This is a genomic window from Streptomyces sp. NPDC089799 (assembly GCF_040684755.1).
Taxonomy (GTDB): Bacteria; Actinomycetota; Actinomycetes; order Streptomycetales; family Streptomycetaceae; genus Streptomyces.
In genome coordinates, this window is record NZ_JBFBGR010000001.1 from 1 (window position 1) to 57,671 (window position 57,671).

The window sequence follows — 57,671 nt, forward strand, 5'->3', positions numbered from 1 at the left end:
TCTCGTGACTGCGTGCCTTTTGAAGAATGAGCCTGCGAGTTAGCGGTGTGTAGCGAGGTTAACCCGTGTGGGGAAGCCGTAGCGAAAGCGAGTCCGAATAGGGCGATTGAGTTGCACGCTCTAGACCCGAAGCGGAGTGATCTAGCCATGGGCAGGTTGAAGCGGAGGTAAGACTTCGTGGAGGACCGAACCCACCAGGGTTGAAAACCTGGGGGATGACCTGTGGTTAGGGGTGAAAGGCCAATCAAACTCCGTGATAGCTGGTTCTCCCCGAAATGCATTTAGGTGCAGCGTCGCGTGTTTCTTGCCGGAGGTAGAGCACTGGATAGGCGATGGGCCCCAACGGGTTACTGACCTTAGCCAAACTCCGAATGCCGGTAAGTGAGAGCGCGGCAGTGAGACTGTGGGGGATAAGCTCCATGGTCGAGAGGGAAACAGCCCAGAGCATCGACTAAGGCCCCTAAGCGTACGCTAAGTGGGAAAGGATGTGGAGTCGCAGAGACAACCAGGAGGTTGGCTTAGAAGCAGCCACCCTTGAAAGAGTGCGTAATAGCTCACTGGTCAAGTGATTCCGCGCCGACAATGTAGCGGGGCTCAAGCGTACCGCCGAAGTCGTGTCATTGCAGCAATAGGGCCAACGCCCGCTGTGATGGGTAGGGGAGCGTCGTGTGCCGGGTGAAGCAGCACCGGAAGGTAGTTGTGGACGGTTCACGAGTGAGAATGCAGGCATGAGTAGCGATACAAACGTGAGAAACGTTTGCGCCGATTGACTAAGGGTTCCTGGGTCAAGCTGATCTGCCCAGGGTAAGTCGGGACCTAAGGCGAGGCCGACAGGCGTAGTCGATGGACAACCGGTTGATATTCCGGTACCCGCTTTGAAACGCCCAATATCGAGCCCATTAATGCTAAGGCCGTGAAGCCGTTCCGGACCCTTCGGGGAATGGAAAGTGGTGGAGCCGCTGATCCAAGGTGGTAGTAGGTAAGCGATGGGGTGACGCAGGAAGGTAGTCCAGCCCGGGCGGTGGTAGTCCCGGGGTAAGGGTGTAGGCCGTGTGGTAGGCAAATCCGTCACACGTTAAGGCTGAGACCTGATGCCGAGCCGATTGTGGTGAAGTGGATGATCCTATGCTGTCGAGAAAAGCCTCTAGCGAGTTTCATGGCGGCCCGTACCCTAAACCGACTCAGGTGGTCAGGTAGAGAATACCGAGGCGTTCGGGTGAACTATGGTTAAGGAACTCGGCAAAATGCCCCCGTAACTTCGGGAGAAGGGGGGCCACGTCTGGTGATCGGATTTACTCCGTGAGCTGGGGGTGGCCGCAGAGACCAGCGAGAAGCGACTGTTTACTAAAAACACAGGTCCGTGCGAAGCCGTAAGGCGATGTATACGGACTGACGCCTGCCCGGTGCTGGAACGTTAAGGGGACCGGTTAGTGACCTTTCGGGGTTGCGAAGCTGAGAACTTAAGCGCCAGTAAACGGCGGTGGTAACTATAACCATCCTAAGGTAGCGAAATTCCTTGTCGGGTAAGTTCCGACCTGCACGAATGGCGTAACGACTTCTCGACTGTCTCAACCATAGGCCCGGTGAAATTGCACTACGAGTAAAGATGCTCGTTTCGCGCAGCAGGACGGAAAGACCCCGGGACCTTTACTACAGTTTGATATTGGTGTTCGGTTCGGCTTGTGTAGGATAGGTGGGAGACTTTGAAGCAGCCACGCCAGTGGTTGTGGAGTCGCCGTTGAAATACCACTCTGGTCGTGCTGGATGTCTAACCTCGGTCCGTGATCCGGATCAGGGACAGTGTCTGATGGGTAGTTTAACTGGGGCGGTTGCCTCCCAAAGGGTAACGGAGGCGCCCAAAGGTTCCCTCAGCCTGGTTGGCAATCAGGTGTTGAGTGTAAGTGCACAAGGGAGCTTGACTGTGAGACCGACGGGTCGAGCAGGGACGAAAGTCGGGACTAGTGATCCGGCGGTGGCTTGTGGAAGCGCCGTCGCTCAACGGATAAAAGGTACCCCGGGGATAACAGGCTGATCTTCCCCAAGAGTCCATATCGACGGGATGGTTTGGCACCTCGATGTCGGCTCGTCGCATCCTGGGGCTGGAGTCGGTCCCAAGGGTTGGGCTGTTCGCCCATTAAAGCGGTACGCGAGCTGGGTTTAGAACGTCGTGAGACAGTTCGGTCCCTATCCGCTGTGCGCGTAGGAATATTGAGAAGGGCTGTCCCTAGTACGAGAGGACCGGGACGGACGAACCTCTGGTGTGCCAGTTGTCCTGCCAAGGGCATGGCTGGTTGGCTACGTTCGGGAGGGATAACCGCTGAAAGCATCTAAGCGGGAAGCCTGCTTCAAGATGAGTATTCCCACCTCCTTGAGAGGGTAAGGCTCCCAGTAGACGACTGGGTTGATAGGCCAGATGTGGAAGCCCGGTAACGGGTGGAGCTGACTGGTACTAATAGGCCGAGGGCTTGTCCTCAGTTGCTCGCGTCCACTGTGTTAGTTCTGAAGTAACGAACTCGCCAGGTCTCTTCGGAGATCGGTTCGGCTTGAGTTCAACTTCATAGTGTTTCGGTGGTCATAGCGTTAGGGAAACGCCCGGTTACATTTCGAACCCGGAAGCTAAGCCTTTCAGCGCCGATGGTACTGCAGGGGGGACCCTGTGGGAGAGTAGGACGCCGCCGAACAACCCGCCCTTTTAGCTCAGTCGGTAGAGCGTCTCCATGGTAAGGAGAAGGTCAACGGTTCGATTCCGTTAAAGGGCTCTTGACAAAGAAAAGGCCCCCGCCTGTAGGCGGGGGCCTTTTTTGTTTAACCTCCTCGAGTACTGATCGTCAGAACCTGAGGGGGACCGACCGAGCATGGCTCACAGCACGCCGGCCGAGGCCGAGTTCGAGAACGCCTGGCAGACGGAGCACCACACCAGGGTGGAACTGCCGCCCGTGGACGTCAACGGGATCCTTGCGCAGAAGTACACGGGGCAGGATCTGCCGGTGCTGACCCGGACGCAGCTCTGGGACATGGAAGTGCGCAAGGCCGGCAACCCCGGCGCTTTCATTCCCCACGTGGTCCGGGAAGGAAGTGCCTCGGCCTGGCTGCCGGGGAATCCGGGGCAGCCGCTCGGCGACGAGTTCGTCCGCCGGTCCGACCAGCGGCTGTGGCTGCAGCAGGAGGAATACGGGCTGGTCCTGGAAGAGGTGTCGCTGAACCACGACCGGCAGGTCGTCACGTTCATCGGGCGGGCCGCCTTCGCGGGGCCGGACGGCGAACCGCTGCACGCCGATGCCCGGCAGCCGGTCTTCCACGTCCAGCACGGCACGGACGGTGCCGAGGAACACCCCTTGAACACCTGGCGCATCGTCCTGCTGACCGAGACGCCTGACGACCGCTTCGGGAAGTTCTTCGACGGCCTGGCCGCCGACCCGTACCTGCCGGAGTTCGTCGAGCACTACGTCCGCGACGTACTCGGCGTCGCCCTGGAGCGCCGGCCCTGGCCTGAGACTCCCTAGTCTCCCGTCCGCTGCTCCGGCACGCGGAACGCCAGGATGGCCATGTCGTCCGAGGCCGGCTCCGCCGCGAAGCGCTCCACCGCGCGCAGCACCCGGGAGGCGACCGCGCCGGCCGTCAGGCCCGTGCACGTGGTCAGGACGTCCGTGAGGCCGTCGTCCCCGAGCATCCGGGAGCCCTCCCTGCGTTCCGTGACGCCGTCCGTGACGCACAGCAGGACGTCGCCGGGGTCCAGGGTGAGGCTCTGCTCGTAGAGGTCCAGGTCGTCGATCACGCCCAGCAGCGGCTGCGGGTCGGCGGCCGGGAGGACCTGGCCGTCGGGGCGCAGGCGCAGCGGCAGCGGGTGCCCGGCGCAGACGACCTTCATCAGGGCGCCCCCGTTCGGCTGCGGGTGGAGCTCGCCGTACAGGAGGGTGAGGAAGCGGCTGCGGGCGCCCTCGTCGAGGATCGCCGCGTTCAGCCGCTCCAGCACCGCCGGGCCGCCCAGGCCCTCGCGGGCCAGGAGCCGCAGGGCGTGCCGGGCCAGGCCGGTCACCGCGGCCGCCTCGGGGCCCGTACCGCAGACGTCGCCGATGGCGAAGCCGTAGGCGCCGTCGCGGATCGGGAAGACGTCGTAGAAGTCGCCGCCGACCTCGTTGCCCTCGCCGGCCGCGCGGTAGATGACCTCCACCTCCATGCCGGGGATGGCGGGCGAGCCGGGCGGCAGCAGGCTGCGCTGAAGGGAGCGGCTGATGGCCGTGCGCTCCGAGTAGAGACGGGCGTTGTCGAGGGCGAGGGCGGCCCGGCGGGAGAGGTCCTCGGCGAGTTCGAGGATCTCCTGGCGGAAGTGCTCCTCGTGCGGGTTGCCCAGGGTGAGCATGCCGATGACGCGGTTGCGGGCCAGCAGCGGGAGGACCACGGTCTCGGCACGGACGGCGGTGGCCGCGGCCGACCAGGGGCGGGCACCGGTCTCGGTGACCGGCTCCGGCGGGTCGACCTCGGAGAGCAGGGCCTTCAGGCCGTCGATGCGGTCCTCGTCCTCGTGCAGGACGTACGAGAGGTAGGGCTCGGAGGCCGGGTCGGCGATGGTGTAGACGGCGCACCAGGTCGCCAGGGTCGGGACGGTCATCTGGGCCATCAGGGCCAGCGTCTGGTCCCGGTCCAGGGTGCCGGCCAGCAGGTCGGAAGCCTCGACGAGGAACGAGAGGGAACCGCGGCGCAGCCGTTCCAGCTCGCCGAGGCGGGCGGACTCGACCGCGAGGGCGATCCGGTCGGCGGCGAACTGGAGACGGAGGGCCTCGTCGTTGGAGTACCGTCCCGGGGCCTCCGCGGCCACGCCGAGGGTTCCGGTGAGCCGGCCCTCGACCTTGAGGGGAACGGTGACCACGGACCGCATGCCGGTGGTCTCCAGCAGCGGTACGGCGCCGGGGACGACCAGGAGGTCGTCGTGGACGGCGGGCATCCGGGCGGAGCCGAAACGGTTGGTGCCGGCCTCGACCGGGACGCGGGCGAACCGCTGGCGGGTCGAGGGCAGTCCGGTGGTCGCCCGGACCTCCAGCTCGGTCTCGTCGTCGGTGGCCAGCAGCAGGAAGGCGGCGTCGGCGTCGAGCATGTCGCGGGCGCGTTCCACGGTGCGCTGGAGCAGCCCGTCGAGGTCGTCCGGGGTGGGGGAGCCGATGAACACCTCGAAGGGGTCGGCGGCGCGCGGTTCGGCGAGCCGGCCGTCGTCGGCGGCGGGTACCCGGGTGGGGCTCTGCAGGACGGCCCGTTCGTCGTCGTGGACGAGGAGGCAGACCGTGGAGGGTTCGCCCTCGGCGTCGCGGACCCGGAGGTGGGAGGCGTAGACGGGGATCACGCGGCCGTCGGCGCCGCGGATGCCGTAGCTGCCCTCCCAGCGGGACAGGCCGAGTGCCTCGGCGATGCCGGTGCCGGTGCCGGGGGTCTGCGGCCAGGCGGCCAGCTCGGCCAGGGGGCGGCCGACGGCCTTCGAGGCGGGGTGGCCGAAGATCTGCTCGGCGTCCTCGTTCCAGGAGATGACGACGGCGTCGGTGTCGACCTGGACGACCGCCACGCGGACCCGGCTCTGGGTGAGCGGCAGGAGCCGGTCGGGGACCACGGGACCGGCCGAGCGGGTACCGACCGGCCGGTCGGGCAGGTCGAGGCGGAACCAGACCCGCTTGCAGGTGGCGGTGTACTCCACGCCCCAGCGGGAGGCCAGGGCGGCGCACAGCAGCAGGCCGCGGCCGTTCTCCCGGTCGGGGTCGGCGTAGGAGCGGTCGTGCGGCAGGACGGGCAGCTCGCGGTCCGGGTAGCGGTCGGCGACCTCCACGCGTACGTTGTCGCCGCTGCGCAGGCAGAGGACATCGGCGCGGGTGCCGGCGTGGACCACCGCGTTGGTGACGAGCTCGCTGGTGAGCACCACCGCGTCGTCGACGACGTCCGCGAAGCCCCAGCCCTGGAGGGTGTCGCGGACGAAGGCGCGGGCGGACGCGACCGAGCGCCCGACGGGATCGAAGCTGGCAGCCGCCCTGGCCGTGATCACGGGACTCCTCAGACAGTGGACAGTCGGACGCCAGCGTAATTGCCCCGCCCTCGGTACGGGTGCAGTCCCCCGCGAATCCACCCGCAGGGTGTGGGTGGTGTGCGAAGGTACCGAAGCGTTATGGCCGGGTTCCGGCGTGATGAAACACTGGGCAGGCTTGGAAGGCCTGCCGGTGCGCACCACCTGTCCGGCAGAGCGGCGGTCGACCCTTTCGGGAGGGACACGGTGGAGTCTGGCGGAGCGGCGCGACGTACGGGAACGCGCGCGAAGGGCGGACGGGCCCGGCGCGGCGGGACGACGGAGGTCGACAGCGCCGCGTTGAACAGGCTGCTGACCGCTCTGGTGTCCATGCGCGACGGGAACTTCCGGAAGCGGCTGACGGTCTCCGGCGACGGGGTGATGGCGGAGATCGCCGCCGTCTACAACGAGGTCGCCGACCGCAATCTGCACCTGAGCGGGGAGCTGTCCCGGGTGCGGCGGATGGTGGGGCGCGAGGGCAAGCTGAGCGAGCGGCTGGAGACGGGGGCCTGCGAGGGTGCCTGGGCGGCCGCGATCGACGCCTCCAACCAGCTGGTGGAGGACCTGGCCCGGCCGGTGTCGGAGGTCGGGCGGGTGCTGTCGGCGGTCGCCGAGGGCGACCTGCAGCAGCGGATGGACCTGCGGACCCAGTCGCCGGACGGAGTGGGGCACCCGCTGCGCGGGGAGTTCCTGAAGGTCGGGCGTACGGTCAACAACCTGGTCGACCAGCTGTCGGCGTTCACCGACGAGGTGACGCGGGTGGCGCTGGAGGTGGGCACCGAAGGGAAGCTCGGCGGTCAGGCCCAGGTACGCGGTATGTCCGGTTCCTGGAAGGACCTGACCGATTCCGTCAACACCATGGCGTACCGGCTCACCGCCCAGGTGCGTGACATCGCGCTGGTGACCACGGCGGTGGCCAAGGGCGATCTTTCGCGGAAGGTCACGGTTCACGTGGCCGGCGAGATGCTGCAGCTGAAGAACACCGTGAACACGATGGTGGACCAGCTGTCCTCCTTCTCGTCCGAGGTGACCCGGGTGGCCCGCGAGGTGGGTACCGAGGGCGAGCTCGGCGGTCAGGCCCAGGTGCCGGGCGTGGCCGGCGTGTGGAAGGACCTGACCGACTCCGTCAACACGATGGCGGGCAACCTGACGGCGCAGGTGCGCGGGATCGCGCAGGTCACGACGGCCGTGGCGAACGGCGACCTGACCCGGAAGGTCACGGTCAGCGCGCGCGGCGAGGTGGCCCAGCTGGCCGAAACGATCAACCAGATGACCGATACCCTGCGCACCTTCGCCGACGAGGTGACCCGGGTGGCCAGTGAGGTCGGTGCCGAGGGCCTGCTCGGCGGTCAGGCGCAGGTGCCGGGTGCGGCGGGTACCTGGAAGGACCTCACCGACTCGGTGAACACGGTCTTCCGGAACCTGACCACGCAGGTGCGGGACATCGCCACCGTGACCACGGCGGTGGCCAGCGGCGACCTGTCGCAGAAGGTCACGGTGGACGTGGCCGGCGAGATGCTGGAGCTGAAGAACACCGTCAACACGATGGTGGACCAGCTGCAGGCCTTCGGAGCCGAGGTGACCCGGGTGGCCCGCGAGGTGGGCGTCGAGGGCGAGCTCGGCGGTCAGGCGCAGGTGCCGGGTGCGGCGGGTACCTGGAAGGACCTCACCGACTCGGTGAACACGGCCTTCCGCAACCTCACCGGGCAGGTCCGCAACATCGCCCAGGTGACCACGGCGGTGGCCAACGGTGACCTGTCGCAGAAGGTCACCGTCGACGTGTCCGGCGAGATGCTCCAGCTGAAGAACACCGTGAACACGATGGTGGACCAGCTGTCCTCGTTCGCCGACCAGGTGACCCGGATGGCCCGGGACGTGGGTACGGAGGGCCGGCTGGGCGGCCAGGCGCGGGTGGAGGGGGTGTCCGGCACCTGGAAGGAACTCACCGACTCGGTGAACTTCATGGCCGGCAACCTGACCTCGCAGGTGCGGCAGATCGCCCAGGTGACCACGGCGGTGGCGCGCGGTGACCTGTCGCAGAAGATCGACGTGGACGCGCGCGGGGAGATCCTGGAGCTGAAGAACACCATCAACACGATGGTGGACCAGCTGTCGGCCTTCGCCGAGCAGGTGACCCGGGTGGCCCGGGACGTGGGCACCGAGGGCCGGCTGGGCGGTCAGGCGCAGGTGCCGGGCGTGGCCGGCGTGTGGCGTGACCTCACCGACTCGGTGAACGGCATGGCGGGGAACCTGACCTCGCAGGTCCGCAACATCGCCCAGGTGGCGACGGCGGTGGCGCGCGGTGACCTGTCGCAGAAGATCGACGTCGATGCGCGCGGGGAGATCCTGGAGCTGAAGAACACCATCAACACGATGGTGGACCAGCTGTCCTCGTTCGCGGACCAGGTGACGCGGGTGGCCCGTGAGGTGGGTACGGAGGGCATCCTCGGCGGCCAGGCGGAGGTGAAGGGTGTCTCCGGCACCTGGAAGGACCTCACCCAGTCGGTGAACTTCATGGCCTCCAACCTGACGTCGCAGGTGCGGCAGATCGCCCAGGTGACCACGGCGGTGGCGATGGGCGACCTGTCGAAGAAGATCACGGTGGACGCGAAGGGCGAGATCCTGGAGCTGGTCACCACCGTGAACACGATGGTGGACCAGCTGTCCTCGTTCGCCGAGCAGGTGACGCGGGTGGCCCGCGAGGTGGGCTCGGAGGGCATCCTCGGCGGGCAGGCGCGGGTGCGCGGGGTCACCGGCATCTGGAAGGACCTCACCGACAACGTCAACACGATGGCCGGCAACCTGACCGCGCAGGTGCGCGGGATCTCGCAGGTCTCGGCGGCGGTGGCCAACGGCGATCTGACCAAGAAGGTCACCGTCGAGGCGCGTGGTGAGGTCGCGCAGCTCGCGGAGACGGTCAACACGATGGTCAACACCCTGTCCTCGTTCGCCGACGAGGTGACCCGGGTGGCCCGCGAGGTGGGCACGGAGGGCCGGCTGGGGGGTCAGGCGCACGTCCCCGGGGTCTCCGGCACCTGGAAGGACCTCACCGACTCGGTGAACTTCATGGCCTCCAACCTCACCGGGCAGGTGCGGCAGATCGCCATGGTCACGACCGCCATCGCCAAGGGCGACCTGACCAAGAAGATCGACATCGACGCGCGCGGGGAGATCCTGGAGCTCAAGACCACCATCAACACGATGGTGGACCAGCTGTCCTCGTTCGCGGACCAGGTGACACGGGTGGCCCGTGAGGTGGGCACCGAGGGCATCCTCGGCGGTCAGGCCCGGGTCCGGGACGTCGACGGCACCTGGCGGGACCTCACCGAGTCGGTGAACGAGATGGCCGGGAACCTGACCCGGCAGGTGCGGGCGATCGCCGCGGTGGCCACCGCGGTGACCCGCGGCGACCTGAACCTGAAGATCGACGTGGACGCCGCGGGCGAGATCCAGGACCTGCAGGACAACATCAACACGATGATCGCCAACCTGCGGGACACCACCCTGGCCAACAAGGAGCAGGACTGGCTCAAGGGCAACCTGGCCCGCATCTCCGGTCTGATGCAGGGCCGGCGGGAGCTGGACGACGTGGCCTCGCTGATCATGAGCGAGCTGACGCCGGTGGTGTCCGCGCAGGCCGGTGCGTTCTTCCTGGCCGTGCCGTCCGGCGGTGCCGACGGGATCGGCTCCGAGGGCACCGAGGACGGCTCGTACGAGCTGCGGATGCGCGGGAGTTACGCCTACGCCCCCGGGCTGATGCCGACCTCGTTCCGGCCGGGGGAGGGGCTGATCGGGATGGTGGCCGAGGAGAAGCGGACCATCCTGGTCGAGAACACCCCGCCCGGCTACCTGAAGATCTCCTCGGGTCTGGGCGAGGCGCCGCCGGCCCACGTGATCGTGCTGCCGGTGCTGTTCGAGGGGAAGGTGCTCGGCGTGATCGAGCTGGCGTCCTTCCAGCCCTTCACGCAGATCCAGAAGGACTTCCTCAGCCAGATCGCCGAGATGATCGGTACGAGCGTCAACACCATCAGCGTCAACTCCCGTACGGAGGTGCTGCTGAAGCAGTCGCAGGAGATGACCGAGCAGCTGCGGGAGCGCTCCGACGAGCTGGAGAACCGTCAGAAGGCGCTGCAGGCGGCCAATGCCGAACTGGAGGAGAAGGCCGAGCTGCTGGCCCAGCAGAACCGCGACATCGAGGTGAAGAACACCGAGATCGAGGAGGCCCGGCAGGTGCTGGAGGAGCGCGCCGAGCAGCTCGCGGTCTCGATGCGCTACAAGTCGGAGTTCCTCGCCAACATGTCGCACGAGCTGCGGACCCCGCTGAACTCGCTGCTGATCCTGGCCAAGCTGCTCGCCGACAACGCGGACGGCAACCTCTCCCCGAAGCAGGTGGAGTTCGCCGAGACCATCCACGGCGCCGGCTCCGACCTGCTGCAGCTGATCAACGACATCCTGGACCTGTCGAAGGTCGAGGCGGGCAAGATGGACGTCTCGCCGACCCGGATCGCCCTGGTCCAGCTGGTGGACTACGTGGAGGCCACCTTCCGGCCGCTGACCGCCGAGAAGGGCCTGGACTTCTCGGTGCGGGTGTCCCCGGAGCTGCCGGCCACCCTGCACACCGACGAGCAGCGGCTGCTCCAGGTGCTGCGCAACCTGCTGTCGAACGCGGTGAAGTTCACCGACAACGGTGCGGTGGAACTGGTCATCCGGCCCGCCGGGTCGGACGTGCCGCAGGCCATCCGGGAGCAGCTGCTGGAGGCCGGTTCGCTGCGGGAGGCGGACGCCGACCTGATCGCGTTCTCGGTGACCGACACCGGGATCGGCATCGCGGCCGGCAAGATGCTGGTGATCTTCGAGGCGTTCAAGCAGGCCGACGGGACGACGAGCCGGAAGTACGGGGGCACGGGTCTGGGCCTGTCGATCAGCCGGGAGATCGCCCGGCTGCTGGGCGGCGAGATCCACGCGGCGAGCGAGCCGGGCCGCGGCTCCACCTTCACGCTGTACCTGCCGCTGCACCCCAGCGAGCTGCCCCCGCAGGGCTACGCGCCGCCCGCGCCGGGCGGCCGGGCCGACCTGTACGGCCGGCCGCCGGTGGAGCGGGCGGCGGTCTACGGCCCGGCGGCCGGGTCCGCTCCGGCCCTGGCGCACGTACAGGTCCCGCAGGCGGTGCCGCCGGCCCTCGGGCAGGCGGACGGGGCCGGGGTGTCCGCCGCGCCCGCACACGGCAGTGCCTCGCTGTTCCGGCGGCGCCGGAAGGCGCTGGGGGAGCCGCTGCCGCGGCCGGAGCTGCCGGGCCAGCCCGGCGCCGAGGCGTGGCTGCCGGAGGAGGAGCCGGCGGCGGCGCGGACGTACGACTTCCGGGGCGAGAAGGTGCTGATCGTCGACGACGACGTCCGCAACGTGTTCGCGCTGACCAGCGTGCTGGAGCAGCACGGGCTCACCGTGCTGTACGCGGAGAACGGGCGGGAGGGCATCGAGGTGCTGGAACAGCACGACGATCTGACCGTGGTGCTGATGGACATCATGATGCCCGAGATGGACGGGTACGCCACGACCGCGGCGATCCGGCGGATGCCCCAGTTCGAGGGACTGCCGATCATCGCGCTGACGGCGAAGGCGATGAAGGGGGACCGGGAGAAGGCGATCGACTCCGGGGCCTCGGACTACGTCACCAAGCCGGTGGACCCGGACTACCTGCTGTCCGTCATGGAGCAGCACATGCGGGCGGAATAGGCGTTGCGACCAGGCACGTCGGCGGGCGGGCGGACGGGGAACCATCGGCCCGCCCGCCGCGTTTCCGCTACGTGCACAGTGACATCTTGGTGACAGGGTGTGGCGATCTCGGGACTGGGGCTACGATGACCGGCACAAGGACGGGCCGGGGAGGCCCCATGCCGGGGCGAGGAGGACAAGGCATGGTGCAGAAGGCCAAGATCCTCCTGGTCGACGACCGGCCGGAGAATCTGCTGGCGCTGGAGGCCATTCTTTCCGCGCTCGATCAGACCCTGGTCCGGGCGTCGTCGGGGGAGGAAGCGCTCAAGGCACTGTTGACGGACGACTTCGCGGTCATCCTGCTGGACGTGCAGATGCCCGGGATGGACGGGTTCGAGACCGCCGCGCACATCAAGCGCCGGGAGCGGACCAGGGACATTCCGATCATCTTCCTGACCGCGATCAACCACGGTCCGCACCACACGTTCCGCGGGTACGCGGCGGGGGCGGTGGACTACATCTCCAAGCCCTTCGACCCGTGGGTGCTGCGGGCGAAGGTCTCGGTGTTCGTCGACCTGTACACGAAGAACTGCCAGCTCCGCGAGCAGGCGGCGCTGCTGCGGCTGCAGCTGGACGGCAGCCCGAACGGCTCGGAGAGCAAGGAGGCGGCGGGCCTGCTGGCCGAACTGTCGGCGCGGCTCGCGGCCGTCGAGGAGCAGGCCGAGGCGCTCACCAAGCAGCTCGGCGAGGAGGCGGCGGACGCCTCGGTGGTGGCCACCGCCGCGCACCTGGAGCGCAAGCTGACCGGGCTGCGGCGGGCGCTGGACGCGCTGGAGCCGGGAGCCGGCGGTACGGCTCCGGTGCTGCCCGCGCAGACCTGAGGGCGTACGGCGGACCCGGCCTACGGCCTACGGCCGGGCCGGGAGCCCCTCCTGAGGGACGGTCAGTTCCGACCGGGCGTCACATCACCCGCTCCGGGGCCGACACGAACGGGTGAAGGGGTGGGCACGCGTGTCCACCGGCGTGCACACCGGTAACCTCGCCCCCATGGCCTCACGTACGTCCGGCAAGGGTCCCCAGAGCAGCGCGGGCACCGCGAAGGCCCGCACCGGCCGTACCCCCGCGCCGGCGAAGAAAGCGGCGCCCGCGCGCAGACCTCCCGCGAAGAAGGCCGCGCCCGCGAAGCGCGCCCCGGTGAAGAAGACCGCGGCGAAGCCCGCGCCGTCCGCGTCGGGGGGTGTGGTCCGGCTGGTGCGGTGGCTCTGGCTCGGCGTCGCCCACATGGTGGGAGGCCTGTTCCGGGGTGCCAAGAACCTCGACCCCGAACACCGCAAGGACGGCCTGGGGCTGTTGCTGCTCGGTCTGGGGCTGATCGTCGCCGCCGGGACCTGGTCGAACCTGGAAGGGCCCGTCGGCGACCTGGTCACCATGCTGGTCACCGGCGCCTTCGGCCGCCTCGACCTGCTCGTTCCCCTCCTGCTCGGAGTCATGGCGGTACGTTTCATCCGGCACCCGGAGGAGAGCCAGGCCAACGGCCGCATCGGAATCGGCCTGTCCGCGCTGCTGGTCGGGGTGCTCGGGCAGGTGCACGTCGCCTGCGGCGCCCCCGGCCGGGGTGAGGGCGAGACCGCGATGCAGAACGCCGGCGGCCTGATCGGCTGGGCCGCTTCCAAACCGCTGATCTTCGCCATGGGCGCACCGCTGGCGGTGTCCATGCTGGTGCTGCTCACGGTGTTCGGTCTGCTGGTGGTCACCGCCACCCCGTTCAGCGCCGTCGGACAGCGGCTGCGCCGGCTCGGGATCTGGCTGGGAGTCATCCGGCCCAACGAGTACGACGACCTGGCCGGCGAGGCCGGCGCGGAGCGGTCGTCCCGGCACGACCCCGACCGCTGGCGCGCCCGTACCGGACGCGCGGCGGAGGGACCTGCCGGGGGGCCGGACGCGGGTCCGGAGGAGGGTCCGGACGCGGCCGAGGAGGAGGCCCTCGCCAAGCGGCGGGCCGCCGGCCGCCGGCCCCGGCGCGGCTCGGTGCAGCCGCCGCTGGACCGGGAGATGGACGCGGTGGACGTTGCCGCGGCCGCGGCGGCGGCCCTCGACGGCGCCGTGCTGGGCGGGATGCCGCCGTCGCCGCTGGTCGCCGATCTCACCCAGGGCATCGCCACCGGCCGGACCGGGGCCGAGCCCACCGCCCCGGTGCCGCCGGCCCGGGAGGAGGCGGCCGGACCCGTGACGCCCGCCGCCCCGGCGGAGACCGCGCCGGACGCCCCGTCCGCGGCGGCCGGGCCGGCGGCCCCCGCCGCCGGAAGCTCCCCGGCCACCGCCGGGGACGCCCCCGCCGACGACGCCGGACTCTTCACCGTCCCGGACCTCACGAAGAGGCCGCCGGAGCCTTCCGGAGGGCTGCCGCCCCGGGCCGAGCAGCTCCAGCTCCGCGGGGACATCACCTACGCGCTGCCCTCGCTGGACCTGCTGGAGCGCGGCGGGCCGGGCAAGACCCGCAGTGCCGCCAACGACGCGATCGTCGACGCGCTGCGGAACGTGTTCACCGAGTTCAAGGTGGACGCCGACGTCACCGGCTTCACCCGGGGCCCGACCGTCACCCGCTACGAGGTCACCCTGGGCTCGGCGGTCAAGGTCGAGCGGATCACGGCCCTGACCAAGAACATCGCGTACGCCGTGGCCAGCCCCGACGTGCGGATCATCAGCCCGATCCCGGGCAAGTCCGCGGTCGGCATCGAGATCCCCAACACCGACCGCGAGATGGTCAACCTCGGCGACGTCCTGCGGCTCGCGGACGCCGCGGAGGACGACCACCCGATGCTGGTCGCGCTCGGCAAGGACGTCGAGGGCGGCTACGTGATGGCCAACCTGGCGAAGATGCCGCACGTGCTGGTGGCCGGCGCCACCGGATCCGGCAAGTCCTCCTGCATCAACTGCCTGATCACCTCGGTCATGGTGCGGGCGACCCCGGAGGACGTGCGGATGGTGCTGGTCGACCCCAAGCGGGTCGAGCTCACGGCGTACGAGGGCATCCCGCACCTGATCACGCCGATCATCACCAATCCCAAGCGGGCCGCCGAGGCGCTCCAGTGGGTGGTCAAGGAGATGGACCTCCGCTACGACGACCTGGCGGCCTTCGGCTACCGGCACATCGACGACTTCAACAAGGCCGTCCGGGATGGCAAGATCAAACTGCCGCCGGGCAGCGAGCGCGAGCTCAGCCCCTACCCGTACCTGCTGGTGATCGTCGACGAGCTGGCCGACCTGATGATGGTCGCCCCGCGCGACGTCGAGGACTCGATCGTCCGGATCACCCAGCTGGCCCGCGCGGCCGGCATCCACCTGGTGCTCGCGACCCAGCGGCCCTCGGTGGACGTGGTCACCGGTCTGATCAAGGCGAACGTGCCGTCCCGGCTGGCCTTCGCGACCTCCTCGCTGGCCGACAGCCGGGTCATCCTCGACCAGCCGGGCGCCGAGAAGCTGATCGGCAAGGGCGACGGACTGTTCCTGCCGATGGGTGCGAACAAGCCGGTCCGCCTGCAGGGGGCCTTCGTCACCGAGGACGAGGTCCAGGCGGTGGTCCAGCACTGCAAGGACCAGATGGCCCCGGTGTTCCGGGACGACGTCACGGTCGGGCAGAAGCAGAAGAAGGAGATCGACGAGGAGATCGGCGACGACCTCGACCTGCTGTGCCAGGCGGCCGAGCTGGTGGTCTCCACCCAGTTCGGGTCGACCTCCATGCTCCAGCGCAAGCTCCGGGTGGGCTTCGCCAAGGCCGGCCGGCTGATGGACCTCATGGAGTCGCGCGGCGTGGTGGGCCCGAGCGAGGGGTCCAAGGCGCGCGACGTGCTGGTGAAGCCCGACGAGCTGGACGGCGTGCTCGCCGTGATCCGCGGCGAGTCCCAGGCCTAGGCCTGTCCGGCGGATCACGGCCGGGGCCGACCCTGATCCGCCGGACAGGCCCTGGCGGGCGTCTTCCGCGCCGTGCACCGGGTCCGCGGCCGTCGGCGGCGGGCCGGGCGGAGCCGGACCTGCACCGGACGTCCTCGGGGTCGTATGGTCCTGATATGGGTGACGGATCGGGGTCTTCCGGTGGCCCGCGGCGGTGAGCCCGCAGGTGCCACGCTCGCCGTGCCGCGGCCGGACGCGGCGCTGGCCGACACCGTGCGCCGCACCGGCGCCGCCGCGGGCGGCATCTACCTCCTGGACGGGGCGGAGCGGGCCCTGGTCCTCGCGGTGATGTGCGGGCTGCCGCTGGAGGCGGTCCGCCCGTGGCAGCGGGTGTCGATGGCCTCCCCGGTGCCCCCCAGCGAGGCGGTCCGGAAGAACCGCCTGATCTGGGTGGCCTCCCAGGACGAGATGGTGCGCGCCTACCCGCGCGCCGCCGCCGGCCTGCCCTACCGCTTCGCGCTCGCCGCCCTGCCGCTGAACGGCCGCTCCCGGTGCTGGGGCAGCCTGATCCTGCTCTGGCCCGCCGAGCACTCCGGCAACGCCACGCCGCGCGAGCGCAGCCACCTCGGCGCCGCGGCCCGGCGGATCGCCCGCGCCCTGGACGAGTACGCCGTCCCGGGCGCGGTTCCCGACCAGCCGCAGCTGATCCCGGCGGCAGGGCCCGGTCCGCAGGACACCGCCCGGGCCGGGCAGGCCGCCGCGGACTACGTCGAGCGGCTCCCCGAAGGGGCGCTGGCCCTGGACCTGGAGAGCCGGATCACCTACGTGAACCCGGCCGCGGAGGCCCTGCTGGGCCGCAAGGCCGACCAGGTGCTGGGCACCAGGCCCTGGCAGTCCCTGCCCTGGCTCGACACCCCCGAGGTCGAGGACCACTACCGGACCGCGGTCCTCAGCCGCGACCCGGTCGCCTTCACCGTGGAGCGGTCCCGCGACACCTGGCTCTGCATCGAGCTCTTCCCGGACGCCAGCGGCATCAGCGCCCGCCTCACCCGCGCCCCGGCTCCCGGCGGCCGGCGGTCCCCGTCCGCCCGCACACCGCGGCCGGCCGCCGCGGGGCCGGGGAACGGGGCCCAGGCGGGACGGCTCTACCAGCTGGCGCACCTGGCGGCCGCCCTCACCGAGACGGTGGCCGTCCGGGACGTCATCGACCTGGTCGCCGACCAGATCCTCCCCGCCTTCGGCGCCGACGGGCTGATCCTCTCCACCGCCGACGCGGGCCGACTGCAGATCACCGGACACCACGGCTACGACCCGGGGACCGTCGAGCGCCTCGACGGCCTGCCCCTGGACACCGATCTGACCCCGGCCGGCGAGGTCCTCGCCACCGGCGTCCCGGCCTTCTACTCCCGCCCCGAGGAGATGGCCCGCGCCTACCCCCAGGGCCTGCGGATCAGCGGCAAGCAGGCATGGGCGTTCCTTCCGCTGATCATCTCCAACCGGCCCGTCGGCTGCTGCATCCTGTCCTACGACCACCCCCGGGTCTTCAGCGCCGACGAGCGCGCCGTCCTCACCTCCCTGGCCGGCCTGATCGCCCAGGCCCTGGACCGCGCCCGGCTCTACGACGCCACCCACGACATCGCCCACGGGCTCCAGCAGGCCCTCCTCCCGCGCGGCCTGCCGACCCTGCCCGGTCTGCGGGCCGCCGCCCGCTACCTGCCGGCCGGGCACGGCATGGACATCGGCGGCGACTTCTACGACCTCATCCGCCTCGACGCCACCACGGCCGCGGCCGTCATCGGCGACGTACAGGGCCACAACGTCGCCGCCGCCGCGCTCATGGGCCAGGTCCGCACCGCGATCCACGCCACCGCCGGAGCCCCGCCCGACCAGGTCCTCGCCCGGACCAACCGGGTGCTCGGCGACCTGGGCACCGACCTGCTGGTCTCCTGCCTGTACGTCCACATCGACCTCGCGCGGCAGCGGGCCCGGCTGGCCACCGCCGGCCACCCGCCCCCGCTGCTGCACCGGCCCGGCCGGGCGGCCGGGGTCGTGGAACTCGACCCGGCCCCCATGCTCGGCGCCGGCGCCGGCCGCTCCTTCCCCGTCACCGGGCTGGACCTGGGCGCGGGCACGACCCTCGCCCTCTACACCGACGGGCTGGTGGAAGCCCCCGGCCGGGACATCGACCCGGTCACCGCCGACCTGGCGGACTGCCTCGCCGGGTACCGCGGCCGGAACCTCGACGGCCTCATCGACACGCTGCTGCGGTGCAGTTGGCCCACCGGCCGGTACACCGACGACATCGCCATGCTCCTGCTGCGCACCGACCCCGTGCCGCCCGGCTGACCCGACCGGGACGGGGGCGACCCACCGCCCGCGGGCCCCGTACACCAGGCCCGTCACCCGCTTGCCCGGACCGGCTTGCTTGTACCGGAAGGAGCGGTCGCCTACCTTCCGGATTGACGTCCCGTAGGGTCGGCGCCGGCCGGCGGCAGGGGGCTCACCCGTAAGGGATGCGCGGGCAACCGTATCCCTTCGCGCGGCGTCCGAGTTGAGGGAAGGGGGAGCGGGCACCGGCCGCCATGCGGATGGCGTACGAAGTCCCCCCTCCGGTTGCTCCACCCTTTCGTCACCCCCCTAGACTGGACAAGCAGCAGGTGGCTACACGCTCGAAAGGCGCCCCCGTGTCCATCGGCAAATCCAACTCCCCAGAAGACGAACGCCCTTCGGCCGCCGACGCCGAAGTCGGCGGCGAGCGGCCCCCGGAGTCCGCCGACGAGTCCGGTACGTCTGGTACGTCCGGTCCGTCCATCGGCCGGATCCTCCAGCAGGCCCGCGTCGCTGCCGGGCTCACCGTCGACGAGGTCAGCTCGGTCACCCGGGTGCGCGCCCCGATCGTCCAGGCGATCGAGCAGGACGACTTCACCCGCTGCGGCGGCGACGTGTACGCCCGCGGCCACATCCGTACGATCGCCCGCGCGGTCGGCACCGATCCGGACCCGCTGGTGGAGAGCTACGACGCCGCCCACGGCGGCCGTCCGGCACCCACCCCCGCAGCGCCCCTGTTCGAGGCCGAGCGGATCCGTCCCGAGCGGCAGCGCCCGAACTGGACCGCCGCCATGGTCGCGGCGATCGTCGCGGTCATCGGCTTCGTCGGTTTCACCGCCTTCAGCGGTGGTGAGGAGGGCCGGCGTCCGGCGGCGGAAGGTTCCGCCTCGCCCAAGCCGGCTCCGGCGCAGACCGGCAAGGTGATCACCCAGAGCCCGCAGACGCCGAAGGCCCCCAAGCCCCCCGCCACACCCAAGCCGGACCCCTCGGACAGTGCCATCGCGGCCGCGCCCAAGGACCTGGTCACGGTGGTGCTCACCGCCAACGACGGCGAGAGCTGGATCTCCGCGAAGGACTCCACGGGCCGGCTGCTGTTCGACGGCATGGTCCAGATGGGCGACTCCAAGACCTTCACCGACAAGGAGTCCATCGACCTGGTGCTCGGCGACGCCGGTGCCGTCCAGCTGTTCGTGAACGGCAAGGAGATCAAGGACGACTTCCAGCCCGGCCAGGTCGAGCGGCTGAAGTACACCAAGGACGATCAGCGCCAGGGCCAGGCCCAGGCGGGCTGAGCAGGCAATTCCGTTTCCCCGGGAAGCGGTGCGGCAAACGCCGCCCGCCCCGGGGATCTTCGTTTACCCGGCCTTGGGGCGGGGGTCGCCGCCGCGACGAAGTAGTCTTGAGTCCATGCCCGAACGCCGTACCGTCGCCCTTGTCACTCTTGGCTGCGCCCGTAACGAGGTGGACTCGGAGGAGCTCGCAGGCCGCTTGGCAGCGGATGGCTGGGAGCTCGTCGAGGACGCCGCCGAAGCGGACGTCGCCGTCGTCAACACCTGTGGCTTCGTCGAAGCCGCGAAGAAGGACTCCGTAGACGCCCTGCTGGAGGCCAACGATCTCAAGGATCAGGGCCGCACCCAGGCCGTCGTCGCCGTCGGCTGCATGGCCGAGCGCTACGGCAAGGAGCTCGCCGAAGCCCTCCCCGAAGCCGACGGCGTGCTCGGCTTCGACGACTACGCCGACATCTCCAACCGCCTCCAGGTGATCCTGAGCGGCGGCAGCGTGGAGGCCCACACCCCGCGCGACCGCCGCAAGCTGCTGCCGATCAGCCCCGCCGAGCGGCAGGGCGCCGACGTGGCCCTGCCCGGCCACGCCCAGGAGGCCGTGGAGCCCGCGCCGGCCGACCTTCCGGACGGTCTCGCGCCCGCCTCCGGCCCGCGCGCCCCGCTGCGCCGCCGCCTGGACACCAGCCCGGTCGCCTCCGTGAAGCTGGCCTCCGGCTGCGACCGCCGGTGCTCCTTCTGCGCCATCCCGTCCTTCCGCGGCTCGTTCATCTCGCGCCGCCCGAGCGACGTGCTCGGCGAGACCCGCTGGCTGGCCGAGCAGGGCGTCAAGGAGGTCATGCTGGTCTCCGAGAACAACACCTCCTACGGCAAGGACCTGGGCGACATCCGGCTGCTGGAGACCCTGCTGCCGGAGCTGGCCGAGGTCGACGGCATCGAGCGGGTCCGGGTCAGCTACCTCCAGCCGGCCGAGATGCGGCCCGGCCTGATCGACGTACTGACCTCCACCCCCAAGGTGGTGCCGTACTTCGACCTGTCCTTCCAGCACTCCGCGCCCGACGTGCTGCGCGCCATGCGCCGCTTCGGCGACACCGACCGCTTCCTGGAGCTGCTGGACACCATCCGGTCCAAGGCCCCGCAGGCCGGCGTCCGGTCCAACTTCATCGTGGGCTTCCCCGGTGAGACCGAGGCCGACTTCGCCGAGCTGGAGCGCTTCCTCACGCACGCGCGGCTCGACGCGATCGGCGTCTTCGGCTACTCCGACGAGGAGGGCACCGAGGCGGTCACCTACGAGAACAAGCTCGACGAGGAAGTGATCGCGGAGCGGCTCGCGCACATGCAGCGACTCGCCGAGGAACTGACCTCGCAGCGCGCCGAGGAGCGGATCGGTGAGACCGTGGAGGTACTCGTCGAGTCCGTGGAGACGGTGGACGAGGACGGTGACGGCGCGTACGGACGTGCCGCGCACCAGGCCCCGGAGACCGACGGACAGGTGGTCTTCACCGACAGCACGGGGCTGACCCCCGGCCGGATGGTGACGGCGAAGGTGGTCGGGACCCTGGGCGTGGACCTGGTGGCGGAGCCGCTGGGCACGGAGGACTTCGAGGAGGCGGCCGGATGACCGGAGTCCCGGCATCGGCGGCGGGCGGAACCAGCCGCCGGCCCGGTTCGGCACCCGGCGGGAAGCTGGGTGCCGCGGCCGTGAACCAGGCCAGCCTGTGGAACATCGCCAACATCCTGACGATGGTCCGGCTGGTGCTCGTGCCGGGATTCGTGCTGCTCCTGCTCGCCGACGGCGGGTACGACCCGGTCTGGCGGGCCTGGGCCTGGGCGGCGTTCGCCGTCGCCATGATCACCGATGTGTTCGACGGGCACCTGGCCCGTACGTACAACCTGGTCACGGACTTCGGGAAGATCGCCGACCCGATCGCCGACAAGGCCATCATGGGCGCGGCCCTGATCTGCCTGTCGTATCTGGGGGACCTGCCCTGGTGGGTCACCGGGGTGATCCTGGGCCGGGAGCTCGGCATCACCCTGATGAGGTTCTGGGTGATCCGCTACGGGGTGATCCCGGCCAGCCGGGGCGGCAAGCTGAAGACCCTGGCGCAGGGCACCGCGGTGGGCATGTACGTGCTCGCGCTGACCGGCCCGCTGGCCACCTTCCGCTGGTGGGTGATGGCGGTGGCCGTGGTGCTGACCGTGGTCACCGGTCTGGACTACGTACGCCAGGCCGTGGTGCTCAGGCGCAAGGGGATCGCGGCGGAACAGGCCGCGAGGTGACATACGGGCCGGGGGACGGGGGAGCGTCCGGGGCGGCGGAAGCGGCACCGGAATCCGGCCCGGCCGGAGCCGACTCCCGTGCCACGGCGGCCGAGGCGCTCAGGCTCCTCGCGGAGAGTGACGGGACCGTGGCGGTCGCCGAGTCGCTGACCGGCGGACTGGTGGCGGCCGAGATCACCGCGGTGCCCGGAGCCTCGAAATCCTTCCTCGGCTCGGTGACGGCGTACGCCACCGGGCTGAAACACCGGCTGCTGGGAGTGGACGCGGAGCTGCTCGCCGCGCACGGCGCGGTGAACGCGCAGGTGGCGGCGGAGATGGCGGCCGGGGTGCGGCGGGCGCTGGGGGCCACGTGGGGGATCGCGACGACCGGGGTGGCCGGTCCGGACCCGCAGGACGGGCAGCCGGTGGGCACGGTCTTCATCGCCGTGGCGGGCCCGGGGGGCGGGAAAACCGCCGCTCTGCGATTGAACGGCTCCCGGGCGGAAATCCGTAGGGAGAGCGTACGCACAGTGCTCGAACTTCTCTCGAGCGAACTCCGCGAGAATGTGCGGGGGCAGGATACGGAACAGAACGGGGGGATTTGATGTTTGCAGCCCTGAGTGAACACGACATCGCTCCCCGCACGGCCGCGGCGCGAGGCGGTACGGTGGGGCGTGAAGGATGCGGCTACACGGTCAGAGGAGGGAGCCACCGATGATTCTGCTCCGTCGCCTGCTGGGTGACGTGCTGCGTCGGCAGCGCCAGCGCCAGGGCCGTACTCTGCGCGAAGTCTCCTCGTCCGCCCGAGTTTCGCTCGGCTATCTCTCCGAGGTGGAGCGGGGGCAGAAGGAGGCGTCCTCCGAACTGCTCTCCGCGATCTGCGACGCGCTGGACGTACGGATGTCCGAGCTGATGCGCGAAGTCAGCGACGAACTGTCGCTCGCCGAGCTCGCACAGTCGGCCGCGGCAAGCGAACCGGTGCCGGCGCCGGTACGCCCGATGCTCAATTCGGTCTCCGTGACCTCGGTCGCGGGCGGACCGGAGCGGGTGACCATCAAGGCGCCTGCGGAAGCGGTGAACGTCGTAGCCGCCTGAGTGCCCCGATGTACGGCCGGAGCCCCGGCCGGGTGCGAGGGAGTCCCCCGGATCTGCCGGGAGGCGCCCCCGGGCCCGGACGGGGCTTCTGTGCTGTCCGGGGTGTTCCGGGCCGCCGGGTGTTCCGGATGCGCGGGGTGTTCCCCGCCGCCGGGCGTTCTGGGTGCGCGGCCCGGAGGGGTACGGGACGATGGGCGGGAACCGGTCCCTCCCCCCGCTCCGGGCTCCGTCCGGGCGGGGGGACCCCCATCCCGGGAGGCAGCCGTGCTCCGCTTGCTCCTCATACCCCCGGCCCTGGTGGCGGGAGCGCTGTGGTGCTGGGCGTTACTGCGCCTGGCCCTGGTGCCCGTGGAGGCAGGTGCGGTGGAGGAGGCCCTCGTGATGAGCGGCTGGACCCTGAGCCTGCTGCCCGTGCACTGCGCCCGCCGTACGGCCGCCCCGGCCTCCCGGGAGCCGGCCGCACCCGGACCCCCGGCGGAGGGGGAACCGGTCACCAGGGCATCGCGACTCCCCCGTTCGGGCGCAGGATCTGGCCGGTCATGAACGACGAGGCGTCCGAGGCGAGGTAGAGCACGGCCCGTGCGATGTCCTCGGCCTCGCCGACCCGGCGCAGCGGCGCCATCCTCGTCATCGCGGCTTCGGTCTGCTCCTGGGCCTCCGGTCCGTGCCGGCCGGTCATCGGGGTGCGGATCCACCCCGGGGCGACCGCGTTGACCCGGATGCCGCGCGGGCCGGTCTCGGTGGCCAGGGTCCTGGTCAGCTGGACCACGGCGGCCTTGGCGGCGCTGTAGCAGAGCAGGCCGGGCGAGGCGGCGTCCACGGCACCGGAGGCCATGGTGACGATGGCGCCCGGAGTGCCGGCGGCCAGCATGGCGCGGGCGGCCTCCTGGCAGGTGTAGAGCACCCCCTTGAAGTTCACGGAGAACACCCGGTCGAGGTCCTCGTCGAGGGTGTCCACCACGCTGCTGGTGTGCATGATCCCCGCGATCGCCGCGGCGATGTCGATCCGCCCGGCGGCGGCCACCGCCGCCCGCACCCGATCGCGGTCGGTGACGTCCAGGACGTGGACCACGGCCGTGCCGCCGGCTTCCCCGACCAGGGCCGCGGTCTCGTGCAGGCCCTCCTCGTCGCGGTCGGCGCAGTGGACCGTGGCGCCGGACTCGGCGAGCAGCCGGGCGGAGGCCCGTCCGATGCCGCTGGCGGCGCCGGTGATCAGCGCGGTGCGGCCGGTGAGGTCGTACGGGGCTATGGGCATGCCCGGGACGGTACGACCGTATCTGACGGGCCGTCAACCGGTCGTGGGGTCCTCGTACACGTGCCAGCGGGTGACCTTGCCCTCGTGCACGGTGGCGGTCCACCGGGCGGGGCCGGCCAGGCGGGGGTCGGAGCACTCCGAACGGCCGGCGGCGGAGACCACCTCGCCGTCGGCGGTGACGGACGTGAAGACGTTGCGGTAGCCGGGGAACGCGGCGAAGAAGTCACGCCAGGCGTCCAGGCAGGCCCGGCGCCCCGAGACGACGGTCCCGGCAGGGTCGACGAAGGTGTGGTCCTCCGACATCAGGGCGCCCAGCCCGGCCAGGTCACCGGCGGTGATCAGGGCGTTGAAGCGGCGGACCACACCGCGGGGGTCCTCGCCGACCGGGCCGCTCTGGCAGCGGGGGCACCAGTACGTGGGGCGGTCGTCCTGCGGGGCCTCCCGGATCGGGGTGCGGCAGCGCAGGCAGGGCCGGCCGGCCCGCCCGTAGACGAAGAGGTCGGGGCGGCCGCTGCCGCGCGGGCCGGTGGTGGTGCGGGGATGGCGGCCGGGGCCGGTGTTGGCCTCGAGCACGCGGTGGGCGGCGCCCGGGAGCCGGTGGAGGACGGAATCCGGGAGGTCGCCGACGGGGGTCCAGGGGGTCGCCCCGGCCATGAAGCAGAGCTCCGCCTTGTAGATGTTGCCGATGCCGGCCAGGTTCCGCTGGTCGAGCAGGGCCTCGCCGAGCGGGCGGTCGGGGTCGGCCCCGAGGTTCGCGGCGGCCCGCTCGGGGTCCCAGTCCGGGCCGAGCAGGTCGGGGCCGAGGTGGCCGACGACCCGGTCCTCCTCGGCGGTCCGGAGCAGCTCCAGCACGGGCAGCCGGTAGCCGACGGCGGTGTGCGCGGCGGTGCCGAGCACGGCCCGGATTTCGTACGCGGGTCCGCCGTGCCAGCGCTCGCCGGCGGCGAAGACGTGCCAGGCGCCGTCCATCCGGAGGTGGCTGTGCAGGGTGAGCCCGCCCTCGACGCGGGCGAGCAGGTGCTTGCCGCGCGGGACCACCTCCAGCACGGTCCGGCCGGTGAGGTCGGTGGTGGCGAGGCGGGGGACCCGCAGGTCGCTGACGGTGAGCACCTGGCCGGCCAGGGCGGCGTGCAGCCGGTGCGCGGCGCGCCAGACGCTGTCTCCTTCGGGCACGCTCCCATTGTCGCCGCGGGAGGCCGGAGAGGGTGGGGAAGCGAGGGGAGGGAGGGGGGAGGGGCCCGTACGGAGCTCCTCCGGGACCCGCCCGGCGGATCGCCTCCTCGGCCAGTCCGGCGATCCGCTCACGCCGGTCCGGGGCGTGTCGGCGGGCACGGCCGGCTTTCCCGTTCACTGTGGTCAGGCTGGTTCGAGGAAACGAGGAGCCTCAGATGAAGATCGCCGTACTCGGGACCGGGGCCGGTGCCCGCTCGCACATCGCACGGCTGACCCAGCTCGGCCACCAGGTGTTCGTCGGCACCCGCGACTCACAGGTCACCCTCGGGCGGACCGAGCCCGACTTCATGGGCACCGAGCCCTTCGCCCAGTGGCTGGCGGACTATCCGGCCGTCGAGCTGATGAACTTCGGCGACGCCGCGGCCGAGGGCGAGTTCGTCATCAACGGGATCGACGGCGCCAACGCCGTACGCGTGCTCGGTGAGCTCAGGGGTCACCTGGCCGGCAAGGTCCTGATGGACTACGCCGTGCCGTTCGTCTACAACCCGGAGCGAGCCCATCCGTGGCCCACCCCCTGGGGGGTGATGCCGGCCCTGGACCCGGTGGACTCCGACAGTCTCGGCGAGCGGATCCAGCGGGCCCTGCCGGACACCAAGGTGGTGAAGGCGTGCGTCACGCAGGAGCAGGAGACCGTCGTGGACCCCAGGAGGATCGGCGGCGGGGACCACACCATCTTCATCGCGGGCGAGGACGCGGGCGCCAAACAGCAGGTCACCGAGCTGCTCACGTCCTACGGCTGGGAGGACGTGCTGGACCTCGGGCCGATCGTGTCCTCCCGGGGCATGGAGATGTACTCCCACATGCACAGCGCGATCCAGTTCGCCCTCGGCGGGGCCCGCTTCGGCATCAAGGTCATCCGTTGATCCCCTGACCCGGTCCGCCGGGTCGGTCAGTTCCGCAGCCGCAGCCCGCGCGGGGTGGCGTGGAAGCCCGCGGCCTCCAGGCCCGCGCCCAGCGGGGAGGTCAGCGCGGGAGCGTTGTTGATCCGCTCCACGGTCAGGTCGGGCAGCGTGCCCGCCCGGGAGGCGGTGGCCAGCGCGGCCGTCGCCGCCTCCAGCCGGGGGTCCCCGGCGGGCGGCCACGCCAGCAGGGTCCGCCCGCCGCGCTCCAGGTACAGCGTCAGCTCCCCGTCGACCAGCACCACCAGCGAGCCCGCCTTCCGGCCCGCCTTGTGCGTCGCTCCGGCCGGCGGCTCCGGCCACGGCAGGGCCGCACCGTAGGCGTTGGCCGGGTCGGCCGCGGCCAGGACCACCGCCGCCAGCGGCGGCGGGGTCCGCTCGGCCGCCCGCAGCCGGTCCACCGCGCCGTCCATCGCGAACTGGGCCGCGCCCAGACCCTCCACCACATAGCCGCGCCGCGCCTGCCCGCTGTCCTCGAACGCCGACAGCACCCGGTAGACGGCGCTGAAGCCGCCCTGCACGCCCTCGGCCTGGACGGCGCCCCGGGTCACCACCCCGTGCCGGTCCAACAGGGTGCGCGCCAGCGCGTGGGCCCGGTGGGTGGGATCAGCACCCGGTTCCGGCAGCAGGGACCACCGGCCGGAGACCGTCGGGGGTCCCTGCCGGGACGCGGACGCGCTCAGCGCGCCGTACCGGCCGCGCGGCACCGTCCGTTTCGCACGGTGGGCCGTGGACCCCGCCGTCCGGCCCGAGCCGAGCAGAGACCGCAGCGGGGCGAGGGTGTCATTGGTCAGCCGGCCCGACCAGGCCAGGTCCCAGACCGCCGCCGACAGCTCCGGGTCCGTGACCTCGGGCAGGGCCGCCCGGACCGTCTGCGCGATCTGCCGGAAGAACAGGCCGTACCCGCCGGACAGGCTGTCCAGCACGGCCTGGTGCACCGGGCCGGTCTCCAGCGGGTGCGGAGGCGGCAGCAGCAGCGGCGCCGCGTCCGCCAGGTAGAGCGACACCCAGCCGTCCTTGCCGGGCAGCGCGCCCGCGCCCGCCCACACCACCTCGCCGGTGGTGGTCAGCTCGTCCAGCAGGGCGGGGGAGTACCCGGCCACCCGGGACGGCAGCACGATCCGCTCCAGCGCCGAGGCGGGCACCGGCGCGCCCTGGAGCTGCTCGACCGCCCGCGCCAGGCCGTCGATGCCGCGCAGCGCCCCGCCCAGGTGCTGCCACTGTGGCAGGAAGGTGGCCAGGGCCGTCGGCGGGACAGGCTCCAGCTCCTGCCGCAGCGCGGCGAGCGAGCGGCGGCGCAGCCGGCGCAGCACCGCCGCGTCGCACCACTCCTGCCCGATGCCGGACGGGTGGAACTCGCCCTGGACCACCCGGCCCGCCGCCGCGAGCCGGTGCAGGGCGCCCTCGGTCACCGCCGAGCCCAGCCCGAACCGGGCGGCGGCCGTCGCCGTGGTGAACGGGCCGTGCGTCCGGGCGTACCGGGCCAGCAGATCGCCCAGCGGGTCCTTCACCGGCTCGGTGAACGCCTCCGGCACGCCCACCGGGAGGGCCGTGCCCAGGGCGTCCCTCAGCCGGCCCGCGTCCTCGACCGCCGCCCAGTGGTCCTTCCCCGCGATCCGGACCCGGATGGCGCGGCGGGCCGCGCCGAGCTCCCGCACCCAGTCCGCCTCCGCACCCCGTCCGGCCAGCTCCTCCTCCGTCAGGGGGCCCAGCAGCCGCAGCAGGTCCGCGGCGGACTCCGCGTCCTTGGCCCGGCGGTCCTCCGTCAGCCACTGGAGTTCGCGCTCCAGCGCCTCCAGCACCTCCGGGTCCAGCAGCTCCCGCAGCTCGGCCTGCCCCAGCAGCTCGGCCAGCAGCCGGGAGTCCAGCGACAGCGCCGCCGCCCGCCGCTCGGCCAGCGGCGAATCCCCCTCGTACAGGAACTGGGCCACGTACCCGAACAGCAGCGACCGGGCGAACGGCGAGGGCTCGGGCGTGGTGACCTCCACCAGCCGGACCCGGCGCGCCTCGATGTCCCCCATCAGCTCCGTCAGCCCCGGTACGTCGAACACGTCCTGCAGGCATTCCCGTACGGCTTCCAGCACGATCGGGAACGAACCGAACTCGGATGCCACCTGGAGCAGTTGCGAAGCCCGCTGGCGCTGCTGCCACAGCGGGGTGCGCTTGCCCGGGCTGCGGCGCGGCAGCAGCAGCGCGCGGGCCGCGCACTCCCGGAACCGGGAGGCGAACAGCGCGGAGCCGCCGACCTGTTCGGTGACGATCCGGTCGACCTCGCCCTTGTCGAAGGCCATGTCGGCGGCGCCCAGCGGGGCCTGCTCGCTGTCGAACTCGAACGCGGGCGCCGCCGCGGGGTCGAAGTCGAGGAGGTCCATGCCCAGCAGGTCGGCGTCCGGCAGCCGCAGCACGATCCCGTCGTCGGCGTGCATCACCTGCGCGTCCATGCCGTACCGCTCGGCGAGCCGGGCACCCAGCGCCAGCGCCCACGGGGCGTGCACCTGCGCGCCGAACGGGGAGTGGACCACCACCCGCCAGTCGCCCAGCTCGTCCCGGAACCGCTCCACGACGATCGTCCGGTCGTCCGGGACGTGCCCGCACGCCTCGCGCTGCTCCGCCAGATAGGCCAGCACGTTGTCCGCGGCCCACGCGTCCAGGCCGGCCGCCACCAGCCGCAGCCGGGCGTCCTCCTCGGACAGCGCGCCGACCTCGCGGAGGAACGCGCCCACCGCCCGGCCCAGTTCCAGTGGGCGGCCCAGCTGGTCGCCCTTCCAGAACGGCAGCCGGCCCGGCACCCCGGGCGCGGGGGAGACCAGCACCCGGTCCCGGGTGATGTCCTCGATCCGCCACGAGGTGGTGCCCAGGGTGAACACGTCCCCGATCCGGGACTCGTACACCATCTCCTCGTCGAGCTCCCCGACCCGGCCGCCGCCCTTCTTGGGGTCCGCGCCGGCCAGGAACACCCCGAACAGGCCGCGGTCCGGGATCGTCCCGCCCGAGGTGACCGCCAGGCGCTGGGCCCCCGGCCGCCCGGTGACCGTCCCCGCCACCCGGTCCCACACCACCCGCGGCCGCAGCTCGGCGAAGGCGTCCGAGGGATAGCGGCCCGCCAGCATGTCCAGCACGGCCGTGAACGCCGACTCGGGCAGCGCGGCGAACGGCGCGGCCCGGCGCACCAGCGCCATCAGGTCGTCCAGCTGCCAGGTGTCCATCGCGGTCATCGCGACCAGCTGCTGCGCCAGAACGTCCAGCGGGTTCGACGGGATGCGCAGCGACTCGATGGCCCCGCCGCGCATCCGCTCGGTGACCACCGCCGACTGCACCAGGTCGCCCCGGTACTTGGGGAACACCACGCCCCGGGAGACCGCGCCGACCTGGTGCCCGGCCCGGCCGACCCGCTGCAGCCCGGAGGCCACCGACGGCGGGGACTCCACCTGCACCACCAGGTCCACCGCACCCATGTCGATGCCGAGCTCCAGGCTGGACGTGGCCACCACGGCGGGCAGCCGGCCCGCCTTCAGGTCCTCCTCGACCAGGGCCCGCTGCTCTTTGGACACCGAACCGTGGTGTGCGCGCGCCAGCAGCGGCGGAGCGCCCTGCGCCGACCCCGACTGGGCCATGACCTCGGCCGGCGGGGCGTGGTCCGCCGCCGCCGGCTCACCGGTGGCCCGCTCGTACGCGATCTCGTTCAGCCGGTTGCACAAACGCTCCGCGAGCCGCCGCGAGTTGGCGAACACGATCGTCGACCGGTGCGCCTGCACCAGGTCCGCGATCCGCTCCTCCACGTGCGGCCAGATCGACGGCTTGTCGCCGCCCTCCCGCTCCTCCGAGGCCGGCGAACCGCCCAACTCGCCCATGTCCTGGACGGGGACGACGACCGAGAGGTCGAACTCCTTGGCCGAGGGCGGCTGGACGATCTCCACCCTGCCGCGCGGCGACAGGTACCGGGCCACCTCCTCCACCGGCCGCACCGTCGCCGACAGCCCGATCCGGCGGGCCGGGCGCGGCAGCAGCTCGTCCAGCCGCTCCAGCGACAGCGCCAGGTGCGCGCCCCGCTTCGTGCCCGCGACCGCGTGCACCTCGTCCAGGATCACCGTCTCGATCCCGGCCAGGGCCTCCCGGGAGGCCGAGGTGAGCATCAGGAACAGCGACTCGGGCGTGGTGATCAGGATGTCCGGCGGGCGGGTGGCCAGCGCCCGGCGCTCGGCCGCAGGAGTGTCCCCGGACCGGATGCCCACCCGGATCTCCGGTTCGGGCAGGCCCAGCCGGACCGCCTCCTGCCGGATCCCGGTCAGCGGGCTGCGCAGGTTCCGCTCGACGTCCACCGCAAGGGCCTTCAGCGGGGACACGTACAGCACCCGGCAGCGCTTCTTCGGCTCGGCGGGCGGCGGTACGGACGCCAGCCGGTCCAGCGCGGCCAGGAACGCGGCGAGCGTCTTGCCGGAGCCGGTGGGCGCCACCACCAGCACGTCCGAGCCCGCGCCGATGGCCCGCCACGCGCCCTCCTGGGCGGCGGTGGGCCCGGCGAACGCCCCGGTGAACCAGGAACGGGTCGCGGGGGAGAACGCATCGAGCGCGGAGCCGGCCATGCGACCATCCTGCACCCCGCCACTGACATCGCCCCCGACCTGGGCGTACGCCCCTCCGGAAGGCGAGGGACAATGAGGGGATGGCGAACGGAGACGGCACCGCCCCGGACCCGGCCGGCGCGCTCCGCCCGGACCGGACGGGGGCCCGGGAATGGGCCCGGCACTGGCAGAACCCGGACCTGCCCGGCGTGGACCTGCTGCGCGCGCACTACGTCCGCCACACCTTCCCCCGGCACGCCCACGACGGCTACGTCATCGCCGCCGTGACCGGCGGCATCGAGGAGGTCGGACTCCCCGGGACGACCGAGCGCGCCGGACCGGGCAGCGTGGTCCTGATCAATCCCGAGGTCCCGCACACCGCCCGGGCCGGGGTCCCCGAGGGCTGGGCCTACTCCACCCTCTACCCGGCCCGTGACCTGGTCGCCGAAGTCGCCGCCGAGCTCACCACGCTGCGCGGCACCCCCGGTTTCACCGAGCCGATGGTCATGGACCCGGAGGGCGCCCGGCTGATCACCGAGGTCCTCCGGGCCGCGGAGCAGGGCAACGCGCTGGCCGCCGACGGCCTGCTGCGGATCGCGGTGGCCCGGATGCTCCGGCGCCACGGCGGCCCGCTGCCGTCCCGCCGGCCGTCCGGCGCGGGCGCGGGCGCCGCCGAGCGGGCCCGCGCCGTCCTGGAGGACCGGCTCGCCGACCCGCCCACCCTGGAGCAGCTCGCCGCCGAGCTGGGCACCAGCCCGTTCGCGCTGCTGCGCTCCTTCCGCGAGCGGTACGGCATGCCCCCGCACACCTGGCTGACCGATGCCCGGGTGCGCCGGGCCCGGCTGCTGCTGGCCGCGGGCACCCCGCCGGCCGAGGCGGCCCTGGTGGTCGGCTTCACCGACCAGCCGCACCTGAACCGGCACTTCACCCGGATCGTCGGGGTCCCGCCCGGCGCCTACCGGCGCGAACGCGCCGCCTAGCGGGCGCCCGGACCGGGGGCCGCCGCAGCAGGGCCGGCCGGCCCGTCCCCGCCCGGCCCGTCCCCGGCAGGCCCGTCCCCGCCAGGCCCGGAGGCCGTCGGCGGGTCCCCGTCGGTCCCGGGAGGCTCCGCGTCCCGCCCCACCTCCGCCGCCCGGGTCCCGAGGTGGTGGCCGAGTGCCCGGTACGCGTCGAACTGCGCGTGGTCGAAGGACTGGTCGAAGGTGCTCACCCGAGGGAAGGACCGCTCCCGCAGCGAATAGCTCAGCAGCTCGTAGGCCATGTCCGGGGTCAGGCCGGCCTTCGCCACCACGATCCGCCCGGTCCGCCCGGCCGGTTTCCCCGGCTCGAACTCGATGTCCTCCGGGTACTCGATCGTGCCCGTGACCACGCAGTCCGCCGACAGCCGGGCGTTGAGCGCGGCCAGCGGGTCGGCCGGAGCGAGCGGTTCGGCGCTGCCCGGCACCAGCTTCAGTGCCTCGCCCTCCGCGAAGGTGATCCGCACGCCCAGGTCCTCGTACGCCAGGGTGACCGCCTGCGCCAGCGTGGTGGCCAGCGGCGGGGTGTCCCCGGAGGCGTCGACCACGTACACGGTGCGGCAGCGCAGCCGCAGCAGCTCGACCAGGCCGAGGTTGTCGACGTGCCCGCCGTCGGTGCACAGCAGCATCGGGCTGGTGTCCGGGTGGCGGCCGACGAGTTCCTGGAGCTGGTAGCGGAGCCGCCGGACCCGGGGGAGCCGGGGCATCGTCCAGCGGGCGTCCTCCTTCCGGGCCACGGCGGCCAGGTAGGCCGGGTTGGGCAGCCAGGTGCCCAGTCGCAGGTTGGACAGGGCCAGCAGCCTTTCCACCGCCGTCGACTGACTGCCCATCGCGGAGGCGAAGGCCGCCCCCGACACCGCCATCGCGGACTGCACGGTCACGTCGGCCCGGATCAGCGGGTGCGCGGTGTGCTCCAGGGTGGTGGTCCGCACCCAGCCGATGTCCGGCCCGCCCACGTAGTCGGAGGCGAAGGTGATGGGGACGGCGGGCCGCCCCGGCGGGGTCCGGTTCCGGCCCGACAGGGCCGCGGAGGCGGCGAAGATCACCTTGGGGAACGGCCGGACCCGCTCGGCGTGCGTGCTCAGGCTGGTCGGCTCGCCGTTGTAGTCGTAGGGGAGGCTGCCGATCGAGCCGTCCTCCAGCACGGTCCGGCGCACCGCGAAGGCGCCGGCCAGCCGCTGCCGGTAGAAGGGGTGCAGGCTGAACGTGGTCTGGTCGAGGACCAGGGCCAGCACCACCAGCGCGGCGGGCAGGCCCACCTGCCAGCCCGGGGGCCAGTCCCCGGACCAGACGGCGGCCCAGGACAGGAAGAAGAGCAGGACGAAGCCGAGGACCAGCAGCACCAGCCAGGTGACCAGCCGCAGCGTCCAGCCGTTCCCGATCCTGGTCGTGATGGTCTTCACCCGCCCGGCGGAGAACGGTCCCGGCCGGTCACCGTCGTTGCGCACCTGCCGGGTCCGGGTGAAGCGGGCCGCGAACAGGCCGCCCACCCAGGTGAGTCCGGCCGTGAGCGCGCCGAGGGCCGAGACCCCGCGGATGTCGTCGGGGACCACCTGCCGGCCGACGGACAGCCAGGTGTAGAACCACACGACCCAGGGGACGGCCACCGCCAGGGCCAGGACCGCCACCGCCGTCCAGAGCACCGCCCTGAGCGTGCTCCGCAGCCAGGCCGGGCGGGCCGCCCCGCGGTACGTCCGGTACAGCGTGCCGCCGAGGGAGACCAGGGCCGCGGCACAGACCAGGGCGAGCACCGGCGGCCAGACGTGCGGGTACAGCGGGAAGTCGCCGAGCCCGGCGCCCGCCTCGAAGGCGCGCCGGAACCCGGGGAGGTCGGCCACCGGCACGGCCGCGTAGAACCCGGCGACGAGTTCGCCGGCCACGAGGAAGGTCAGGATCAGCAGGCCCAGCGAGACCAGCACCCCCCGCAGTACGGTGCCCAGTGCGACCACGGTCTCCCGCGGGGTGTCCATCAGGTACTTCGCGTGGCGCCGGACGTGGTCCTCCTCGGGGCTGCCCGGTGCGAAGGCGTCGTCCGGCCCGGCCAGGCCCCGCGGGGAGCGGTCCGTGTCCCGGAGGCGGGCCGGCCGCGGGGTCACGGCCAGCTGGAACGCTCCGGCGGCGTAGCCGCCGCCGGACACCGACACCAGGTACTCGGCCCGGTCGAGGACCCCCTGTTCGCGCAGCGCCTGGAGCGCGCCCAGGGTGACGGAGGCGGAGCGGATGCCACCGCCGGAGACGCAGATCCCGGTGGCGGCCGGTTTGCGGGCGGGCAGCACCAGGGCCCGGGTCCGCCAGCGGGCGATGGCGCTGTCGCCGGGCGCGGGCCCCTTGGTCGGGAGGCCGGCCCAGTCGGCGAGCGGGGTGGAGGCGGGCGGGGCCATCGGCGGCTCGATGAGGTCCGGCAGCCAGGCCGGGGCGGGGGCGGGCGCCGCCGCGGGGTCCGCCCCCGGCCGGTCGTCCCCGCCGTCCTCGTGGCCCCCGCCGCCGGGTACGTGCCCGGCCGCCTCGCCGGCCAGGTCGTACGCGGTGGTGACCAGGGGCGCCCGCAGGAGGTCCCCTTCGCCGGGCGGGCGGCGGAGCAGCCGGCGTGCGGCCGTACCCATCCGCTGCCGGAAGGCGGGGCGGGGGTCCACGTACACCCGGGCCCGGCCCGTCACGCCCCGGGCGGCCAGGGTCGCCGCCACCCACACGGCGGTCGCCGCCAGCGGGCCGATCAGCGCCCACTTCACCAGGGCGCAGTACGCCGCGAACCGCAGGTACGGGTCCGGGGCGGTGGCCAACCGGTCCAGCGCGGCGTACAGGAAGGCGTTCTCGGCGACGTCGGCCGCGACCGCCGCCAGGGTCAGCCCCAGGGCGCGCAGCGAGGCCCGCCGGGCCACCGGACGGTGCAGGTACAGCCGGCCGAAGCCGAAGACCGCCAGCAGCACCAGCCCGTAGGCCGGGATGAAGAGGGTCCAGTCGAGCTCCAGGGCCTCCCGGAAGAGGTCGGCCCGTGCCCGTGCGCAGTCCTCCCCGATGGCGGCGCAGGCCCCGGCCCGGTCCCCGGCGAGCTGCAGCCGCTGCTCGGCCCCGGCGCCGAGCGCGGCCGGCCGCCGCCGGGCGTACTCGGCGGCCAGCAGGATCCCGGCGACGAGCCCGCTCCAGCAGAGGACGGGGGCCCAGCGGCGCGGCAGGGAGGTGCTCATTCACTCACGGTAGCCATTTGCGTGCAGGGAGTGGAGGGTGCGCGCGCAAGAACGTACAAGACCGGGCGCGGGCGGCCCGCATAGCTTCGGGGGGTGACCGAGCAGCAGACCACCAGCGCCACCGCGGCCCGCGGGCCGGGCGCACACAGTGCAGCGGAGATGCGGGCGGACGTGCCGGCGGACGTGCCGGCAGTCGTGCCGGCGGGCGGATCGGCGGACCGGCCGGCCGGCCGCCGGGCCGTCGTGCGCGACGCCCTCGGGGTCGGCGTGGCCGTCGGGCTCTCCGGTTTCGCCTTCGGGGTGACCGCCGCGGGGGCCGGCATCAGCGTGGCGCAGGCGTGCGTCCTGAGCCTGCTGGTCTTCACCGGCGCCTCCCAGTTCGCCCTCGTCGGGGCGCTCGCGGCCGGCGGCAACCCCTTCACGGCCGCCGCCGGGGCCTTCTTCCTGGGCACCCGGAACGCCTTCTACGGGCTGCGCCTGTCCCAGCTGCTGGCCCTGCCCCGTGCGGTCAGGCCGCTCGCCGCGCACTGGGTGATCGACGAGACCGCCGCCGTGTCCCTGGCCCAGAAGGACCGCTCCTCGGCCCGGCTCGGCTTCACCGTCACCGGGCTGAGCCTGTACCTGCTGTGGAACCTCACCACCCTGCTCGGGGCGCTCGGCGCCGAGGCCGTCGGCGACACCGCCAGGTGGGGCCTGGACGCCGCCGGCCCCGCCGTGTTCCTGGCGCTGCTCGCGCCGATGCTGCGGACCGCGACCGAGCGGGCCGTGGCCGCCCTCGCGCTCGTGCTGGGCCTCGGCTTCCTGCCGGTGCTGCCGGCCGGCGTGCCGGTCCTGGTCGCGGCGCTCGCCGCGCCCGTCATCCTCTTCCTGAAGGGACGCCGTCCGTGACCGTCTGGATCGCCATCGGCGCCACCGTCGCCGGCTGCTACCTGCTCAAGCTGGCCGGACTCCTGGTCCCGGCCGGTGTCCTGGAACGCCCGCTGGTGCAGCGGCTGGCGGCCCTGCTGCCGGTCGCCCTGCTCGCCGCGCTCACCGCGCAGCAGACCTTCAGCACCGGGTCCGCGCTGGTCGTGGACGCCCGCGCGGCCGGACTGGCCGCGGCCGGGCTCGCGCTGGTGCTGCGCGCCCCCTTCCTGGTGGTGGTCGGGGCCGCCGTGGTGGTCACCGCGGGGGTCCGGGCCCTGGGCGGATAGCGGGCGCCCGCTCCGGCGGGCTGCCGGGGGCCGCGGTACGGCCGACGGGCCCTACGACCGGCGGACCCGCGGTACGACCGGCGCGCTCTCGGTACCGGTCGGCGGGCTCTCGGTACCGGCCGACGGACCCGCAGTGCGGCAGGCGGATCCGCGGTACCGGCCGGCGGGCCCGCCGTACGCCGCCCCGTCAGTGCGGCCGCCCCGCCGGGGACGTGCCCGGCGCGGGCAGGCGCCCGTACGCGCGCAGGGTCAGCAGGGCCTCCAGGGTGGCGATCGGGCGCCGCTCCAGTGCGCTGCCCGGCGCCCAGGTCCGGCGGAGCACCGGCCAGCCGCCGTCCTCCTGCTGGCACCCCGCCAGGAAGTCCAGCGACCGCGACAGCTCCTCGTCGGTGAACCAGCCGCGGGCCAGCGACTCCGGGCGGCGGGCGAAGTCGTGCGGGAACAGCCGCTCGCCGGGGGCGTAGCCGGCCGCGACGGGGAAGTCCGCGCTCCGCAGCGGGTCGAGCACCACCAGCCCGTCGGCGCGGACCAGCCGCCCCAGCCGGTCGGCGGCCGCGGCGGCCCGGCCGCGGTCCGGGGCGCCGTCCAGGAAGGCCACCGCGGCCTGGACCTCGTACGGATGGGAGCGGCGCAGGGTCTCCACCCGGTCCCAGCAGAACTCGGTGGCACGGAACAGCCAGGCGTGCCAGACCCGGTTGCGGTGCAGGACCCCCACCACCGGCCCGGTCGCCAGCAGTTCGGCCGGCGGGTCGTCCTGCACGGGGTGATAGGGGGCGGCGGGGTAGTGGCGCGGGCCCGGGAACACCACCGGAAGGGCGCCCTCCGGGGTGGAGACCCGGGTCAGGTGGCCGCACAGCCGCTCGATCCGCTGTCCGGCGCAGCGGCCCAGGCCGTCCAGCACCCGCAGCGCGTGCGCGGCGTGCAGGGGCTGGCTGAGCGGTCCGCGCAGGTCGGGGTCGAGGGCGTGCCCGTAGCCGCCGTCGGGGTTCAGGTAGGGGCCGAGGGCCGCGTCGACGGCGTCCGGATCGCCGCCGAGGAAGTGGAACGCGAACCGCCGCTGTTCCAGCACCCGGGCCGTGAGCCAGATGAACCGCTCGGCGCGGGCAAGGGACGAACCGTCGTCTGCGGACATGGCCGAACGGTAGGGCGCCGGGCCGGGGCCCGGCGAGGGGAACGCCCCGGTCCACCCCGAACGGGCGGGATACTGGACGCATGAGGTTGACAATCTTCTGGGAGCGGATGGCCGAGCACTTCGGCGCCTCCTACGCCGACTCCTTCGCGCGCGACCACGTCATGGCCGAGCTGGGCGGCCTCACCGTGCACCAGGCGCTGGACGCCGGCTGGGAGACCAAGGACGTGTGGCGCGCGGTGTGCGCCGCCGTGGGCATCCCCTCCCACCTGCGCTGAACCTCTCCGGGGCGGACCCCTCCGGGAGCCCCTGCCCGCCCCGCCGCCCCGGCCCGGTCACCGGGGCAACGCGGCACCACCGCGCTCCGGTAGGCGAGACTTGCCGGGTGGCAGCCACCGACGACACCGCCCAGGACCAGCCGGACCCTGCGCCCGCACCGGAGTCCGCCCCCGCGCCGGAGCCCGGGCCCGTACCGCCGGGGCCGGCACCCGCCCGCCCCGCCGCGGTGCCCGCGGCCCGCGGGCCGGAGACGGCGGAGACCGGCCGGGCCGGCCGGCCCGGGACCGGAGGACCGCCCGGCGCGGCGGGGGAGACGCCCGCCGCCGGGCCCCGGGACGGGGGTCCGGCCGGCCCGGGCAGACGGCCCTTCGCCGCCGTGGACCCCGGGGCGCGGATGCCGCGCTGGCTGCCCCGGGCGGTGGTGATGGTGCTGGCCCTCTTCGCCTGCTTCCAGCTCGCCAGCTGGGCGTTCCACCAGCTCATCGGGCTGCTCGTCAACATCCTGATCGCGTTCTTCCTCGCGCTCGCGGTCGAGCCGGCCGTGGCCCGGATGGCCGCCCGCGGCGTGCGCCGGGGCCTGGCGACCTTCCTGGTGTTCCTCGGGGTGTTCGTGGCCGGCGCCGGCTTCGTCGTCATGCTCGGCTCGATGCTCGCCGGGCAGATCATCGACATGATCGCGTCGTTCCCGCAGTACCTGGACGACGTCATCGGCTCGATCAACCACACCTTCGGCACCGAACTGTCCCGGCTGGCGATCCAGGAGAGCCTGCTGCACTCCGACTGGCTGCAGAAGTACGTGCAGAACAGCGCGACCGGGGTACTCGACGTGTCCGCCACCGTGCTCGGCGGACTCTTCAAGCTGCTGACGATCACGCTGTTCGCGTTCTACTTCGCCGCCGACGGGCCCCGGCTGCGGCGCGCGCTGTGCTCCGTACTGCCGCCCGCCAAGCAGGCCGAGGTGCTGCGCGCCTGGGAGATCGCCGTCGCCAAGACCGGCGGGTACCTGTACTCGCGCGCCCTGATGGCGCTGATCTCGGGCATCGCGCACTACGTCCTCTTCGAGCTGCTGGGGTTGTCGTACGCGCCCGCGCTCGCGGTCTGGGTGGGCCTGGTCTCCCAGTTCATCCCCACCATCGGCACCTATCTGGCGGGTGCGCTGCCGATCCTGATCGCCTTCACCGAGAACCCCTGGTACGCGCTGTACGTCTTCGGGTTCGTGGTGGTCTACCAGCAGTTCGAGAACTACATGCTGCAGCCCAAGCTGACCTCCAGGTCGGTCGACATCCACCCGGCGGTGGCCTTCGGCTCGGTCATCGCCGGCACCGCCCTGCTCGGCGCGGTCGGCGCGCTGATCGCGATCCCGGCCGTGGCCACCCTGCAGGCGTTCCTCGGCGCGTACGTGAAGCGGTACGAGGTGGCCCACGAGGGTGGCTCCGGGGCGGACGCGGCGGCTAGCCCGGGGTCTCCGCGGAGGGCTCGCCGGCGATGGAGGCCAGGGCCGCGGTGACGGCCGCCTTCACGGCGGACTTGTCGACGCCGAGGCCGCTGAGCACGCCCTCGCCGTTCTCCAGCTCCAGCAGCGCCAGCAGGACGTGCTCGGTGCCCACGTAGTTGTGGCCGAGCTGGAGGGCCTCCCGGAAGGTCAGTTCCAGTGCCTTCTTGGCGTTCGCGTCGAAGGGGACCAGCTCGGGCACGTTCTCCTCGGCGGGCGGCAGGACCGCCGTCACGGCCCGCCGTACGGCATCGGCGTCGGCGTTCTGGCCGCGCAGGGCGTAGCCGGCCAGGCCCTCGGGCTCGGCGAGCAGGCCCAGGGCGAGGTGCTCCGGGCGGATCTCGGTGTTGCCGGCGGCGCGGGCCTCGTTCTGCGCGGCGACGACCACGTTGCGGGCGCGGGGGGTGAAGCGGGCGAAGTCCTGGCTCGGTGCGGGGTCGGCGTCGGACTTGGGGACGAAGCGCTTCTGGGCCGCCTGGCGGGTGACGCCCATGCTGCGGCCGATGTCGGTCCAGGAGGCGCCGGAGCGGCGGGCCTGGTCGACGAAGTGCCCGATGAGGTGGTCGGCGACGTCCCCGAGGTGTTCGGCGGTGACGACGGCGTCGGAGAGCTGCTCCAGGGCGTCGGCGTGGGACTTCTTGATGGCCTCGATCAGATCGTCGAGGCGGACCGGATGGGTCATGCGGACGGGTTCCACGGAAGGGTTCGTCATGCTGACAACCGTAGGTTGACAGTAGTGGGGTGTCAACCGCCGGTTGTCAGTCTCCGTGGGCCCGCCGGAATTCCTTTGACGCGGCCGATCGGTCGGGAGTCCCATGCGGTGTCATTCGCGCACGACCAGCACGGAAGCGATCAGCACATGACCGATACGGAAAAGACCGGCACCGAAACGACCGGCATGGAGGCGGCCGGCGCGGAAGCGCGGGGGGCCGGCGTGTTCATCGCCGTGGAGGACGTCTTCGATCCCGAGGAGATGCAGAGGCTCTACGGGTCCGTCGGCTGGGAGGGGTATGCCCACGACGCCGACAAACTCTGCCGCGGCCTGCGGAACTCCCACCTCGTCATCACCGCGCGGGACGGATCCGGGGCCCTCCTCGGGCTGGCCCGGACCATCTCCGACGACGAGCACATCGTCTACGTCCAGGACGTCCTGGTCGACCCGGAGCACCATCGGAAGGGGGTCGGCCGGGCCCTGGTCGAGCACCTCGCGCGGCGCTACGTGCACTGCCGGTTCTTCCTGCTGTCCACGGACCACGAGTCCGCCCCGGACGGGGAGCGCAACCACGCCTTCTACCGGAGCCTGGGCTTCCTGTCCTATGAGGAGAAGGGGATGTCGGGCTTCGGGCTGCCCCGAAACCGCTCGTGACCAGGGCTGATACCAGGGCGTGAGGTGCCTGCCGGAAGGTTCCGGCGGGGCGGGGGCGCGGCGGGCTTGACAGAAAAATCGAACACGTATTCTGATGCTTGTCCACAGGCAACCGGGCGTGGAGGCGCATTGTCAGTGGCAGGCGTTAGCGTCTTTGGCGTGAAGCGATCGACTCAAGCAAACCGGGTGGAACCCATGGCAGGCACCGACCGCGAGAAGGCGCTCGACGCCGCGCTCGCACAGATTGAACGGCAATTCGGCAAGGGCGCCGTGATGCGCCTCGGCGACCGGCCGAACGACCCCATCGAGGTCATCCCCACCGGGTCGACCGCTCTGGACATCGCCCTCGGCGTCGGCGGGCTGCCCCGCGGCCGCGTCGTCGAGATCTACGGACCGGAGTCCTCCGGCAAGACGACCCTGACCCTGCACGCCGTCGCCAACGCCCAGCGCGCCGGCGGCACCGTCGCCTTCGTGGACGCCGAGCACGCCCTCGACCCCGAGTACGCCAAGGCGCTCGGTGTGGACACCGACAACCTCATCCTGTCCCAGCCGGACACCGGTGAGCAGGCCCTGGAGATCGTGGACATGCTGGTCCGCTCCGGCGCCCTCGACCTCATCGTCATCGACTCCGTCGCCGCCCTCGTGCCGCGCGCGGAGATCGAGGGCGAGATGGGCGACTCCCACGTGGGTCTGCAGGCCCGCCTGATGAGCCAGGCGCTCCGGAAGATCACCAGCGCGCTGAACCAGTCCAAGACCACGGCGATCTTCATCAACCAGCTCCGCGAGAAGATCGGTGTGATGTTCGGCTCGCCGGAGACCACCACCGGTGGACGGGCGCTGAAGTTCTACGCCTCGGTGCGCCTCGACATCCGCCGCATCGAGACCCTCAAGGACGGCACGGACGCGGTCGGCAACCGCACCCGCGTCAAGGTCGTCAAGAACAAGGTCGCGCCGCCCTTCAAGCAGGCCGAGTTCGACATCCTCTACGGCCAGGGCATCAGCCGCGAGGGCGGTCTGATCGACATGGGCGTGGAGCACGGCTTCGTGCGCAAGGCCGGCGCCTGGTACACGTACGAGGGCGACCAGCTCGGCCAGGGCAAGGAGAACGCCCGCAACTTCCTGAAGGACAACCCCGACCTCGCCAACGAGATCGAGCGGAAGATCAAGGAGAAGCTCGGCGTGGGCGTCCGCAAGGGCGCGACTCCCGCCGCCGAGGGCGCGGACGCCGAGGCGACCGCCGAGGACGCGGCCAAGGCCGTGCCCGCACCGGCGTCCAAGGCCAAGGTGGTCAAGGCCACGACCGCCAAGAGCTAGCCGGTGCGGGAGTACGACGGGGGAGACGGCCCCGGTCCGTCGAGGGCCGGACCGGAGCTGCCGCCCCAGAGCCCCGAGGAGCAGGCGCGGGCGATCTGCCTGCGCCTGCTCACCGGGAGCCCGCGCACCCGGCGCCAGCTCGCGGACGCCCTGCACAAGCGGGGCATCCCCGAGGGGGTGTCGGAGGAGGTCCTCTCCCGGTTCGAGGAGGTGGGCCTGATCGACGACGCCGCGTTCGCCGGCGCCTGGGTCGAGTCCCGCCACCGGGGGCGCGGCCTGGCCCGCCGCGCACTGGCACGTGAGCTGCGCACCAAGGGCGTGGACGGCGGCCTGGTCGCCGAGGCCCTGGAGTCGCTCGACTCCGAGCAGGAGGAGGAGACCGCCCGCGAGCTGGTCGCGCGCAAGCTCCGCGGCACCCGGGGACTGGACCGGGACAAGCGGATCCGGCGGCTCGCCGGGATGCTCGCCCGCAAGGGCTACCCGGAGGGCATGGCCCTGCGCGTGGTCCGCCGCGCCCTGGAGGAAGAGGGCGAGGACACCGAGGACCTCGGCTACGGGTACTGACCCCGACGCCGGGTGATCACCCCGGCCGCCGGCATCTCTCCCGGCTCCGGGTACCCACCCCGGCTCCGGGCGGCCGGGCGGGCCACCGTAGGGGGGTGGGGCTGGCCCCAGGGTGAGGACGCCGGGCCGCTCCAATGATCCACGGGCCGCGCGACAGCAGAGTTGTCCCCATGATGCTGCGTTACGCCCTCCAGACCGTCCGGGACCGCAAAGCCGGTTTCCTCGGCGCCTTCGTCGCCCTCATGTGCGCGGCCGCCCTCATCACCGCCTGCGGCACCCTGCTGGAGACCGGGCTGCGCGGAAGGATCGCCACCGAGCGGTACGCCGCCACGCCCGTGGTCGTCTCCGCCGACCAGAACGTGCACCAGACCAGGGTCAAGGAGAAGAAGGGCAAGACCAAGGTCAAGCACAAGGCCAAGCCCGTAGCCGAGCGCGCCTGGCTGCCCGCCGACACCGCCGGGAAGGTCCGGGCGGTCCCCGGGGTGGAGCGGGTCGTACCCGAGCTGACCTTCCAGGCGGTACCGCTGGTGCGCGACGGCGGCACCGGCACGGGCGGTGGGACCGGCACCGGCAAGCGCAGCTACGGACACGCCTGGGAGTCCGCCGCCCTCACCCCGTTCACCCTCACCGAGGGGCACGGGCCCACGGCCGCCGGCGAGATCGTCGTCGACCGGGAGCTCGCCGCGCGGGCCGGACTGAAGCCCGGCTCCCCGCTCACCGTCCAGGCCACCGGAGAGCCCAGGACCTACACCGTCAGCGGTATCGCCCGTGCCGCGCACGGCGACCTCGGCCACCAGACCTCGCTCTTCTTCAGCGGACCCGAAGCCCGCCGGCTCGCCGCCCGTGACGGCCGGGTCACCGCCCTCGGCGTGCTGCCGAAGCCCGGAACCGACCCCGGCACCCTTGCCGCCGATCTGAAGAAGGCCCTCGCCGGAACCACCGCCCAGGTCGCGACCGGCGACGCCCGCGGCCCCGTCGAGTTCCTCGACGCGGCCGGAGCCCGCACCAAGCTGGTGTCCATGGGCGGAGCCATGGGCGGCACCTCCCTGCTCGTCGCCGTCCTCGTCGTCGTCGGCACCTTCGCCCTCTCCATCCAGCAGCGCCACCGCGAACTCGCCCTGCTCCGCGCCATCGCCGCCACCCCCCGCCAGATCCGCCGCCTGCTCGGCCGCGAAGCCCTGATCGTCGGCCTCGCCGCCGGTGTGTCCGGCGCGCTCGCCGGAATCCCGCTCGCCGCCTGGCTGCACGGCCGGTTCATCTCCCTCGGCGCGGTCCCCGCCACACTCGAACGCACGGCCGGTGTCTTCCCGATGGCCGCCGCGGTCGCCGCCACCCTGTTCGGCGCCTGGGCCGCCGCCCGGATCAGCGCCCGCCGGATCGCCCGGATCCGCCCCGCCGAAGCCCTCGCCGAAGCGGCCGTCGAGCGCACCCGGCCCGCCTGGAGCCGGATCGCCGCCGGAGTCCTGCTGCTGGCCGGCGGAGCCGTCCTGGTCGCCGTACTCAGCACCCTGCGCACCGAGCCCGCCTCCACCCCCGTCACCTTCCTCGCCGTCGTCGTGCTGGCCGGCGCGGTCTCCCTGCTCGGACCGCTGCTGGTGCGCGCCGCCGCCGCCCTGCTGGCCGGCCCGCTGCGGATCACCGGCACCAACGGCCGCCTGGCCACCGCGAACCTGCGCGGCAACGCGACCCGGATGGCCTCCGCCGTCACCCCGCTCGCCCTGCTCGTCGGCATGACCTGCACCGTCCTCTTCGTCCAGCCCACCCTCGGCGACGCGGCCCGCGCCCAGGCCCGCGACGGCGTCCGCGCCCAGTGGGTGCTCGCCGCACAGGGCCCCGGCGTCACCGCCGGAGCCGCCCGTACGGTCCGCCGGACCCCCGGGGTGCTCGCCGCCACCGAGACCGTGCAGACCACCGCCCGCGTCGGCCTCACCAAGTACGCCGTCCAGGGCGTCACCCCCGAGGGCCTCACCCGTACCTGGAACCCCGGCGTCACCGGCGGCAGCCTGGCGGAGTTCGGCCCCGGCAAGGCCGCCGTCAGCGAACTCGCCGCCGACCAGCTCCACCTGAAGCCCGGCAGCCCCCTCACGGTCCACCTCGGCGACGGCACCCCCGTCACCCTCACCGTCTCCACCGTCTACTCCCGCGGCCTCGGCTTCGGCGACCTCACCCTCCCGCACGACCTGGTCGCCTCCCACATCGACAACCCCCTCGCGGGCAGCGTGCTGGTGGCCACCGAGCCGGGCACCGGCCGCGCGCAACTGGCCGCCGCGCTGAAGGCATTCCCCGGCACCGCGGTCCTCTCCGCCGCCGACGCCGACCAGGTGCGCGCCGAGCGCGGCAAGGCCGGCACCGAGATCAACCTCCTCGCCATGGGCCTGGTCCTGGCCTTCACCGCCATCGCGGTGGTCAACACCCTGGCCATGTCCACCGCCGAGCGGTTCCGCGAGTTCGCGATGCTGCGGCTGGCCGGCGCCACCCGCCGCCAGGTGCTCCGGATGATCCGCACCGAGGCGCTCTCGGTCCTGCTGATCGGAGCGGTGCTCGGAACCGGGATCTCCCTGGCGGTGCTGACCGCCTTCAGCGTGGGGATGACCGGGAGCGCGGCCCCGGCGGTCCTGCCGCTGGTCCACGCAACGGTGATCGGCGGCGCCGCCCTCCTGGCCCTGGCCGCCACCGCCCTCCCGGGCCGCAACGCGCTCCGCCTCCGCCCGGTGGACGTGGCCACGGCCAAGCAGTAACCGCCCTCCGCCCGCCGTGTGGGCAATCGTGCCGCAGGGCGGCACGGGTGGGCACACGGCACCGGAGCTGCGCACCGCTCGCGCAGCCCCCCTCAGCGCGGTCACCTTCGGGTGGCCGCGCTGAGGGCGTTGGCCATCAGGCCATCGCCGCCACCGGCAGGCCCGCCGCCTTCCACGCCTGGAACCCGCCCACCAGATCGGTCACCCGCCCCAGCCCCAGCCGGCGCAGCGAGTCGACCGCGAGACTGGACGCGTAGCCCTCGTTGCACAGCACGATCCACCGCACGTCGTGCCCGGTCGCGGCGGGAGTGCGGTGGCTGCCCAGCGGGTCGAGCCGCCACTCCAGTTCGTTCCGTTCGACGACCAGCGCACCCGGGATGACCCCGTCGCGTTCCCGCAGCGCCTGGTACCGGGTGTCGACCAGGAGCGCCTCGCCCGCCCGCACCGCCGCGTACGCCTCCTGCGGGGCGACCCGCTCGTATGTGGCGCGGACCCGCTCCAGGTGCTCGTCGATGCCGGTCGGGGCCGGCTCGGGGGTGCTCATTCCCAGTCCGCCGGGCGCTCGACCTGCTCCAGGGTGAGGACCGGGCCGGACCGGCTGTAGCGGCGGATCAGCGGCAGCGGCGGGTAGTAGGCGTGCACCGAGACCGCGTGCTCGTCCGGCGACTCGTTGAGCACCTCGTGCACGTGGTACTCGCCGAACGCCCGCCCGCTGCCCTGCTCCAGACCGCGCCGCCGGTCGTGCCCCTCCGCCAGGTGCAGGCTCTGCCAGCCCTCGGAGGGCAGCCGTACCGCCAGGGAGTTCTCGGTGAGCCGTCCGCGCGCGGTGGCGAACGCGCCCCTGGATTCGGCGTGGTCGTGCCAGCCGGTGCCGGTGCCCGGCGGCCAGCCGATCAGCCATGCCTCACTGCCGCCCGGGCCGTCCAGCCGCACCCAGGTGCGGCCCTGCGGATCCAGCGGGAGCGAGGCGATCACCTCGGGATCGGCAGCGGTCCGGAGGGCGAAGTCGAGGAGCTCGGCGGCGGTGGGGCCGGCGTGCGGGCGCGCGGGGGCGTACGAGGGCGCAGACATGGGGTGTGACCGTCCTGTGGGTTCGCGTGGGAGCGCGCACCGGCAGGCGGGCGCGCAGGAAGGATTCGATGGAGCGGCGAATCAACAGGAAGGGCGACAGACGCAGCCCACGTAGCGGAGCAGGTCCATGTGGACCCTCCGCCAGAGCAGTACGTCGTTGCCGGTCATGCCCGCGAGTGAACCACGACCGCCCACAACGGGTCAATCGATCACGGATGCGGCGCGGCCCCTCCCACCGGACCCCGCCCTGCCTCCCGGGGGAGCCGTGTCGGTGTCACACCGCCCCGGCACGGCCCCCCGGCCCGCTCACTCGCCCGCGGCGCGGGCGGCGGCCGGAGCCGGATCCCCGGCGCCCGCCGGACCCGCCCCGGAGCCCGCCGGACCGGCCCCGGCCTTGGCCCCGGCTCCGGCCGGTTCGGCCGAGTCGGCCGAACCGGCGGAGTCGGCCGGTTCGGCCGGCGAGGGGACCGCGGGCAGCAGGGGAGCCACGGGCGCCGCCGCCCGGACCGAGTCCGCCGCCGCGTACAGCTCGGCGGGCCGGACCCCGGCGAAGGTGGCCGCCAGGTGGCCGTCCGGCCGGACCAGCAGCACCGTGTGCGCCGGCGCGCCCGGGTAGCCGTCGGCGACCAGCAGCTCGGCCCGCATCGGCAGCGCGCTCACCGCCGCCGCCAGCCGTGGCATCAGCCCGGCCTTCATCCAGTGCTTCCGGTCCCACACCCCGGTGCCGGGTGCCACCAGCACCACCAGCAGCCGTCCCCGGCCGAGCCGGTCCCGGAGCGGTACGGTCGTCCCGTCCGGCGCGGTCACCGGTACGTCGGCCACGGTGCCGCCCGGCTCGGTGTCGGTCGGCACCTCGCGGACCGCGACCGGAGGGGCGTACGCGGGGGGCGCGCCGAGCGGCCCGCGCCCGAGGTGGCCCTCGGTGAGCAGGAGTTCCTGGGAGCGGCCCGCGCCGGGAAGGTAGCCGCGCAGGCCGCCCCCGCCGCGCAGTGCCGGAAGGGCCTGGTCGGCGGCGCGCAGCCGCGCGGCCACCGCGGTGCGGCGTTCCGCCTGGTAGCTGTCGAGGAGTTCCTCGGTGGCCCCGTGGTGCCAGGCGTGGGCCAGCTTCCAGGACAGGTTCTCCACGTCCCGGAGCCCCTCCTCCACGCCCTGGGTGCCCAGTGCGCCGAGCAGGTGCGCGGCGTCCCCGGCCAGGAAGGCCCGGCGGTCCCGCCAGCTGCGGGCCAGCCGGTGGTGCAGGGTGTGGACGCCGGTGTCGATCAGGTCGTACGGCGGGGTGCTCCCGCCGCACCAGACCGCGAGGGTGTCCCGGATCAGGTTGATCATCGCGTCCGGGGTGACCAGCTCGCCGCGCGGCGGCAGCAGCCAGTCCAGCCGCCACACCCCGTCGGGCAGCGGACGTGCCGTCACCTCGGGAACGGAGGCGGACTGCGACCGGTGCAGTATGGCCTCGCCGGGCCAGGGGAGTTCGGTGCGCAGTGCGGCCACCGCGTGCCGTTCCACGGCAGTACGGCCGGGGAAGCGGATGCCGAGGAGCTTGCGGACGGTCGACCGGGCCCCGTCGCAGCCGACCACGAAGCTTCCCCGCCACCAGGTGGTCTCGGCGCCCCGGGTGTGGACGGTGACCCCGTGCTCCTCCTGCTCCACGGAATCGATCCGGCTGTCGGTGACCAGCTGGACGAGGGGGTGCGCGGCCGCGGCGTCCCGCAGGCCGCGGGCGAGCGCGTGCTGGGGGACGTGCAGCGGGGCCGGGACCGGGTCCTCCTCGAAGGTCACCCGCCGGGTCTCCTGCCGGCGCCGCAGGGTGCGCCAGGCGGCGAACGGCGCGCCCTCGTCGCGCAGCGTCGCCGCCCCCAGCCGCTGGGCCATGGCGGCGGTGTCGGCGTGCAGCACCACGGTCCTGGCCGGCCTGGGCTCGTCCTTCCCGGGCCCCTCGTCGAGCAGCACGGAGGGCACGCCTTGGCCGGCCAGGGCCAAGGACAGGGAGAGTCCGACGGGCCCCGCGCCGACGACGATCACCGGGTCCATGGCGCGGCTCCCGATGTCCGGTATGTGATCACAGACAGTATGCAACCGACTCGTGGTGTCTACGTCAAGTGACACTCGCCTGCCGGGCGGCAAGGGGAATGAGGAATTCCGAATGCGGATCTGCGGCGTGTCTGCATCGGCGACTCGTTCGCGAGTCCTCAATTTCCACGCCTGGTCGCGGACGGGACGCCTCGTTCTGGCCGATCGGCTTGTAATTGCTCCATTTCTTTCGGTCACACACTGGCAGAATTCATTCCTTCGTTCGAGAAATGCTCAAATGAAGCTCAAATCCTTCACTTTCGGTTGCTGTGACTCCGTTGCCCGTGGAAATGTCATGAACGTGCCGGGCGGGAGGAAACCCGCAGCGTGAGCCGGCGGCTGGTTTTCGACTTTGGGGGCCGGTCTGCCTGAGCTCGTTCGACGGGCACCTGTGTTCTGATTCGGAGAGTGGAGGCAGTGTTGCTGCAGGGAAGTCGTGTGCGCGGGTTTGTTGAGCCTGCTGTAGGTCTGTTGGCTGCTGGATTAGTCTCGTTCGGAGCCGCGACGTCTGCGTCGGCTGCCACTCTGGCGCATCCGGAAAACTGTCACTACGAGGTGCCCGCGAAGTGGGGGGCTGTCGCAAGTTGCAAGAAGCACAACGGTGGCTCCTACCGGGCGACCGCCATATGCACGGAGGTGGATGGGACAGTCGATTACTATTACGGGCCCTGGAAGCAAAGGGGCTTGTCTATCGCCTATTGCCAGGGATCGTCTCGCGCGACATCCGCGGGAGTGGAGACCTCCCCTCGCAACAACACCTGAAGTTGTCCGACGTTTGAACCCGGAAAGGGCAATCATGAAGAAGAGGTATGCGGTTTTGCTCGCCACCACGGTGATGGTGGGCTTCGGGTTACAAGGTGCAGCTGTCGCGGCGCCCACCGCGTGGCCGGATGAGTGCACGAGTATGAACAACGGGAAAAACGGTTGGATGGCCTGGTGTAAAAAGGGCAACGGTGGGAGCTGGAAGGCGCATGTCAGGTGTGAGCCCCAGGGTGGAGGTCCCGTGGTTGAAAGGGACGCAGTGGCGTGGAACTCCAAAACATGGTCTATGGTGTTTTGTCCGCCCATGACCACAGTCGTCGGTGGCGCCTACTGGACGAGGTCCTACAAGTAGGTCTCGCCGTGAAACCATCCACGTGTTCGCGCGACAGGGCTCCGAGGCTGCTGCCAGGGCTTAGATGCCAGCCGGTTCCATTAGTCGCAGGCTGGAGCGGCGACCTACTGGGTGTGTAGGCGTCAAGCAACCTCAGAGAGAGCGCTGACAGACGCGTCCGCGGTGTACCGGATGGTGATCCGGTACACCGCGGACAAGAGGTGTTGCTAAATCAGAGGCGACTTCAGCTACTCGTGGCGGACTCCGTGCCGTTGCCCTGCGCGGGGACCGCGGCGAGCGTGCCTTCACCTCCGGTAGGGCCAGCGACCATCGTGTTGGCCCTAGTTCCGTTGGTGGACTTCTTTGACCTCCGCATCCGCTGCTCCAACCAGGAGGCGAAGCCGGTGAGCACGAAGTTGAGGAGCACGTACAGCAGGCCGATCACGATCAGGGTCGGGATGGTGTTGCTGTAGTTGGCCGAGATCTGCCGATTCATGGACAGGAGTTCGCCGTAGCCGAGCACTGCGCCGGCCAGGGCTGTGTCCTTCAGGATCACGACGAGCTGGCTGACCAGGGCGGGCAGCATGGCCGTGACGGCCTGCGGCACCAGCACGTACGCCATGGTCTGGCTCTTGCGCAGGCCCAGCGCCTTGGCCGCCTCGCCCTGCCCCTTGGGCAGCGAGTGGATGCCGGCCCGGACGATCTCGGCGATTACTGAGGCGTTGTAGAGGACCAGGCCGGTGACGCAGGCGTACAGTGGCCGGATTTCGGACTCGATGTCGGTGAACTGCACGAAGAGGGCGGAACCGAACACCATGAGGATCAGTACCGGGATGGCGCGGAAGAATTCCACGACCGCGCCGACGGGTACCCGTACCCATGCGTGGTCGGAGAGCCGTCCGATGCCGAGCAGGGCGCCCAACGGCAGCGCGATCACCATGGCGAGGGCTCCGGCCTTGATGGTCTCGCCAAGGCCGGGCAGCAGGAAGGTGGTCCAGACATCGCCCTCGAGGAAAGGCGTCCACTTGTCGGCTTCCAGTTGATTCTTGTCCGCCATCGTGGCCACGACCCACCACCCGGCCAGAGCCAGGACCACGAGGAAGACCACGGTGTAGATGACGTTGCGCACCTTGGCCTTGGGGCCGGGGGTGTCGTACAGCACGGAGCTCATCGCTTCACCGCCACTCGCTTGGCGACCCAGCCCAGCAGCAGACCGGTGGGGAGGGTCAGCAGGACGAAGCCCAGGGCGATGACCCCGAAGACGGCGAACAGTGCGTCTGCTTCGTTCTCGATCATTTCCTTCATCAACAGGGCTGCCTCGGCTACGCCGATGGCCGCTGCCACCGTGGTGTTTTTGGTGAGGGCGATCAGCACGTTCGCGAGCGGAGCGATGACGGCCCGGAACGCCTGCGGCAGCACGATCAAGGTGAGCACCTGGATAAAGCTCAGGCCCAGCGCACGGGCCGCCTCGGCCTGGCCGACCGGCACAGTGTTGATACCGGAACGCAGCGCCTCGCAGACGAAGGTGCCGGTGTAGGCGGAGAGCCCGAGGACGGCGAGCCGGAAGCCGATTTCCTTGAAGTTCTGGCCGCCCAGGGCGAAGCCCAAGGTCTCGTTCAGGCCAAGGGAGCATCCGATGATGAGCACGGTGAGCGGCACGTTACGCACCACATTGACGTACGCGGTGCCGAAGGCCCGCATCAGCGGGACCGGGCTGACCCGCATCCCGACCAGCACGGTTCCCCAGAGCAGGGAGCCTATGGCCGAGTAGAGGGTGAGCTGAACCGTCACCCAGAAGGCGCCGAGCAGGTCGTACTGCCCGGAATCAAGAAAATCGAACACGTTGTCCTGCGCTCTCCCCAGGATGGGCGGCCGACGGGGCGCGCCGCCGCCTCAGGCGGGTGGCGGCGCGCCTGCGCCGATGACTCAGCTGCCTTCGGTGATCTGCGGGGCAGGCTCGTTCTTGTAGTTCGCCGGGCCGAAGTTGGCCTTCACGAACTTCTCCCAGGAGCCGTCGGAGACCATCTTCTTCACCGCGGCGTTGATCTTGGTCTGGAGCTCCTTGTTGCCCTTCTTCAGACCGATGCCGTAGTTCTCGTTGCTCAGGCTCAGGCCGACCAGCTTGAACTTGCCCTGGTTCTTCTCCTGCGCGGCGTAGCCGGCCAGGATCGAGTTGTCCGTGGTCAGGGCGTCGAAGGTCTTGTTCTCCAGGCCGCTGAGGCACTCGGAGTAGCCGCCCGCCTGCTTCAGGTCCGCCTTCGGGGCCAGCTTCTCCTTGACGTTCTGCGCGGAGGTCGAGCCGGTGACCGAGCAGAGCTTCTTGTCGTTCAGGTCCTCGGCCTTGGCGATGCCGGACTCGTCGGCGCGGACCAGCAGGTCCTGGTGGGCCAGGAAGTACGGGCCGGCGAAGTCGACCTGCGCCTTGCGCTTGTCGTTGATCGAGTAGCTGGCGACGATGAACTCGACGTCACCGTTCTTGATCAGGTTCTCGCGCTCGGCGGAGACGGCCTGCTTGAACTCGATCTGGCTCGCCTCGTAGCCGAGCTCCTTGGCCACATAGGTCGCCACGTCGACGTCGAAGCCGGTGAACTTGCCGTCCGGCGTCTTCAGGCCCAGACCGGGCTGGTCGAACTTGATGCCGACGACGATCTTGTCCTTCTTGCCGCCCGAACCGGCCTTGGAGTCCTTGTCCTTGTCGCCACCGCACGCGGTCGCCGTCAGGGCCAGGGTCAGGGCGAGCGTCGCGGCCGCACCGGTCTTGATGAGCTTCATGGTGAACTTCCCTCGGATGAGACGTTGTTGAACTACCACCGGAGTTGAGCTACCCCCGGATCAGTACCAGACCGGACGTTCAGTGGTGCAGGATCTTCGACAGGAAGTCCTTGGCGCGGTCGCTGCGCGGGTTGCTGAAGAACTGCTCGGGCTCGGCCTCTTCGACGATCTTCCCGTCGGCCATGAACACGACCCTGTTGGCCGCGGAGCGGGCGAAACCCATCTCGTGGGTGACGACGACCATCGTCATTCCCTCGGCGGCGAGCTGCTGCATGACCTCCAGCACCTCGTTGATCATCTCCGGGTCGAGGGCCGAGGTGGGCTCGTCGAAAAGCATCACCTTCGGCTCCATCGCCAGCGCACGGGCGATCGCCACGCGCTGCTGCTGGCCACCGGAGAGCTGTGCCGGGTACTTGTCGGCCTGCGTGCCGACGCCGACCCGGTCGAGCAGGTTGCGGGCCTTGGCCTCGGCCTCGGCCTTGTCCTTCTTGCGGACCTTCACCTGGCCCAGCATCACGTTCTCGAGCACCGTCTTGTGCGCGAAGAGGTTGAACGACTGGAACACCATGCCCACGTCGGCCCGGAGCCGGGCCAGTTCGCGGCCCTCGGCGGGAAGTTCCCTCCCGTCCAGGGTGATGCTGCCCGAATCGATGGTCTCCAGGCGGTTGATGGTCCGGCACAGCGTCGACTTGCCCGACCCCGAAGGGCCGATCACGACGACGACCTCACCGCGGGCAATGCTCAGATTGACGTCCTGAAGCACGTGCAACGCGCCGAAGTGCTTGTTGACGTTGCTCAGTACGACCAGGTCGTCCGCCGCGGGCGCCGACTCCCCGGCCCCTGCGCCCTTGGTCACTGATACTCCGCTCATCGGCTTGTGGCTCCGTCCTCCTCGGTTGGGAGGACAGTAGTGAGCGGCTCTGCACAGCGTCACCACATCTGAGGGAGAATTGAGCATAACGATCCGGCCTCAGCCGGACACGCTCCGTAGGTGTGGGGGGAGCGCAGAGCGGCGCCTTGCGCCAGGCCCCGGGTGTGCTGTTTTACTGAGCGCAACCGGCCGGTCCGCCGGATCGCCGGACGGTGACCACAAGACGCCCGCAAGGCGACCGCAAGACGGCCGGAAGGGATCGGACGACCGCCGCGGACCGTGGTGCGGACCGCGGGCCGGCGCCCGTGCGGAGACCGTGCGGGGACCGGGAACCGGAGAACAGGAACCAGGAAAGGGGGCCGGAGAAGGAATGAGACTGCTGCTCGTCGAGGACGACGACCACGTCGCAGCGGCCCTGTCCGCGATCCTGGCCAGGCACGGCTTCCAGGTGACCCACGCCCGCAGCGGCGAGGAGGCGCTGCAGGCCCTGCTGCCCGCCGGCGCCCCGCCCACCGTCAGCCCCTACGGGGTGATCCTGCTCGACCTCGGCCTGCCCGACCAGGACGGCTACGAGGTCTGCGGCAAGATCCGCAAGCGCACCGCCACCCCCGTGATCATGGTGACGGCGCGCGGCGACGTACGCTCCCGCATCCACGGACTCAACATGGGCGCGGACGACTATGTCGTGAAGCCGTACGACACCGGCGAGCTCCTGGCCCGCATCCACGCGGTGGCCCGGCGCACCAGCACCCCCGGAGGCGGCGGCGCCGGAACCGGAACCGAGGCCTCTGCCGGGGCCGGCACGGCCGGACAGTCCGGCGGACCCGGCGGCACCGTCCGGCTCGGCTCCGTCAGCATCGAGCTGCCCACCCGGCGGGTCTCCGTCGACGGCACCGACGTACCGCTCACCCGCAAGGAATTCGACCTCCTCGCGCTGCTCGCGCAGCGCCCGGGCGTGGTCTTCCGGCGGGAACAGATCATCAGCGAGGTGTGGCGCACCAGCTGGGAGGGCACCGGCCGGACCCTCGAAGTGCACGTCGCCTCCCTCCGCTCCAAACTGCGGATGCCCGCCCTGATCGAAACGGTCCGCGGGGTGGGCTACCGGCTCGTCACCCCCGGCCCGGGTGCCCGGTAGGAGGCCCCACGCCGTGCGCGCCCGGCTGCTCCCCCTGCTCGTCGTCCTCATGGCCGGCGTCCTGATCGCCCTCGGTTTCCCGCTCGCCGTCAGCCTGGCGGCCGGGCAGCAGCAGAGCGTGGTCGTCGACCGCATCGACGACAGCGCACGCTTCGCCGCCCTCGCCCAGTTCGTCGTCGAGGCCGAGGGCGCCGGGGACAAGAGCGCCGACGAGCGCCGCGAGACCCTCAAGGCCGAACTCGCCCGCTACCAGGGGCTGTACGGCATCCGCGCCGGCATCTTCTACCGCGACCGCAACGCCATGGCCGCCGCGCCGGGATGGTGGCGGGTGCCCGACACCAAGGACGCCGACCAGGCCTTCAACGAGGCCCTCGCGGGACGCCGCAGCCACGACCCCGCGCAGGTGTGGCCCTGGCAGCCGCACGGCAAACTGCTCGTCGCCTCCCCGGTGGTCCTCGACGGCGACGTGGTCGCCGTGGTCGTCACCGAGTCGCCCACCGACCGGATGCGCGCCCGCACCCTGCAGGGCTGGCTGCTCATCGCCGCCGGCCTGGCCGCCGCCATGCTGGTCGCCTTCGGTGCGGCCCTGCGGCTCACCAGCTGGGTGCTCAAGCCCGTCCGCACCCTGGACGCCGCCGCCCACGGCATCGCCACCGGCCGGATGAACTCCCGGGTCGCGGCCGCCGGCGGCCCGCCCGAACTGCGTCGTCTGGCCCGCTCCTTCAACGAGATGGCCGACAACGTCGAAGAGGTGCTGGAGCAGCAGCGGGCCTTCGTCGCGGACGCCTCGCACCAGCTCCGCAACCCCCTCGCCGCCCTGCTCCTGCGCATCGAACTGCTCGCGCTGGAACTTCCCCCCGACAACGAGGAGATCGCCTCGGTGCGCACCGAGGGCAAGCGGCTCGCCCGGGTCCTCGACGACCTCCTGGACCTGGCCCTGGCCGAGCACGCCACCGCCGAACTCGCCCTGACCGACGTCGCCGCCCTGACCGCGGAACGGGTCGCCGCCTGGCGTCCGCTGGCCGAGGAGAAGGGCGTACGGCTGGTCGAGCGCGGCCGGACCGCGGTCACCGGCTGGGCCGACCCCATCGCCCTGTCCAGCGCGCTCGACGCGGTCATCGACAACGCGGTGAAGTTCACCCCCACCGGCGAGGAGGTGGAGGTGTCGGTCGCCGCGGAGGAGGGCACCGCGCTGATCGTGGTCGCCGACCGCGGCCCCGGGCTCACCGACGAGGAACTCGACCGCATCGGCGACCGCTTCTGGCGCAGCAACCGCCACCAGAACATCAAGGGGTCCGGCCTCGGCCTGTCCATCTCCCGCACCCTCCTCGCCGCGGGCGGCGGCTCCCTCACCTACGCGGCGAACCCGCCGCACGGCCTGCGCGTGACCGTCTCCGTCCCCCGCACCGGCCCGGACGCGGACCGGCCCGGCCGGGGAAGGCCGATCGGCACGGCAGGTGAGCACGACCGGTGAACACGGCCGGTGGACACGGCCGGTGGACACGGCCGGTGAACACGGTCGGCGGGTACGAGCGGTGAGCGCGACCGGTGAGCAAGAAGCGGTGCGCGGCCGGTGCGTACAACCGGTGAGCACGGCCGGTGCGGCCCGCACACTGCCGCATACTGAAGGCGACCTGCCTCCAGGAGCGCTCCCGTGACCACGCCCACCCCGACCTCAGCCGTTCCCGTGCCGCGCGCGGCGGCGGCCTCCGGCCCCACCGCGGCCATCGACATCGGCGGAACGAAGATCGCCGGCGCGCTGGTCCACCCCGACGGCACGATGACCGCGACCACCCGCCGCCCCACCCCGCGCGGGGGCGACGCGGACACGGTGATGGCGGCGGTCGCCGAGGTGGTCGCCGACCTGGCCGCCGCCCCCGACTGGCCCTCCGTACGGCGCTGCGGGATCGGCAGCGCCGGCCCGGTGGACTCCGCCCGCGGCACCGTCAGCCCGGTCAACATCACCGCCTGGCGCGACTACCCGCTGCTGGCCCGCACCCGCGAGGTGCTGGCCGGACACGGCCGCCCGGTCCCGGCCGTGCTGGTCGGCGACGGTGTGGCGATGACGGCGGCGGAGCACTGGCTGGGCGCCGCCCGGGGCCACGCGAACGCCCTGTGCATGGTGGTCTCCACCGGTGTCGGCGGTGGCCTCGTCCTGGACGGCCGCCTGCACCCGGGCCCCACCGGCAACGCCGGGCACATCGGTCACATCAGCGTGGACTTCGGCGGCGAGGAGTGCGCCTGTGGCGGCCGCGGCTGCGTGGAGTCCATCGCCTCCGGCACCGCCATCGCCCGCTGGGCCCGCGAGCAGGGCTGGACCGGACCCGATCCGACGGCCGCCGGGGTCGCGGCGGCGGCCCGGGCCGGCGATCCGGTGGCACTGGCCGCCTTCGACCGGGCGGGCCGCGCCCTGGCTGCGGCCATCGCCGCCACCGCCACCCTGGTCGAGACCGGCATCGCGGTCATCGGCGGCGGCGTGGCCGCCTCCGGGGACACCCTGTTCGGACCGGTCCGCGCGCACCTGGCGACGTACGCCACCCTGGGCTTCGTCAGCGGCCTGGAGGTCGTCCCGGCGGCCCTCGGCAACGACGCCGGCCTCATCGGCGCGGCCTCGGCCGCCATGACCCTGCTCCCGTCGTCCTGAGCGGGCGTCGTCCTGAGCGGGCCGGGCACCGCCGGACAGGCCCTACGGCTTGACCGAGCGGTAGTAGCGCCGTGCGCCCTCGTGCAGGGCCAGCGGGTCGGTGTAGATCGCCGTACGCAGGTCCACGCGCTGGGCCGCGTGCACCTCGCGGCCGATGCGGTCACGGCTGTTGATCACCGCGCGGGTGAAGCGCTCGGTCAGCTCCGGGCTGGTCCGGGCCGTGGTCACCAGCAGGTTCGGCACGGCGACCGTGGTCACCGCCGAGGTGTTCCGGGCCCGGGCGTACGCGTCCTGCGGCATCACCGCGGCCCGGTAGTAGTGCGCGTTGCCCCCGGACTGCAGCCCCCGCACCAGGTCGCCGAGCGGCACCAGCCGGATGTCGAACCGCTCCGACAGCTCCCGCACCGCGTTCGTCGGCAGCCCGCCGGACCAGAAGAAGGCGTCGATGCGCCCCGCCTCCAGCTCCCGCGGCATGGTGTCGATGCCGATCGACACGGGCGTGACGTCCGCCCGCGGATCCAGCCCCGCCGCCTTCAGCAGCCGGTCCGAGATCAGCCGGACACCCGACCCCGGCTGCCCCACGGCCACCTTCAGACCGCGCAGGTCCCGCGCCGACTGCACCCGCGACCCGGCCGGCACCACCAGCTGCACGTAGTCGTCGTAGAGCCGTGCCACACCGCGCAGCTGGTCCGCTCCGCCCCGGCCGTCCCGCCGGAACTTGGACACCGCGTCCGCCGTCGCCACCGTGAAGTCGGCCTGGCCGGTCGCCACCCGCGCCAGGTTCTCCTGTGAGCCCTCGCTGGGCACCAGCCGCACGTCCACCTCGGGCATGTCGCGCCCCAGGGCGTCCTGCAGCAGCTCGCCGTAGCGGTGGTAGACGCCCGTGGGGACACCCGTGCTGAAGGTCAGCCGACCCGTCGGCTCAGGGCTCCCCAGCGGCCACAGCCACCACACCAGCAGCCCGAGCGCGACCAGCCCGGCCACCAGGCCCCGCAGTGCGCGGCGACCGGTGAGCCACGGGAACCGGGGCGGGGCAGAGGGCATGCGCGCGATCCTGCCAGCCGTCCGGGTTCCTGTCACCGTCTGAAAAGTCACGCCCGGGACCGGGCCGGACCGGAAGCCGGACCGGAAGCCGGACCAGCGGCCGGACCGGAGGCCTCCGGATCCGAGGCCGGACCGGAGGCGGCC

The 57,671-nt window shown here is 72.2% G+C and carries 39 protein-coding genes, 1 tRNA gene, 2 rRNA genes and 1 pseudogene; 26 read left to right on the forward strand and 17 right to left on the reverse strand.

Annotated features, from left to right (window positions below; all coding sequences use genetic code 11):
- The 4 genes from AB0O36_RS00005 to AB0O36_RS00020 form a co-directional block, all read left to right on the forward strand.
- Positions 1-2,473 (forward strand): 23S ribosomal RNA (locus AB0O36_RS00005); the annotation flags it as partial.
- A 91-nt stretch (positions 2,474-2,564) separates the two neighbouring features.
- Positions 2,565-2,681, forward strand: a 5S ribosomal RNA gene (rrf, locus tag AB0O36_RS00010).
- Between the two features lie 5 nt (positions 2,682-2,686).
- Positions 2,687-2,759: transfer RNA gene (locus tag AB0O36_RS00015), tRNA-Thr, on the forward strand.
- A 96-nt stretch (positions 2,760-2,855) separates the two neighbouring features.
- Positions 2,856-3,503 (forward strand): hypothetical protein, encoded by a 648-nt coding sequence (locus AB0O36_RS00020; RefSeq protein WP_365101665.1) that lies wholly within the window; start codon positions 2,856-2,858, stop codon positions 3,501-3,503.
- On the opposite strand, the gene AB0O36_RS00025 is transcribed toward AB0O36_RS00020, so the two are convergent.
- Positions 3,500-6,022: a SpoIIE family protein phosphatase gene (locus AB0O36_RS00025; protein WP_365101667.1), complete on the reverse strand. Its 2,523-nt coding sequence runs from the start codon at positions 6,020-6,022 to the stop codon at positions 3,500-3,502. The two genes, AB0O36_RS00020 and AB0O36_RS00025, sit on opposite strands and share 4 nt — an antisense overlap.
- 225 nt (positions 6,023-6,247) lie before the next feature.
- Here AB0O36_RS00025 and AB0O36_RS00030 point away from each other — a divergent pair, with 225 nt between their 5' ends.
- The 9 genes from AB0O36_RS00030 (at position 6,248) to AB0O36_RS00070 (ending at position 22,605) form a co-directional block, all read left to right on the forward strand.
- Complete coding sequence (locus AB0O36_RS00030) at positions 6,248-11,773, forward strand: HAMP domain-containing protein (RefSeq protein ID WP_365101669.1); 5,526 nt, start codon at positions 6,248-6,250, stop codon at positions 11,771-11,773.
- A gap of 182 nt (positions 11,774-11,955) precedes the next feature.
- Complete coding sequence (locus AB0O36_RS00035; protein ID WP_365101671.1) at positions 11,956-12,633, forward strand: response regulator; 678 nt, start codon at positions 11,956-11,958, stop codon at positions 12,631-12,633.
- Positions 12,634-12,799: 166 nt separating this feature from the next.
- Positions 12,800-15,664 (forward strand): DNA translocase FtsK, encoded by a 2,865-nt coding sequence (locus tag AB0O36_RS00040; protein WP_365101674.1) that lies wholly within the window; start codon positions 12,800-12,802, stop codon positions 15,662-15,664.
- Between the two features lie 327 nt (positions 15,665-15,991).
- Complete coding sequence (locus AB0O36_RS00045) at positions 15,992-17,989, forward strand: SpoIIE family protein phosphatase (protein ID WP_365102507.1); 1,998 nt, start codon at positions 15,992-15,994, stop codon at positions 17,987-17,989.
- A 338-nt stretch (positions 17,990-18,327) separates the two neighbouring features.
- The gene (locus tag AB0O36_RS00050) at positions 18,328-19,263 is read left to right on the forward strand and encodes a RodZ domain-containing protein (RefSeq protein ID WP_365101677.1); all 936 of its coding nucleotides are present in this window, start codon (positions 18,328-18,330) and stop codon (positions 19,261-19,263) included.
- A gap of 115 nt (positions 19,264-19,378) precedes the next feature.
- Positions 19,379-20,872 carry a 30S ribosomal protein S12 methylthiotransferase RimO gene (gene rimO, locus AB0O36_RS00055; protein ID WP_365101679.1) on the forward strand — a complete coding sequence of 498 codons (1,494 nt, stop codon included), beginning with the start codon at positions 19,379-19,381 and terminating at the stop codon, positions 20,870-20,872.
- Entirely contained in the window at positions 20,869-21,531 is a 663-nt protein-coding gene (gene pgsA / locus AB0O36_RS00060; RefSeq protein ID WP_365101682.1) for a CDP-diacylglycerol--glycerol-3-phosphate 3-phosphatidyltransferase, read from the forward strand. The genes rimO and pgsA overlap by 4 nt, the downstream gene beginning before the upstream one ends.
- Before the next feature lie 128 nt (positions 21,532-21,659).
- Entirely contained in the window at positions 21,660-22,115 is a 456-nt protein-coding gene (locus tag AB0O36_RS00065; protein WP_365101684.1) for a CinA family protein, read from the forward strand.
- A gap of 109 nt (positions 22,116-22,224) precedes the next feature.
- Positions 22,225-22,605 (forward strand): helix-turn-helix transcriptional regulator, encoded by a 381-nt coding sequence (locus tag AB0O36_RS00070; RefSeq protein ID WP_365101686.1) that lies wholly within the window; start codon positions 22,225-22,227, stop codon positions 22,603-22,605.
- A 490-nt stretch (positions 22,606-23,095) separates the two neighbouring features.
- Here the strand turns inward: AB0O36_RS00070 and AB0O36_RS00075 are convergent, their stop codons facing one another.
- The 3 genes and pseudogenes from AB0O36_RS00075 to AB0O36_RS00085 form a co-directional block, all read right to left on the reverse strand.
- Positions 23,096-23,860: an SDR family NAD(P)-dependent oxidoreductase gene (locus tag AB0O36_RS00075; RefSeq protein WP_365101688.1), complete on the reverse strand. Its 765-nt coding sequence runs from the start codon at positions 23,858-23,860 to the stop codon at positions 23,096-23,098.
- Between the two features lie 33 nt (positions 23,861-23,893).
- Entirely contained in the window at positions 23,894-24,223 is a 330-nt protein-coding gene (locus AB0O36_RS00080; RefSeq protein ID WP_365102510.1) for a nuclear transport factor 2 family protein, read from the reverse strand.
- 21 nt (positions 24,224-24,244) lie between these two features.
- Positions 24,245-25,033, reverse strand: a pseudogene (locus AB0O36_RS00085) (DNA-formamidopyrimidine glycosylase family protein); the annotation flags it as partial.
- Positions 25,034-25,248: 215 nt separating this feature from the next.
- Here AB0O36_RS00085 and AB0O36_RS00090 point away from each other — a divergent pair.
- Positions 25,249-25,956, forward strand: coding sequence for an NAD(P)-binding domain-containing protein (locus AB0O36_RS00090; protein ID WP_365101690.1), 708 nt, complete (start codon positions 25,249-25,251; stop codon positions 25,954-25,956).
- A 26-nt stretch (positions 25,957-25,982) separates the two neighbouring features.
- Here AB0O36_RS00090 and AB0O36_RS00095 read toward each other — a convergent pair whose 3' ends face one another.
- Positions 25,983-30,575, reverse strand: coding sequence for an ATP-dependent helicase (locus AB0O36_RS00095; protein ID WP_365101693.1), 4,593 nt, complete (start codon positions 30,573-30,575; stop codon positions 25,983-25,985).
- Between the two features lie 80 nt (positions 30,576-30,655).
- On the opposite strand from AB0O36_RS00095, the gene AB0O36_RS00100 reads away from it, so the two are divergent.
- Positions 30,656-31,534: an AraC family transcriptional regulator gene (locus AB0O36_RS00100; RefSeq protein ID WP_365101696.1), complete on the forward strand. Its 879-nt coding sequence runs from the start codon at positions 30,656-30,658 to the stop codon at positions 31,532-31,534.
- Here AB0O36_RS00100 and AB0O36_RS00105 read toward each other — a convergent pair.
- Positions 31,531-34,755 (reverse strand): hypothetical protein, encoded by a 3,225-nt coding sequence (locus tag AB0O36_RS00105; protein WP_365101699.1) that lies wholly within the window; start codon positions 34,753-34,755, stop codon positions 31,531-31,533. The two genes, AB0O36_RS00100 and AB0O36_RS00105, sit on opposite strands and share 4 nt — an antisense overlap.
- Positions 34,756-34,848: 93 nt before the next feature.
- On the opposite strand from AB0O36_RS00105, the gene AB0O36_RS00110 reads away from it, so the two are divergent.
- The gene (locus AB0O36_RS00110) at positions 34,849-35,643 is read left to right on the forward strand and encodes an AzlC family ABC transporter permease (RefSeq protein WP_365101701.1); all 795 of its coding nucleotides are present in this window, start codon (positions 34,849-34,851) and stop codon (positions 35,641-35,643) included.
- Positions 35,640-35,948, forward strand: a complete 309-nt coding sequence (locus AB0O36_RS00115) for an AzlD domain-containing protein (protein WP_365101704.1) — start codon at positions 35,640-35,642, stop codon at positions 35,946-35,948. The genes AB0O36_RS00110 and AB0O36_RS00115 overlap by 4 nt, the downstream gene beginning before the upstream one ends.
- A 187-nt stretch (positions 35,949-36,135) precedes the next feature.
- Here the strand turns inward: AB0O36_RS00115 and AB0O36_RS00120 are convergent, their stop codons facing one another.
- Positions 36,136-37,080 (reverse strand): hypothetical protein, encoded by a 945-nt coding sequence (locus tag AB0O36_RS00120; protein WP_365101706.1) that lies wholly within the window; start codon positions 37,078-37,080, stop codon positions 36,136-36,138.
- A gap of 80 nt (positions 37,081-37,160) precedes the next feature.
- On the opposite strand from AB0O36_RS00120, the gene AB0O36_RS00125 reads away from it, so the two are divergent.
- Entirely contained in the window at positions 37,161-37,355 is a 195-nt protein-coding gene (locus AB0O36_RS00125; protein ID WP_365101707.1) for a DUF3046 domain-containing protein, read from the forward strand.
- Positions 37,356-37,732: 377 nt separating this feature from the next.
- A complete protein-coding gene (locus AB0O36_RS00130) occupies positions 37,733-38,863 on the forward strand; it encodes an AI-2E family transporter (RefSeq protein WP_365102512.1) in 1,131 nt (376 codons plus the stop codon).
- Here the strand turns inward: AB0O36_RS00130 and AB0O36_RS00135 are convergent.
- Positions 38,808-39,560 carry a Clp protease N-terminal domain-containing protein gene (locus tag AB0O36_RS00135; protein WP_365101710.1) on the reverse strand — a complete coding sequence of 251 codons (753 nt, stop codon included), beginning with the start codon at positions 39,558-39,560 and terminating at the stop codon, positions 38,808-38,810. The genes AB0O36_RS00130 and AB0O36_RS00135 overlap by 56 nt on opposite strands.
- A 147-nt stretch (positions 39,561-39,707) precedes the next feature.
- Here AB0O36_RS00135 and AB0O36_RS00140 point away from each other — a divergent pair, with 147 nt between their 5' ends.
- The 4 genes from AB0O36_RS00140 to AB0O36_RS00155 all read left to right on the forward strand — a co-directional run bounded on the left by AB0O36_RS00140 (position 39,708) and on the right by AB0O36_RS00155 (position 44,830).
- On the forward strand, positions 39,708-40,214 hold the full coding sequence (locus AB0O36_RS00140) for a GNAT family N-acetyltransferase (RefSeq protein WP_365101713.1): 507 nt from the start codon (positions 39,708-39,710) through the stop codon (positions 40,212-40,214).
- 195 nt (positions 40,215-40,409) lie between these two features.
- A complete protein-coding gene (recA, locus tag AB0O36_RS00145) occupies positions 40,410-41,528 on the forward strand; it encodes a recombinase RecA (RefSeq protein ID WP_365101715.1) in 1,119 nt (372 codons plus the stop codon).
- Positions 41,529-41,531: 3 nt separating this feature from the next.
- On the forward strand, positions 41,532-42,092 hold the full coding sequence (gene recX, locus AB0O36_RS00150; RefSeq protein WP_365101718.1) for a recombination regulator RecX: 561 nt from the start codon (positions 41,532-41,534) through the stop codon (positions 42,090-42,092).
- 170 nt (positions 42,093-42,262) lie between these two features.
- Entirely contained in the window at positions 42,263-44,830 is a 2,568-nt protein-coding gene (locus AB0O36_RS00155; protein ID WP_365101721.1) for an FtsX-like permease family protein, read from the forward strand.
- 136 nt (positions 44,831-44,966) lie between these two features.
- Here the strand turns inward: AB0O36_RS00155 and AB0O36_RS00160 are convergent, their stop codons facing one another.
- From AB0O36_RS00160 to AB0O36_RS00195, 8 genes are all read right to left on the reverse strand, one after another.
- Entirely contained in the window at positions 44,967-45,374 is a 408-nt protein-coding gene (locus tag AB0O36_RS00160) for a rhodanese-like domain-containing protein (protein WP_365101724.1), read from the reverse strand.
- The gene (locus tag AB0O36_RS00165) at positions 45,371-45,901 is read right to left on the reverse strand and encodes a cysteine dioxygenase (protein ID WP_365101727.1); all 531 of its coding nucleotides are present in this window, start codon (positions 45,899-45,901) and stop codon (positions 45,371-45,373) included. The genes AB0O36_RS00160 and AB0O36_RS00165 overlap by 4 nt, the downstream gene beginning before the upstream one ends.
- Before the next feature lie 81 nt (positions 45,902-45,982).
- Positions 45,983-46,069 (reverse strand): putative leader peptide, encoded by an 87-nt coding sequence (locus AB0O36_RS00170; protein WP_365102514.1) that lies wholly within the window; start codon positions 46,067-46,069, stop codon positions 45,983-45,985.
- 138 nt (positions 46,070-46,207) lie between these two features.
- The gene (locus tag AB0O36_RS00175; RefSeq protein WP_365101730.1) at positions 46,208-47,929 is read right to left on the reverse strand and encodes an FAD-dependent monooxygenase; all 1,722 of its coding nucleotides are present in this window, start codon (positions 47,927-47,929) and stop codon (positions 46,208-46,210) included.
- Between the two features lie 1,376 nt (positions 47,930-49,305).
- Positions 49,306-50,232, reverse strand: coding sequence for an amino acid ABC transporter permease (locus AB0O36_RS00180; protein WP_365101733.1), 927 nt, complete (start codon positions 50,230-50,232; stop codon positions 49,306-49,308).
- Positions 50,229-50,903, reverse strand: a complete 675-nt coding sequence (locus AB0O36_RS00185; protein WP_365101736.1) for an ABC transporter permease subunit — start codon at positions 50,901-50,903, stop codon at positions 50,229-50,231. The genes AB0O36_RS00180 and AB0O36_RS00185 overlap by 4 nt, the downstream gene beginning before the upstream one ends.
- A gap of 84 nt (positions 50,904-50,987) precedes the next feature.
- The gene (locus AB0O36_RS00190) at positions 50,988-51,833 is read right to left on the reverse strand and encodes a glutamate ABC transporter substrate-binding protein (protein ID WP_365101739.1); all 846 of its coding nucleotides are present in this window, start codon (positions 51,831-51,833) and stop codon (positions 50,988-50,990) included.
- Between the two features lie 79 nt (positions 51,834-51,912).
- Positions 51,913-52,704: an amino acid ABC transporter ATP-binding protein gene (locus AB0O36_RS00195; RefSeq protein ID WP_365101741.1), complete on the reverse strand. Its 792-nt coding sequence runs from the start codon at positions 52,702-52,704 to the stop codon at positions 51,913-51,915.
- A 370-nt stretch (positions 52,705-53,074) separates the two neighbouring features.
- Between AB0O36_RS00195 and AB0O36_RS00200 the strand changes: the two genes are divergently transcribed.
- The 3 genes from AB0O36_RS00200 (at position 53,075) to AB0O36_RS00210 (ending at position 56,483) form a co-directional block, all read left to right on the forward strand.
- A complete protein-coding gene (locus tag AB0O36_RS00200; RefSeq protein ID WP_365101743.1) occupies positions 53,075-53,839 on the forward strand; it encodes a response regulator transcription factor in 765 nt (254 codons plus the stop codon).
- 13 nt (positions 53,840-53,852) lie between these two features.
- Positions 53,853-55,313 (forward strand): HAMP domain-containing sensor histidine kinase, encoded by a 1,461-nt coding sequence (locus AB0O36_RS00205; protein ID WP_365101746.1) that lies wholly within the window; start codon positions 53,853-53,855, stop codon positions 55,311-55,313.
- 213 nt (positions 55,314-55,526) lie between these two features.
- On the forward strand, positions 55,527-56,483 hold the full coding sequence (locus tag AB0O36_RS00210) for an ROK family protein (RefSeq protein WP_365102517.1): 957 nt from the start codon (positions 55,527-55,529) through the stop codon (positions 56,481-56,483).
- A gap of 42 nt (positions 56,484-56,525) precedes the next feature.
- Here the strand turns inward: AB0O36_RS00210 and AB0O36_RS00215 are convergent, their stop codons facing one another.
- The gene (locus AB0O36_RS00215; RefSeq protein ID WP_365101749.1) at positions 56,526-57,527 is read right to left on the reverse strand and encodes a TAXI family TRAP transporter solute-binding subunit; all 1,002 of its coding nucleotides are present in this window, start codon (positions 57,525-57,527) and stop codon (positions 56,526-56,528) included.
- Positions 57,528-57,671 lie beyond the last annotated feature (144 nt).

Coding starts and splice junctions, on each gene's coding strand:
- AB0O36_RS00020 (WP_365101665.1), top strand. CDS start 2,856: ATGGCTCACAGCACGCCGGCCGAGGCCGAGTTCGAGAACGCCTGGCAG.
- AB0O36_RS00035 (WP_365101671.1), top strand. CDS start 11,956: ATGGTGCAGAAGGCCAAGATCCTCCTGGTCGACGACCGGCCGGAGAAT.
- AB0O36_RS00040 (WP_365101674.1), top strand. CDS start 12,800: ATGGCCTCACGTACGTCCGGCAAGGGTCCCCAGAGCAGCGCGGGCACC.
- AB0O36_RS00045 (WP_365102507.1), top strand. CDS start 15,992: ATGTGCGGGCTGCCGCTGGAGGCGGTCCGCCCGTGGCAGCGGGTGTCG.
- rimO (WP_365101679.1), top strand. CDS start 19,379: ATGCCCGAACGCCGTACCGTCGCCCTTGTCACTCTTGGCTGCGCCCGT.
- pgsA (WP_365101682.1), top strand. CDS start 20,869: ATGACCGGAGTCCCGGCATCGGCGGCGGGCGGAACCAGCCGCCGGCCC.
- AB0O36_RS00070 (WP_365101686.1), top strand. CDS start 22,225: ATGATTCTGCTCCGTCGCCTGCTGGGTGACGTGCTGCGTCGGCAGCGC.
- AB0O36_RS00075 (WP_365101688.1), bottom strand. CDS start 23,860: ATGCCCATAGCCCCGTACGACCTCACCGGCCGCACCGCGCTGATCACC.
- AB0O36_RS00090 (WP_365101690.1), top strand. CDS start 25,249: ATGAAGATCGCCGTACTCGGGACCGGGGCCGGTGCCCGCTCGCACATC.
- AB0O36_RS00095 (WP_365101693.1), bottom strand. CDS start 30,575: ATGGCCGGCTCCGCGCTCGATGCGTTCTCCCCCGCGACCCGTTCCTGG.
- AB0O36_RS00100 (WP_365101696.1), top strand. CDS start 30,656: ATGGCGAACGGAGACGGCACCGCCCCGGACCCGGCCGGCGCGCTCCGC.
- AB0O36_RS00105 (WP_365101699.1), bottom strand. CDS start 34,755: ATGAGCACCTCCCTGCCGCGCCGCTGGGCCCCCGTCCTCTGCTGGAGC.
- AB0O36_RS00120 (WP_365101706.1), bottom strand. CDS start 37,080: ATGTCCGCAGACGACGGTTCGTCCCTTGCCCGCGCCGAGCGGTTCATC.
- AB0O36_RS00125 (WP_365101707.1), top strand. CDS start 37,161: ATGAGGTTGACAATCTTCTGGGAGCGGATGGCCGAGCACTTCGGCGCC.
- AB0O36_RS00135 (WP_365101710.1), bottom strand. CDS start 39,560: ATGACGAACCCTTCCGTGGAACCCGTCCGCATGACCCATCCGGTCCGC.
- AB0O36_RS00140 (WP_365101713.1), top strand. CDS start 39,708: ATGACCGATACGGAAAAGACCGGCACCGAAACGACCGGCATGGAGGCG.
- recA (WP_365101715.1), top strand. CDS start 40,410: ATGGCAGGCACCGACCGCGAGAAGGCGCTCGACGCCGCGCTCGCACAG.
- AB0O36_RS00155 (WP_365101721.1), top strand. CDS start 42,263: ATGATGCTGCGTTACGCCCTCCAGACCGTCCGGGACCGCAAAGCCGGT.
- AB0O36_RS00160 (WP_365101724.1), bottom strand. CDS start 45,374: ATGAGCACCCCCGAGCCGGCCCCGACCGGCATCGACGAGCACCTGGAG.
- AB0O36_RS00165 (WP_365101727.1), bottom strand. CDS start 45,901: ATGTCTGCGCCCTCGTACGCCCCCGCGCGCCCGCACGCCGGCCCCACC.
- AB0O36_RS00170 (WP_365102514.1), bottom strand. CDS start 46,069: ATGACCGGCAACGACGTACTGCTCTGGCGGAGGGTCCACATGGACCTG.
- AB0O36_RS00175 (WP_365101730.1), bottom strand. CDS start 47,929: ATGGACCCGGTGATCGTCGTCGGCGCGGGGCCCGTCGGACTCTCCCTG.
- AB0O36_RS00180 (WP_365101733.1), bottom strand. CDS start 50,232: ATGAGCTCCGTGCTGTACGACACCCCCGGCCCCAAGGCCAAGGTGCGC.
- AB0O36_RS00190 (WP_365101739.1), bottom strand. CDS start 51,833: ATGAAGCTCATCAAGACCGGTGCGGCCGCGACGCTCGCCCTGACCCTG.
- AB0O36_RS00195 (WP_365101741.1), bottom strand. CDS start 52,704: ATGAGCGGAGTATCAGTGACCAAGGGCGCAGGGGCCGGGGAGTCGGCG.
- AB0O36_RS00200 (WP_365101743.1), top strand. CDS start 53,075: ATGAGACTGCTGCTCGTCGAGGACGACGACCACGTCGCAGCGGCCCTG.
- AB0O36_RS00215 (WP_365101749.1), bottom strand. CDS start 57,527: ATGCCCTCTGCCCCGCCCCGGTTCCCGTGGCTCACCGGTCGCCGCGCA.